A 57,671-nucleotide genomic window follows, 5' to 3' on the forward strand; every position below is an offset into this window, starting at 1 on the left:
TTCTTTCTGTTACCTTCTTAAGGTTGTTTCTGAGTTTATATCTGACCATGTCATATTCACGTGGCTTTGCAACACATAATGTGTAACTGTTTTTGGCCAGTGTCGAACTCAAGTCAAAGAATGTTACTGATTCAAGGTGACTGTTATAGTAGTATGTGGAGAATATTTCATCGGATGAATCCTCCCCGACATTATTGTATAGCTTTTTAATGTTCTTGTTTACATATACCTCATCCAATGAGGCGTCCAATTCTATGAAACTGATTATTATGTTTCTATCCAGGCTGAATGCAAGGTTGTATTTAAATAGCAAGTTCATTATGGCCCTATTCGGTCTTCTGAAACTGAAATCATAATTTGTCTTGGTGATATTTGTTAGAATAAAATCAAAGAGAATATTATTTCCCCTGTATTCGGGTATCACATAACATTCACATACGGAATATTTCGGTTTGTCGGCCATTATCAAGTCAACCAATGCAAATCCCACTACCTTATCATTATATTTTAGTTCTTTGAAGATTACATGCTTATTTTCAGTGTATTCAAGTATATATCTTTCATCCATTATGGATTTGTAAATATCTTCATAGTTTTCTTTAAGAAAGTCATTCAAATTATCAAAATTTACTTTGTCAACACTCATTTTATCACTGCATCATTTATTTTAAATACTATATTATATTTTATTATTCATTTTAATTAAGTCTAACATTTGATTATTCTACTTGTAAGTATATTAAATATAATCTGTATATATAATTATAGACCAATGCATTTAAAGGAGTTTTTTATATTGAAATTAATAGTTCAGAGAGTCAGCCAGGCCAGTGTTGAAGTTGATGATGAAATTGTTGGAAAAATCGGCGAAGGTTTTATGGTCTTGGTAGGCTTTGGTGTTAATGATACAGAAAAAGAGGCGGACTTTTTGGCAAATAAACTGTTGAAGCTACGTATATTTGAGGACGATAATGACAGGATGAACCTGTCGCTTCTTGATACGGATAATGAATTGTTGTTGATTCCACAGTTTACCTTATATGCCAGCACTAAAAAGCACAGACCGTCATTTCATAAGTCCATGAATCCGGATGATGCGAATTTGCTGTTTGAATACTTCTGTGATAAGTGTAGTGAAAAGATACATACCGAAAAGGGTGTTTTTGGTGCACATATGAATGTAAGCCTGATTAACAATGGCCCTGTTACGATTTGTTTAGAAAAAGAGTATGAGGAATAGATATGAATAATTATGAATTAGAAAGTAAAGAAAAGATTACTATAGACATCGAAAAGTTGGAAAGAAACCTGAAAGAAGTTGCGGATATAACCTTTGTTGATAAAGAAAAGGAAGTTTATGATCGTGCGGTTGATTACATGAATGATTCCAAGTATTATCTTGATAAGGGTGATAATAGAACTGCTTTTGGTTGTATCGAGTATAGTCATGGATTGTTGGATGCACTACGTATGATTCATGGATTAATCTAATTATTTTTTTTATCAAATATTTTAGTAACCTTTATATACTTTAAGATACAGATGATAATTAGAAATATATTAAATAAGAGGACACAATAAATGAAAGATTATATGCAAAGTAATTATTCAAACCTTGGAAATATAAACATAAACAACATATTGAACGTCACATACATAATCTCATTCATATTCCAATGGTCATTGCTATCAATGATTATAAACCTATTTACAATGGGAATGATAAGACGGGAACTATTTGTAATATTCATATTGGATGCCATATCCATGCTAATTATCAAGGAAAAAAGCATCATAAAGCCATCATTTGTACTCACGCAACTATGGAATCTGATATCATTCATATTCAAAACAGACAAGATAAATACAAACAATCCCCTTGAAATAATTATGATGCTCTCAAATGCCAGAACAAAAATTTCCGATTCATTCAAGACACTCAAAGATAAAATCACCAATGTAAAACATTCCATCAATAGCGTTGAACGAGAAAACAGAAAATATGAGAAGACAAGAGATTTGAATAAATTCAGTGATGAAATAGGAAGTAAAGTAACCGTTGAATCAGTATCCAACGGTGAATATGACAAGAAGACATTCAAATACAAGGACAGGACACAAAGCTATGTCCACATGCTTGAGGCAAACGGATATAAAAACTACAGACAATATAGTCTAAATCCACAAATCAGTAAATCATACATCATAATAAACAAAAACAAAGACCTGATAGATATAGAAAACAACAGGATAGACATCAAACATGACCACCCCGACTACAAATTCATAATAGATGGATGGAAAAACTAGTTACAACCCCCCCTCCATCATCTCATTTAATTGAATTTTTCCTAATTTAACAGTTGAAGTTATTAAATATATTTATCTACTAAAAAAATCATAAATAGCATTATAGATAATAGTTTAATAGGTGATTTAATGACAGAAGAAATAGTATTATGTGCATGCAGTGGAATGAATCCACGTGGAGAAGTAGCAAGGGCATCAGTATATGACTTGGCACAGGAAGAGGATAACTGTTCTGTCTGTTGTATCGTAGCGACAGGTGGAGGAAAACAGAAATACATAGACCTGGCCAGCAGTCATCCAGTAATAGTTGTCAATGGATGTAAACAGAACTGTACGACAACACTCCTGAAAGAAAAGGGTATTGATGTTGAAAAAGTATTGGTAGTACCTGAAATACTTGAAGAAAATGACATGACCGCTGAATGTACAGTTAGAATGAATGAAAACGATGAGAAATGTGTTGACATATTAAAAGAAGTAATTAAAAAAGAAATAAAAGACATGTAATCATAGACATCCCAGATTACATCATACAATAAAAAAAATACAATGATTAACCCATCATTGTATCAACTATTTTTTTTTAATTTTGAAATTAGATTATCCTCGTAATATTGGAGTACTGAATGTTGTTGGCATAGAAGTCATCATCCACATTCAAGTTGACTAAAACCTCCTTGATATCCGGATGCATGTTTAAGTAATATTCACACTCACTTTTAATGCCGAATGTATTGTTGCTGATTCTTTCCAACTCCATTGTATTCTGATTTGACACACCTAATGCATAATCCTTTGTTATGCTCTTATTTTTATAGCGGTTATAGTTTTCCATATCCCTAACAAGATAATCAAACGCCTCCTTTTCACTGGTTAATCGTTTGATTTCCAAATTAACGTAATCCTTCAGTGTATCATTACCTGATTTATCATCAAATGACTGCAGTATAAGTATTTCCTCATTGATATAATTTGTCTTGTTCTTAAATACATCTATACTCTCATCACTTGTTGTAATGCTCTTGTTATAATACTTTGCAAATTCCATATCGCTGATGTTTTCTATTGAACTTGCCTGGCTGACAGTCCGGTTAAACTCACTTTGACTATTGTTGCTTGATATAAGCCCGATATTGATAAAGCCGAGGACAATTATCATCAAAAAGATAATCAGCAAGAGTATTATCTTCGTTTTATCGTTCATATCTATCATCAATTCAATGAATCGATCATGTCAAAGAATTGGCTGTACTTATCAAGCATCTCAATTAATTCATCAGACGAAGTTGTTTGTATTTCTATCTGATTTAACTTATCTTCAATTCTGAGCTTTATTCTTTCATCATCCAATCCTTCAAAGTTTTGTTTAAATACGTTGACTACTTCCGCATATTTATCCTCCTTAAGGTTATATAATCTTTGATTTTTCAGTATGTCCATTGCATGATATATTCCCTTTTCTTCTATGTCACTGCAGAAGGTTAGTGCAAAATGAACATCCATGTAGTATGGCGTGTCAATCCTATCACTTCTTGCTATGCTTGTTATCTTACACATTACATGATCATCATCAATATTTTCTGCTACAAATCTAAGAAATTTAAAATGTTTTAATGTTACGTTATTAAATAAGTCCATAAATTTTTGCCCCATCTATTATAGTTAATTATATGTTATTACTCATTTAAATTTATTACAAAAAAATAAGCTATTAAAAACATTTAATACATTTTTTAAATCCATTATAATATTTTCATTATTATCTGTATAAACCTAGAAAAAATATGTTTGGTTTGCCTAAAAAAGATAATTCACATATATATACAAATGATATACTAAGTATTAGGAGTGATAGAATGAAAATTATAGGTATAAATACAAGCCCAAGAGAAAATGGAAATGCAAGAATTGCATTGGTTAAAGCATTGGAAGCTGCTGAAGCAAAAGGTGCTGAAACAGAAATATTTGATACAAATAAAATGAACATCGGTGCATGTCAGGCAGACAACTACTGTAAAGCACATGAAGGAAAATGTCCTGTTGACGATGATATGCAAAAAATTTACCGTGCAATTGAAGAAGCCGATGGTGTAATACTTGCAAGTCCAGTATACTTCTTTGATGTATGTGCTCAGGCAAAACTTGTCATTGACAGAATGTATGCATACTTCCAGTCACCATTTGTTGAAACATACGGACAGAAAAAATTCTCCCTTATCGCTACCCAGGGTACACCAGACGCTGATGCATTCAAAGACGTATTACAAGTTCAGGCCAATGCATTTGGATTCTTAGGATTTGAAGTATGTGATGTAGCAATATTAACCGACAACAATGTTCCTGGAGCTATTGAATCCAAGGATGATCAAATAGATCTTGCCAAAAAAGTCGGTGAAAACATAGCAAATTAGATGCAATTTGCTATTTTATTTTTTTTTTAATCCCCTGAAACTGCTATTTTTTAATTATATAATATTTAAAATCAATTTCTTAAAATAAGTGTAAATAAATAATCAATGGATAAAAAAAGAAATGTATTTAAGTAATTAATTGTAATTACTTATTAAACGTTTAATGTAGAATATGGCCCATGTGAAGCTCAATATTCCACCAAGGAATCCTCCCAGGACCACCCCATAATAAACTCCATATTCACCTAGATTGAAGACTATTCCAAATAGATATGAGAATACTACTTCAAGCAGTAATGCCCTGATAAATGTCAGCATAAGTGATGTGAATCCCTTACCTACTCCTTGGAACATCATGGCGGATATCATTCCAAGACATACCGCATATATGAATATTATCATTATCTGAATCAATGTTGCTATTCTAGGAGCTAAGTCTGCACTTGAACCGTATGCAAATACGCTGCTTATCTGTGGTGCAAACAGGAAGAATATCACTGCCATCACAGTACTTACCAGTAATCCCAGTTTTAACGTATATACGAATGCATTTCTAAGTTTTTGATAATCTTTTGCTCCATAGGATGCTCCGACTACCGTCAGCAGTGCCGTACCAAATCCTATAAGTGGAATCATGGACAATTGTATGAGTCTCATTCCCGCAGTATATGTTGCCACTGCTACCGTTCCGGCAACAATTACCAACAGATAGTTTTCAATTATACCCAATGCACTGAATATTAGGTTTTCAGCGGTTGACGGTATTGCCACATTCAATATACCCCTGATTATTGAAGAAGTATACTTGAAGTTTTTCAGTGATAAGTCAAGATATGTGTCCTTCTTGTAGTGCATCCAATACAGCAGCACCAATGCACTTAAAAATCCTGAGAATATTGTAGCCCATGCGGCTCCTATAATACCCATATTTAGTATGTAGATGAATATTGGATCCAGGATGATATTGAATATAGCCGTAACTGCCATTACGTACATTGCTCTTTGAACATCTCCCTCTGAACGAAGAATTGACGTTCCGACACCGTTGTATATGAATATGATCATGAATGCAAATACGATGTTTCCATATTCGAGGGCTGCAGCCTTAGCAGTACCCGCACCCATCACGTCAAGTAATGATGGAAGTACTATAAACATCACGACTGATCCTATGACACTGATTATTACGGTTAACAACAGACTGTGCAACGCGGTATTGTTTGCGTTTTCAGTATTTTTTGCACCGATAAACCTTGCAATCATACTGTTTGCACCTGCTCCTATACCGTTTCCAAGACCTACCAGTATCATGAACAGTGGTGTGATGAATCCTATCGCTGCCAGTGCATCTGCTCCGAGTCCTGCTACCCATATACTGTCTGCCAGGTTATATGCCATGATTAAAAACATACTGACCATCATAGGCCATGCCAGTTTTTTAATGGCAACCTTGTAGTCTCCACGTATTAATTCTATATTGCTGTTTTTTCCCTTATTTTCTGTCATATCATACCTCACATATTTTTTCTTTATTGTAATCGTCCGAGTTTTCAAGCAGTTCCATTAATAGATCCAATAAATCTTCCCTGGAATAACCTGAGTTTTTTATAATTTGCTCGTCTCTTTTTATTCCTTCATCTCTTATTTGTTCGGCCAGTTCAATACCCTTTGGCGTTAAACTTATCTTGTTTTGTCTTCTGTTGTCATTATCTTCCTTTCTCATGATGTATCCATTATCTTCCAGTTTTCTCAGATTTCTGGTAAGTAATGCGTTGTCAATATGTAAATCCCTGCTTATATCCTTCTGGTAGACATAGCCATGGTTCAATAGTTTTAATAGTATGGGATAGTGTTGAATTGTAACGTCAACATCCTTAAAATAATACTTGTAATATTGATTTTGGGATTTTATGTACATCGTAAATAGGAATGCTAATGATAAGTTTTCTTTGTCTATTGGACAATTCATGTTTCAACCTATGTTAATGTTAATATTATTATATTTAAATATTTGACTATATATAATTATTGATTTTGTCAATAATTAAAAAAGTATCCAATTTCAATAATACTTATCAACACCCCCCACGGAATACTTATCAAGCCCTCGGATTATATTTATATTAAATTAAAAACAACATAATAATATCGAAATATAAGAATGATGATTTAGGCTTATCCATCAAAGAAAGATCTAAACACATATCTTATTCTAAAAAAAGTAATTTAAAGCCTTTTTAATTAAAAGCTTAAGATAATAATGGATTAACAATTCAAATATTGAAAGTGACTACTAAGTATATGATCAGATTATGAAAAGCAATATCCACTTATTATAAAAACAGGAGATTAAGATTGAAAAAAAGTATAACCAGAATTACAGGAAATACTTTTTATCATCATCAATCTTGAATCTTGGAAATTTAACCTCAGCCATGTAACGATCTATAATCGGTGAAAACATACGAGCTACTTCTAGCGTAACCGTTTCATATTCATTATAGTCATCGGATGTTAAAGAAGCCTTTCCATGATTTAATATGGATTTATTACGAATCCTATTTAAACGGGTGAACAATTCAATATTCTTATAATAATAACGACCTATTTTATTATTCAATCTATACAATAAGAAATATCCTTCTGTTAAATTTATTTCTATTTCCTTACTTGTAGTTCTGGACCTATGCTGATTTTCTATTTTACTTATATACCTACGTTTAATACCCAACTTCGTCAATAGATTAACATCTATGTTGGACTTATTTACCCCATATTTGGTTAATAGTTCCGCATGGGCGATTATGTCCATGGTACGATACAATCTCATGACGGCATCATTGTATTTGCCTTCAACATATCTGCGTTTGGCATTGTTAAGCATATCAGCTATCTGATAAGGAAAATGTCGCTTATCGCTTGGATCGAGTATCTTTTGCAAAGCCCTTTGATTGTTTAGAAATTCCTCCGAGTATTCGGGAAAATCCAAGTTATAACGTCTATTGCTTATAGATTCATAGTTGAAATTATCCCAATTGGAATAATCAGAGGCCAACTGTCTATATAATTTAATATTGGAATTTTTCATCTTATACGTGTTGTCCAACAGTTCATTCATTAATTGAAATGAGTTATGATTGAAATAATGTTGAAGCTTTAATAAATCACAATTCTTTTGGCTGTTAGAACGTGACTTATTAATGTCTATTGGAAATATATTCTTCTGGATTACCTTATTATACCTGTCAGCCATTAGAATTGCCGCCAGATTCATAATGTCAGTTGAAAATGTACAGTCAATGACGACCTCATCATTAATATACTCATCAATCTTATATGAAAATCTTCCAAGTACATATTCCAAATCATACAAATGTTCAATATTAATCAAATCGAAATCCAATTTAACACCAAAAAAATCATAATACTTATTTTTAATACCTATAATAGTATTATAATGAATTTTATTTGTTAAAAAGACTATTTTATCAATATCCATCATATAGATATATATTAACAAGTCGCTCTCAATTTTTTCCTTTTTGTTTGGATTTTCATAATGTAAGGGCAAGAATAGTATTTTTTTCATAATTTGTACCTATCAACTATTTAAACTCGACATTCTCTAATTTTTACTAAGGTATACTTTGTTTTTTAATATATATAATATTATTATTTTATTTCATTAGAGAATATTTCATAGACATTCGTCCCAATTAGAATAATTAATATCAATGAACTATAAAGATAATATATGAAAAAGCAATTGAAAAACGACTTGGCAAATAACATGGAAACGGTGCTAATGTATGAATTGGGAAAAATTATTTGATGAGGAACGCTTAATCAGAGGTTATGACTATTTTCTAAGGGATAAGGTATTTGATGTTATTATAACCGACAAATACATATCATCAAAAGTCGAAGGAAAAAGAAATAACATCTATGAAGTTCAAGTAAACTTTGATAATGATGAAATAAACTCATTATACTGTACCTGTCCATATTCCTATTCAAAAACATACTGTAAACATATGGTGGCAACATTATATAAACTGGACGAAATAAATCAGAACAAGAAGGACAACATAAACAAGTCAGATAGCATATTCCTTTTTAAGGATGTGTTGAAGGATTTGGATGAAAATAAGCTGAAAAAATATTTATATGACAACTACAAGGATAACGAAGAGTTCACGTCAAAATTCATCAATGAATTCTATTCCAACTTCACATATGAGGATTACCTTGACTATGAGAATATGCTTAACAACATATTTAAAATCGACCTTGTTGAGTTATATAATGAAAATGGATTTTATCAGGAGTCCCCCTATCACAGATATTTAATTAACTTCATCAATACAAAGATTGATTCATTATATGACAATGAACATTACAATTATGTATTGCAGTTAATTTACGGCATTTATGAAAATATTGCGGAAAAAGAGAACATCAGTGAATATCTGAATGTGGATGACATATTAAGTTCCTGCAATTACTACTTGGAAAAGATTATTGACCTTGATGACATGACACTAAATGTTAGTATCTATGATTATATCCTGTCAAATCTAAAGTATAACTATGATTACAACATCACCCCTAATCTAGTCGGGATAGCCGTTGACAAAAACAGCAGCACCAGTTATCTCAAGCAATTGGATGAAGCCATTTGCTCACTGATGAAGCAGGATATTCAAGTCAACGAAGATTTATTGCTTTACAGATATAGAATCATGAATAAGCTATCATATCCTATAAATGATCTTAACAAGTTTTTATATGATAACAGACGTTACTACAAGATAATGGATTTGCTGATAAATAAGCAAATAGCTAGCAACAATCTGGATACTGCCATATTATTGCTTAATGAAAATCGTGAAATACATGGAAAGCTATACTCTTTGGAGGATACCAGCACACTGATAGATTTGTACATATTCACCGATAACTACCCGAAAGCGGTAAGTGAAATAAAAAACATAATATTTGAATTTGATATTCAGGATATCACCTACATCAACCTCTTAAAGCAGTACCAAAGCAGTGAAGAATGGAAATTATCAATGGAGGAAATAATCAGATACTACAGTGACAATAATAATTATAATTTTTTAAACCAGATATATGTCAATGAAGGATTGTATGACAAGTTATATGTTAACATTAGGGACAACTGTTTATTGGATAGCTTTGATGAATACAAAAATTATCTCGATGAAATGTATCATGATGAAATATTATTATTGTATAAGAAAGAAATCTTAGAACAGGCCAAGACTGCTAAATATATAGGTGCCTATAATGTAATTGTTAACTACTTGACTACGATGTTGGGCTATACCGGCAGTAAGGATGTCGTGGAGGATACAATAGGAATTCTCAAAAACAAATACAAAAATAAGCAAATGCTTATGGAACTATTAAATGATTTTCAGATACAATTAAACAATTAGTATATATAAAACATTAGAAGATAATCATAGATAAATATAATTTAATGAATACGATTATGATAAGTTAAAAAATAAGTACGTTAAATATACATCATAAATTATAAAAAATTAATGGATGATTATATGAATCAAAAAGAAAAAATTTTCGAAAAACTATACACCTCAATGTGTGATGATGACCCGGAGTATGCCCTGATAATAAAACAATTCATCAATAACCAACTGCTTACTCATATACACCTGACAGACAAGGAGATAATGCTTGCAGTAATATCAACTATGATAGCAAACCAGTCAACGAAACTCTACAAAGAAATGCTGTCCGATACCTTAAAAATCTTGACGCCTGTAGAGATTAAAGAGATAATATACCAGTCAACCATATACATAGGACTTGCAAAAAGCTATGAATTCATGGAAATAACAAACGACCACCTTAAAAAAGAGGGAATCGAGTTGCCACTGGAAAGCCAAAAAACTATAAAGGATGAAGACAGACTGCAGACAGGATATGACCTGCAGGTAAGAAACTTCAGCAAAGAGTTCATCGATACAAGCATTGAAACTACCCCCGACAATCAAAAACATGTCTGGGATTTGATATCAAGTTTTGCATATGGAGACTTCTACACACGCGGCGGATTAACCGATACCGAAAGGGAACTGATAACATTTGCATTTATACTATCATTAAGGGGATGTGAAAATCAATTGAAGATACATACCATAGGAAACATTAAAATGGGAAATGACAAAGAAAAGCTGATAGATACGATAACTATACTAATACCGTTTATCGGATTTCCAAGAATGCACAATGCATTAGCAATAATAAATCAGACAGACAACTAGGAAGGTGAAAAAGATGTTATACAAGTACCATGTAGCAATAATTAAAGATGATATGGTAGTATGTGATAAATACTATCAGGAAAATGAAAAACCAACCGATGAAACATATCAGAAGCTTAAAAATCAATATGAGGCAGATCAGATATTCCTAAATACAGTTGATGATGACGAACTGGAATCATTTATAAAAGAAGAAATAAAATTAGAGTAAAAAAAAGACTTTTACAATAATCCATTTTTTTTTAGTTTTTTTTGTATAATCCATGTTGAAGATTAATCATCGGATTTAGAACATAATTTAACGTATTCTTCAACATTGACCTCCAATTCATTGAGACTTGTTCTAAAGGCTTCAACAAGACTCTCTTCAACATTGAATTCAGAGTATTTTTCAAGCAAATCAACATATTGATGCAGTTCATTGAAATTAAAGTCAATTAACTTCCTGGAATTATCAATGTCAAACTTCAATGCATCATTTTCACTAAAGAATTCATTAATCTCCTCTTCAATACGTTCGATCTCATTTTCACAGAATTGCAGTTCAAATGATAAGTTCTTATTGTCAGGGTCATTGACAAGTTCTTGCCTTAGTACTACAACCCTCTTGTTTAATTGGGTAACCACATCCATCTTATCAAATATTTCCTTATGCTGCTCGATGTATGCCAATTTATCATACTTAATTACATCAATAAGATGTCTTAACTCAAACATTATACAACCTCCCATAAATGTTTCTTGACTTAGTCATATATTTATCAGAAGACTATAAAAAATGTTACATCAAATAAAATGAAAAAATGGTGACTGTAATAAAAGCTTTTTTAAATGGATGAACTGAATAGCGAAAAAAAATAATTAAAGTTTATTAGTTATGAACCAAATAATATTATATATGTTTGAAATAATAATCACACCTGGTGTTCAAAATACGGATGGACTAGGACATATCAACAACGGCGTTTTATCAGAATGGTTCGAGACAGCACGTACACCTATCTATAAGATATTCACACCAACACTAGAATTTTCACATGACAAATGGCGACTTATAATGGTACACTCCGAATATGATTATTATAACCAGATATATTTCAAAAGAGATGTGGTGGTAAGAACATTCATTAAAAAAATAGGCAAGACCTCATTTACCGTGTATCATGAACTATTTCAAGAAAATAAGAAATGTGCAAGTGGAAGTGTAGTGCTTGTTCACTATGATTTCGAAATGGAAGAAAATATAGATATCCCAGAAGATATTAGAAAAAAATTAAAAAAACACTTCTACCGATACAAAACAACCAAATCAAATTATGAGAACTATTTATGATTTAAGCCCCACTTTTTCTATTTTTTAAAATTAATTACCTTAAGAGAATCGAACTTGAATATTGAATAAAAAATGCATATAAAAAGAGTTTGAACTTATTGTTAAATCCGAAATAAAATTATAAAGAAAGGATTGAAGGATTAAGAGTTATTATACGCTAACTCTTTTGAATCCCATTATTAATGCAGACATTAATATTAACATGAATGCGATTAAGTATTTGACTTCATCCATAGTCATCTTCTTAGAGACAATCTTTGGACTAACCTCATATACCTTCGCATTGGATGAAGTTAATGTTTGTGTAACACCAACGGTTGATGGAGAACTTTCCTGTGTTGATTCACTTAGTATGTCCTCCATTATTGATTCAAGCGTAACAGCTTGGCTTTGAGAAGCACTGGATGAATCAGGAGCAGACGTTGGATTTCCACTATCCGGCGTCAAGTCACCTGCACCGGTTGATTCATTGGTACGATTTTTAATAGTGGAGTTTTCAACCTCTATTTCCGCCTCGATTGTTGTGTTGGTAATTGTTGTATTATTTACCTCTTGATTATTGACAGGACTATTTGTGTCAATTTGGGTTTGATTTGTATTATTGAAATTCTGATGATTGTTTGGATCCTCTTCCAATACATCTGTAGTATTGTTTAGCTTATCATTGGAGTTTATCGCATCCGTTTGTGTATTGTTTGTGGTTTGATTATCCATGACGCTTTCGTTTATTGTCTGATTTGTAACGATTATCTCTGTTGTCTGATTTTCTGCAATGCTATTGTTTTGCTGTGTGCTATCCTGGCTTGTATCATTTTTGTCATCGGTGTTATCTTCCTCTGTGCTATTTTCCTCAGAGGTATTATTACTGTTATCGGTCGTGTTGGTCTGTGTTGTCGGTTCTTCTATTATAACTTGGGAAGTGTTTTCAGGTATTTGAGTACTGTTGTCGGTAGGAACTGTTGTATTGGTTTCTATTATGACATCAGTCTGTGATGAATTAGTATTGTCCTCTTGAGTATTGTTTTTTTCTGTTGTATCATTTTTGGAGGTATTGTCATCCGTAGTGGTGTTCTCGGTTGACTGATTCTGCGTATTGTTGTTTTCGGTCTTATTTGTATCGATTATTTCATCTATTTTATCGATGATAATATCGATTATGCTTTTATCATCCCCACTTTCCTGATTATCATCAGTGTTAGTACCCGTTGAATTGCTTGGGTTTGTGGTCTGATTATTTGTAGCATTTTGATTTATATTATCATCAATTATTGTTTGATTTGTCATATTGGTATCTGTACTTGGATTGCTGTCTGATTGAGTATCAGTGCTTGTCTGATTATTATCTGCGGAGGTGTTGTTTCCATAATCCGTACTGTTTTCTTTTTGTCCACTTTCAGAATCATTTCTTGCTTGTGTTCCATTTGAATCCTGCTTATGTGTAGCCAGATAAGTATCCAGCTCATCATTTGCCACTATCACTCCATCGACATAGGTATGTCCCTTCACGTAGACCAGTTCATTATTCAATGAACTGTATAATGGATTGCCCTCGATGACGTTATCGGTAAATACGGATCCATTTACCTTTCTATCACCCATGACATATCGAACATTACCCAGAACATTCATGGTATTTTTTGTAATGAGATTTCTTCTTTCATTACGTATGTTTATATTCGTACCGTTATGCGTTTCAAGATAATTGTTGGCGACGTAATTGTCACTACCATCCTTAAGGGATATTGCTGTTGTTTCCGGTTTTATGTAATCGGCTGAGACACCACTCACATTGGTTTTACCTATGGCTACAATATGATTGTTTGTTATATTTGCTCCTTTACCTATTAATCCGATACCCATTGGCGTATTACCTTCCACTATTATGGTGTTGTTTTCAATAGTGGTGTATGTACCACCAAATTGTTCTATTCCATATACGTGACTGGAATTACCTCGGATATAATTGTTTCTTATTACGTTATATATTGTCACGGAATTTGGTATGTAATATGTATATCCATGATATTCATTCTCAGTGAGAATTATACCGTAGGATACATCTACCAGTTCCATATCATCTATGGTTTTGTTAGATGTTTGAAGGGAAATAACATTGTTTTCAACTAAATTATATGCATTTTGTCCTTCAAGGGTTATACCGTTAGCATATCTGATTGATACAACATCGATATTGTTGTAGGATATGTAATTGTAGCTTCCCCTACAGCTTATAGCATAACAGTATAATGTTCCCTGCAGGTATAATGTATTGTTTGATACATTGTTGTTATTTCCATAAAGGGATATTCCCCTAATCATACCATATGGTGCTTCATAATAACCTGATTCAATAAGATTTATGGAACAGTTGGTTACATTATTATTGTTTCCCATTAGTAAAACTACATTTTCCTTGTTTTCATCACCATAAAACCGCCAGTCCCTATGCTGACTTGGATATCTGACATCAAAATTACAGTTAGTAATTGAAGTATTGTTACCTATAACATATATCTGCCTGTATTCCTCTTCGGTAGGTTGATATCTGGCATCTATAAATTCAACGTTTGAAACACTGTTGTTATTTCCTATAAATACTATCACACGTTCAAATTCACTTTCATCATCACTGACAAATGTCATATTTGAAATGTTGGCATAACCTTCTTCATATGCGGTTATATGTGAGTTTTTTAGTGTTGGATTATTAATACCGGTTATAGTAACATTGTTGGCTTCAACAAATAAATCCAATCCTTCAATATCTTCAGTTATGTAAACGATTGCATTTTCTTCAAATGAATAATCCATATACTCTTCATAATTGGAATTATCCAGGTAGTATTTGAGTATGTCCATAGTATTATCATTGGTTGAGTCTACATTCTGGTTATCCTCCGGATAATTACTTGGATTTTCATCATCACCCTGATTTTCATCATCATTTGATGGGTCTATATCACTTTTTAAATTCCGATTATATGAGAAAGTATCCATATCTGCCTTGTTGAATGACTCCGATTCAACCTTTGTAGTTAAATCATCCTGATTATTAACCTGATTTTTCAGGAAGTGATCATAATCAATGTCCTTACTAATCGTATCATTTGTTGAGTTTTCTTGAGCCGATACACTTGATAATGTGCTTATAAACAGAATAATTAATATTGTTAATATTAACGCCCATTTATGAGCTTTAAACATGTCCTATTTTCACCTCCCTAATTCAAATAAAATAAATTCAACATTAATAAAATATAATTCAAGTTAATATTCAATGAATAAACAATACTTTATTAATATGAATTATATATGTATCCGTAAATATATAAGTTTAGTTATAATTTTGAACAAAAAAAGCCTATTTAAGCTAATAAAAGAAAGTTTTGTTGATAAAAAAATTAAAAACAGTTTATTTTTAATAAAAATAAAGTTTAAAGAAGTTTAAGACAGTTCATAACTCACCATATTTTTCATTTATTTAATTACCACTAATATCAAGTAAGAAAAAACAAACACGGAAGAGCCAGTGAAGGTTGCATACCGTTATAGATTGTCAAAAAAAGAATATAAAAAAAAGATTTGGTTTATTGAAGGCTGTTTTCGGCTTCAACAAAATATTTGTATAACTCCTCATCAGATAAGTCTTTTACTTCATCCAATGTGTATTTATCTTTTAATGTTTTGACACATAAAGTTAAAGCATCAATATTATTAAATTCATATAATATTTTAATAAATTCTGATAAGGATAATTCTTTCTGCGTATTCAATTCACATACCATATTATCACTATTATATTATAGGACTTGAAACTTTATAATACTTTATATCCGAAAAAAATTAAAATATCAAAGATTAAAATAATATATAACAAATTAAAAAAGAGGTAATCACATGAGAGTTAACATATTAACCAAACAACAAGCAACCAAAAGATTAGAATATGTCCAATCATTAAATTATACCGATAAGGAGTATATGAGAAATATGAGAAAGCATATGCTAAAATACAGACAAAATGCCAATGGGTTATTAAACCAAAGCTTTTCAGCCGAACGGGAACTTGAAATGTTTAAATCATATGGATTTAGAAATATGAAAGATTATACCATTGACATACTGGAACAAAATATCGAATACTGTAACGTACTCGAATGTGAAAGTCATGACGAACAGATAAATAAAACAATCGAATACCTAAACAATTGCAATAACCGTGATTACCTGATTAGATTAAAGCCATTCAGCAGAAAAAATGAAAAAACATGGTTTATCCCTGCAGATAGACTGGTAAATTGGATTGATTCTTTCATGATTCAAAGGGAAGTATTCTTCAACTATTCAACCAATGAAAAGGAATACCTATCAGCCATAGGTTACTTTAAAAACAATGTTCTTATGATGACTGTTGAAACAGATAATGATGAGAAAAACTACGATACTGATATCAATCAGATAATGAATGTTTTTGATGAGTTGGTAAATGGAATAATCGATATATTAAGAGACTTGCCTGAAGATAGAAATATTGAAAACCTATTTACAATCAGTGATGAGAAAATTAAAAGCAACATCGAAGAGGTACAAAAACTATCAATGGATTATATAGAATTCATTAAAAAAGAGTTAGATTAAATTGGAATCATTGAATAATTCCAATATTTTATCATTATCGGCCATACCATTAACGATTATCTTACCATCCTTATTTAACCTTATTTCTATCTTATTTTTTTTATTGTTTAAATCAAAATCCTTATAGATATCGGATAAAAAGATTATTTCCTGATTGGATGAACCAACCCATAACCTATCAGTACATCTTTTTTCATAGATAAACTTACCGGATACTAGAATATCACAAAGATTTAATAGGTTATTCCAGTCGGCACAATTGACCGATTTAATTAGATTATATTCATAACCCGTAAATATGACAATTGACAGTTTATCCTTAAGCATTTTGGCCAGTTGATACAATGCCCTTGATTGAAGAAGTGGTTCTCCACCGGAGAAGGTAACACCCTCTATATCAGGATTAGACAGGATGTCCTCTGCCAATTGTTTTACATCATATTCATTTCCAGAATCCAAGTCCCATGTCTGTGGAGAGTTACACTTGTAACAATGCTTAAGACATCCCTGTACAAAGATACATGTCCGGTTTCCGGGTCCTTCAACTTTTGAATTGTCTATTATTTCATTAACATATAACTTCAATGCAATCACTAAAAAAGGGGGGATTTTTAGAAGTCCAGAGTTCTTCCACCTCTGGATTCATTAATGTCGGATGAATCAGGAATATTTGGAGGAGTATTATTATCCGGTTTATCAGGTTTTTGGTTGTCTTCTTCACTTTGTTTATATTCACGCCTATCCTCTTGTGCGGTAGCTGCCACTGCACGTACATCAGCCCATTTACGTATTGACATAATCTGTTCAGACATTGTAACGCTAAGTGGTACCGTGTTGCGGACGGCATTTTCAAAGTCTGCCATAGTTATGCTACGGTCTTCGGCAAATGCATCAAACAGTCCCATTATAACTATCTGTTCCAGTTCGGCTCCACCAAATCCTTCCGTTATACTGGCCAGGTGATTTAATGATTCGTCATTGATGGTAAAGTTTCCTATTACATCAGGCTGTTTGAGTCTTGAGGTTAAATGTACCTTGAAGATTTGCTTTCTTTCATTGAAGGTAGGCAGGTCTATGAAGAATATCTCATCAAACCTTCCCTTTCTCATCATCTCTGACGGTAGTGTTGAGATGTTGTTTGCCGTTGCAACTACAAATACGGGTTTTGTTTTTTCCTGCATCCAACTTAGGAATGTACCGAAGATACGGCTGCTTGTACCACTGTCGCCACTATTTCCCAGTCCGGAGAATCCCTTTTCAATCTCGTCAATCCATAGTATGCATGGACTTATGGCTTCGGCTGTCTTTATTGCCTCCCTCATGTTTGATTCACTGTTACCCACATACATGTTAAATACCTTGGATACGTCAAATCTTAGAAGTGGCAAATGCCACATTGAACTGATTGACTTTGCCACAAGACTCTTACCACAGCCGGGTACTCCCGTTAAAAGCACCCCCTTAGGTGATGGGAGGCCATATCGTTTAGCCGAGTCTAGCCAGGACTTGTCCCTTTTGATTAGCCATTTCTTTAAATTTTCCAATCCTCCGACGTCATTGATGTTTACTTCGGAGTCTATGTATTCAAGCAGGTCATTCTTTTTGATTACCTGACTTTTTTCCTTTAGAACAAGATCCACGTCATTGACATCCAGCCTATTGTTATCAACCATTGCTCGTGCAAATGCATTTTCTGCTTCCTGTAATGTTAGACCTACCGCTGCTTTTACAAGTGATTCCTTTTCCTTATCATTCAATTCAACGACTAGATTGTTTCCACTGTTGGCGGATATCATTGCATCCAAGAGTTGGGATATTTCCTCCTGTGTCGGAAGTCCAAAGTCCATGACGGTTACGTCCTTTTTCAAATCATCAGGTATTGTAAACGTTGGGGATACGAATATTATGTTTTTTGGCTGCATACTCTGTTTCAAATTTGGCATGATATCCTTCAATACCCTGACAACGTTATTGTCTATGACGCCGCTGGATTTTTCACAGAAGACGTGGAAGTCCAGCAGTATGAATATTGCAGGCTGTTCATATTCACGGATGAAATTGAGAGCTGCCAGCTTTTCAAAGGTGTTTTCTTCAATTAGACCGTCCTGATTTCTAAAACCTTCCGATGATTTCCATATGAATACGTTTCTAACCGTGTGAATCAGTTCAGGGGTTGTTACTATTCTTTTTAATTCGTTAATTAAACGTTCTTCTTCATATGTTGTAATGTTTATGTATGGAAATCTTGCCCGTAATAAGTCGCATAATTCTTTTTCAAACTTTGTCATCATAATCACTTGTATATTAATATTTTAAATTATGTCATAAAAAGTATATAAATATAATAACAATTTACGAAAAAAAGAATATTTAATGCTTTATGATTCAACCAGACTACTTTTTAGGTTATATCTGATTTTTAAATAATTATAATGGCCTTATCTATTAAAAATGTGTTTATGCTGAGTTATGTATATGTAAAAAGAGAAGGAGGGATTTGATAATTAGTTCACGTTCAATGTCAGTACAATGGAGTCATTGGCATCTATCACTTCTGATTCAAGGCTGTAATTCTTTTGGTGGATTTTTTCCAATACCTTTTCATATGTTATTTCCTGGATTTTATTGGCATATTCATAGCTTAAGTTTTCAACGAATTCTTCTGCCTCGCTGTTTTCATAATCTCCAAGAAATACCACGTCATATGTATCATCATCCGCCTTGTTTAATACTATAAGTCCCCTATTCTTAAAGTCATCTATTTCTTTTTTGCTGTTGTATCCCAAATAGCTGGTATCCATTATTGATTCGATGACTGCCTTATTTTTCATATTGGTTGATATCTTAAGTGTCTTTAGCTCTACCTTTTTTGCTACTTCCTCTTCGAAGCTTTCAACATCGTATGGTATTTGCTCATATAGATACATTTGATTTGTTTGTGTAAGATATTCCTTGGTGAGATTGTTTATGAACATTATGGTGTCATTTTTTGGATAGTTGCCAAAGAATACTATTGACAAGCCATCAGTGTTGTTTTCGTAGTAAAAAATCATCTGTCCCTGATTTCTGAAGTTTATAAGATTTCTTTTGTTTTTAAATCCTAGGAGTTTGTCTTGAAGAATTGATTCAACCAGATTCATATCGGTCATTTGCGTATGTACCTTGAAGTCCACACCCCTGGAATCTCTTGAAAGGTCGTTTATGGATATCGCCTTGTCTATTCTATCCATATCCAGTGATACTGTTTTTAGATGTATACTCATATTTTCACCTAGTAGTTTTTCTGTTTTTTTGCCTGGGTTAGGACTTCTTCATCAGCTTGCTGATTGTATTCGGGAGTATATTCGATGTTTACGGCCTTGGAATTGGTTAGTTCCTCGATAATCTTGATGTAATCCTCACACTTTTTACCTTTTATTCCCTTTGTCTGAGCATCTATAGTACCGTCTTTTTTAATTGTTATGATTAGTTTCTTTGACATAGCATTTCACTAATATTATCTATTATTCTCTTAATATAAAAAGTATATATCCAATTTAATTATTAGGACAGTATTGTTTGATAATATTTTCTTAGAATAAACTAATGGAGGAAGATGATTGTTTTTATTATTTGACATTACTATGTGAATTAGTTATCGTGAAGGTTTAGTGGATTGGAATAGGTGTGCTGTTGGAACGGATAATTCTTTTACGTGAAAAAATAGACAAGATAAATTCAGATTAAATTAATTGATTAATAAAAATAGCTTGAATGAGTAATGTGATAAATTTTTCATAAAAAAAGAGTAAATTAAGAGAAGATATCTAATCTCTTACAGCTAATTCGATATCTTCAGCTTTGACGGTTTTTCTGCCTGCGTGTTTTGCTAATCTGTTAGCAGCTTCGGATATTTCTTCACCGTAGCTTTCTAATTCTTTAGCTAATGCAGCAGCTGCATCGTCACTTACTCTTTGAGCACCAGCGTCTTTTAAGATTCTTTTAATTGGTGCAATTGGTAATTCTGCCATATTTATCTTTCTCCTATGTTTTGATAATTATATATTTTTAACTCATTATATATAAATTGTTTGGTTATAATTAAGTAAAATTTCCATCCACATAAGTATTATTTTTGAATTTATGATTACACTATAACTGATAATGCATATGAAAAACAATAATTTATGTAAAATTGAAAGTTTGTTTATGCCAAGTATCATAGTACATATGAAAAATCATGATATAAATTTTCCACAAATATCAATCAAAGTTATGACTACAAGATATAACCATCATGAAAAAAATATATAAATGTCTTAGTTGATAACATGAAAAATAGTTATTCTAATGATAAACATATGCTTGACCGTCAATAATAACATCAAGTAAGATAGATTATTAAGAGATATGAGAATAGAAAAAAAATAAGTAAAAAAAGGCATATCAACATAATTAATAACAAAGAAGAATCGACTATTTGACATAACCGATTGATTCAAACTGATTATACAATGACTTATAATAACCTTCAGCCTTAGTAATCAGTTCATCGTGAGTACCCTCTTCAATTATTCTGCCTTCATCCATTACAAGTATTTTATCGGCATTTTTAATCGTGGATAATCTATGTGCAATAACAAAACTTGTCCTGTTTTCCATCATTTTATCCATGGCATCCTGGATTAACTTTTCTGTACGTGTATCCACACTGCTTGTAGCCTCATCCAATATTAAAATCTTCTTGTCAGATAGGATTATACGGGCTATGGCTAAAAGCTGTTTCTGGCCAACAGATATGTTATCGCTGTCTTCATTCAATACCGTGTTATAATTATCCGGCAACTGCATTATGAAGTTATCCGCATAAGCTATCCTTGAAGCATTGATAACCTCCTCATCACTAGCATCCAAGTTTCCATAACGGATATTTTCCATAATCGTGTCACTAAACAGCCACGTATCCTGAAGCAACATTGCAACCATGGATCTTAGGCTGTTCTTATCATATTCATTGATGTCAACGCCGTCAATTCTTATAACTCCGGAGTCAAGATCATAAAAATGCATCAGAAGCTTGACTATAGTGGACTTACCCGCCCCTGTATGTCCAACGATTGCTATCTTCTGACCCTTGTCTGCCCTGAAGGATAAGTCATTGATAACTTTCTTATCCGAATAGGAAAAGCTGACGTTTTCAAATGATATATCACTTTTGATATCCGTTATTTTCTTAGTGGAAGGATTTTCTTCATTATCCAGCTTCAAAAATTCAAATATTCTCTCGCAGGCAGCCAGTGCCGTTTGAACTATGTTCATTACACGGGTAATCTGTTGAATAGGTTGGGTGAAGTTCTGGATATACTGGAAAAATGCCATTATGTCCCCGACTACTATAACTCCTTCCAGTACGAATATAGCACCTACTACAGCTATTGCAATATAGGATAGGTTGGATATGAAGTTCATTATCGGACCCATCAGGCTTGAGAAAAACTGTGACTTCCACTCATAGACATACCACTTATCATTATCGTCCTTAAAACTGTCAAAGGAACGTTTTTCATGGTTATATGCCCTTATTATATCCTGGCCTCCAAATGTTTCCTCGATGTGCGTATTGACATTTCCCTTATATTTCAATTGTAGTTTGTAATAGTCCTGTGAACGTTTGACTACCTGTGTTATTATTATAAATGATATAGGTAGCAGTACCAGTGTTATCAAGGTCATCCATATATTGATGCTTAGCATCATGATAAATACGCCGATTAATGTTATGATAGCGGTCATAAACTGCAGGAATGTTGACGTGATTCCCGTTTGAAGGGAGTCCACATCATTTGTAATTCTTGACAGGATATCACCCCTCTTATGAGCATCTATGCTATCCATGGACAGTTGATTTAACTTTTCAATCAAACGCTTTCTTAAGTTATAGCTGATTTGTGTGGATATCTGTGTTAGGAAGTAACTTTGCAGATATGTAAACAGTGCACTTAATAGATAAAGTATGACTGCCAGCGTTAATAAAAAGTACAATGTGTTAACGTCAATTGTACCGGAACCGTTTGATAAGAGTACAATTCCATCATATATTATGGTTGTTGCCTTACCAATCAACAATGGACCGATGACAGTGAAGGATGTTCCCAATAGTGCACATATGAATGTCAATAATAATTTTAACTTGAAATCCATCATCAATGACAATAGTTGTTTTAATGACTTTTTGAAATCATTTGGTTTTGTAACGTCACGTCTATCACGTCTCATAATGAATCACCAATATTATCTAATTGTGAGGATATTATTTCCTGATAAATTTCACATCTGTTTTTCAATTCATCATGTTTTCCCTTATCGACTATCCGGCCATCATTCAATACGATAATTTCATCGGCATCTATTATGCTGCTGATTCTCTGTGATACAATAAGTACTGATGAGTCACCAGTAATCTTTTTTAGGTTATCGTATATTTTCTTTTCGGTTTTAACGTCCAATGCTGAAAAGCAATCGTCAAACAGATAAAAACTATGTTTATTTACTATGCTTCTTGCTATGGATAGCCTTTGCTTTTGTCCTCCTGAGAAATTTGATGCCTGCTGGGCTACGGTCATATCCAAACTGTCGATGAAGTCATCCGCAGAGGATAATTCTATGGCCTTTAACATGTCCTCATCACTGGCATCATTATTTCCAACCATGAGGTTGCTTCTAACTGTACCTGAGAATAGGACGGCACTTTGAGGTGTTAATGCTATTTTTTTTCTAAGTGCGATTAAATCCCAATTCTTTATGTTGACATCATTCAATAGGATTTCTCCACCAGATACATCCTGAAGACGTGGAATAAGGTTTAGAATAGTGGATTTTCCACTTCCGGTACCACCGATGATGGCTGTAAGTTTGCCCGGATGTAACTTGAAGTTAATATCAGACAGTGTCTCCTTTTGGGCATTAGGATAAGTGTAGGATACGTTTTTAAATTCCAAGATGTCTTTTGATTCTTCGGATATGTATTTTCCTGTGGTAATGGATACTTCTTCGACCAATACATCCTCTACCCGATTTGCTGATACCAGAAATCTTGGAAGCATTACGATAAATCCTCCAATCATTATAAATGAGGATATCATCTGTGTTGAATACTGGATGAATGCTATTATATCCCCTGTCAGTAGTGTTCCATTTAATGCCTCAAATGATCCGAAGTATAATATTATGACAATCATCAAATTAAGAATCAGATTCATTGATGGAATCAATATGAATATGCGTCTAAATACACGTAGATTGACATCCAAGTACTGCTGGTTATACTCATCAAATCGTTTATTTTCATAGTCCTGTCGTACAAATGCCTTGATTACCGGTATACCCCATAGTATTTCACGTGAAACTCTGTTTATTTGATCTACAATTTCCTGTGATTTTTTGAAGTATGGTGTTACATTTGTAATTACTATAATCAGCAGTGATGCTACGCTTATAAATGCAACCAGTATTATCCAGGATAAGTCTGATGCCAAACTAAACACCCTGATAATACTACCTACTGCCAATATTGGTGCAAAGAGCAATGTTCTGAACATTATTCCAAGGACGTGCTGTATTTGGTTGATATCATTTGTTGAACGTGTGATAAGTGATGCCTTGGAAAAATCGTTCAATTCATGGTTGGAAAAGGACAGTATCTTTTCAAATATTTTTTCCCTTAAATCCCTGGCATATCCGGATGAGATTATGCTTGAAAGATAGGATACTATTATCGTTGCAATTACTGAAATTGTAAGCATAATCATCATATTAATTCCGGTGGCTGTAATGATATTAAAATCCGTATTTCTTATACCGATATTTACAATATCCGCCGTATAGGAAGGTAATGTCAAATCACAGTAAACCTCTATTATAAGAAAAATCATCATCAGTATAATCATGTGAATCTTGTTTTTCATTACCCGAAATATGTTTTTCATCTTATCACCAGGATTTTTTTTAACGATTATGTATTTTTAAAGACAAATGGTATACTGTCTTATTATGTTGTTGTTAATTAAAATTTTTGAAAAATGAATTATAAAAAAAACTTGTTAAAAAGGATTATTCTAATAATTCTTTAAGATCATTTATATTATCTTGAACATCTTTAAAATTAAAGTCATCCATGTTGTCGGTTAATAAATCTATCTTATCAATAATAATATTTTCAAAAGAATTGCCCTCAAAGACTGTTAAATTAATCAATTCCTTAAAATATTCATATAGAATAGAATTATCAAAAAATGTATTTAATTCTTCATCCAAATCAGCTTCCAGCTGATTGATTAAAATTAATAATTCTTCTTTATTCATGATTAAGTATATTTACTATGATATATATTAATCTTTGTCTTTTGATGATGATTTTTTTGAAAGGGATGCTTGAATCATTTTTAAAAATTACAATTTTTTTTCTCATAACGAGTATTTATGTAAAAAGTGTTTCAAGATGGAGATGATAATCAGAAATGTGATTTACTGATTCAAACATATTGTAAAATATAATTATTATCCGATTTATTGAAGCATTTTTATTTATGTGATTAATTCATTAATCAAGGATGCTATAAATTTTTATTCTATTATATAATACATGACAATTAAAAATTCATTAGCCCGATGGAATTTTGGATGTTTAAACATCATTATGAAGTATAAAATATTAGGTATAATTATATATAATTAAAGTAAATTATATATTAATATAAGATTTTTTTAATTAAAATAGGGTAACATATATAATATTATAATTCTATAGAAATATATAGATAAACCAAAAAAATAATATATGTTGAAGAATTGTAGTATTCATTGGAGGTTGTATTATGAGTCCCGAACCATCATTTACCCAATTGCTTCGTGAAGAAGGATTTATAAAAGGCAGTAATGCAGTTAGTTCAGATAACCAAGAAGATATAGAAAAAGCAGTAGATAATAAAGTAGATGACGTTACTAAAGAGGTTGAAAATACCGTGAAAGAGGAAAAAGCAAAAGTAGAAAAAGAAACTAAAACCGAAGTTTCCAACTCCCTTAAAGCTACCCAACCACAAAGTTCAGGTTTTCCAATCATTCCCGTAATAGTAGTCATCCTTGTTATTTTAATTATAATACTAATAGTAAGTGGTATGCATTAAATTGATATTTTTATCAGTTTAATACATTTTTTTTAAAACAAACTTTTTTTTTAAATTATATTTTTTAGAACAATTAATTCTACCCCGTTTCAATACGATTTGTAATAATAACTATTTTTCAATTAAGACAATTCCAAAAGACCATGATTGTATAATATTTAATCAAAACATAGTTGAGATAATTTTTATAATAATAAAAAATAAACGCCACATAATACAATAAATACTCTTTTTACAGAAATTTATACTTTATTTATTCAAAAAAAGGATATTTAATAATCAATAATAAAAAAAATTAATATAAACACTTAAATTAAAAAATACTTGATTAAAATGAGTTGAAAATGCTCCGACCGGGATTCGAACCCGAGTCTTCGGCTCGAAAGGCCGAAATGATTGGCCGGACTACACTATCGGAGCAATAAAGATACTATATTTTCATAGTACATATTACAGTATGTAACTAATATTATTTATAATTTATGATAAAAAGCCAATTTAAGCAGCCAACTATTAAAAATTAATTATCCAATTATAAAGTATGTTTTATTAGACATTTGACAAAAAGGAATATTGAACTCCGACAATATAAAAATCATAAAATAACATAAAATACTATATAAATCAAAAAATATACCTATAATTATATAAAATCTTCTATATAAACTGGTGATAATAATGATATATGACATGAATGAATTAGACATAAGGGATAATTTGAACTTTATTATTAGATATTGTGATTTTTACATGGATTACTGTCACGATGAAAATCTATCAATAGACGGTGATCTTGCAGGTGAAATACTAGATTCAATATATATAATAGAACACTTATCACAGAAAGACGCTATTGACGAAGACGAGATAAAAAGTCTTTATGAGTCAATAGATGAAATCTATGAAAATCTAATTTCAATAAATGACATAACATTATTTAACAATATCCACTTGGTATTTACACATATAATCAATAAAACAAAAGATAAACTAAAACAGAGATGTATGTCAATTGAATGAAAACATATGTAAATGTTTAATAGTCAAAACATACAAACATTATTAATAGTAATGTTCTCAGGGCGAGGTGCAATTCCTCACCGGTGGTGAAAAAAAGTCCACGAACATGATGAATGTAGATTTGGTGAAAATCCAAAACCGACGGTTAAAGTCCGGATGGAAGAGAATATTGATTAAATCTTTTTTATGCCCTGGTTCATATATATTAAACTATAGGTTGGATACTATAATGAATCATGAAGAAATGTTAAACGGAACTTACAAAGAAAGAGTAGAAACGGCCATCGAAGCTTTACAGAACAATAACGGTGTGATTGTAACGGATGACGAGTCACGTGAAAATGAAGGAGACATATTCTTCTCAGCACAAACCGTTACAGAAGAACAAATGGCAATACTTATAAGAGAATGCAGCGGTATAGTATGTCTTTGCATGAAAGAAGAAAAGGCAGATGAACTGGAACTACCTTTAATGGTCGAAGACAATACGAGTACATATGGTACGGCTTTTACAATTACAATTGAGGCAGCAGAAGGAGTAACTACAGGTGTATCAGCAGCAGATAGAGTTACAACAGTCAGAGCGGCATCACGTGATGGTGCTAAAGCCGAAGATTTGAATCATCCTGGTCATGTATTCCCTCTACGTGCCAAAAATGGCGGAGTACTTGAAAGAGATGGACATACGGAAGCAAATGTTGACCTTATGCAAATGGCGGGCCTTAAACCAATGGGAGTATTATGTGAAATTACCAATCCTGATGGTACAATGGCCAGAATGCCGGAGATTATAGAGTTTTCCAAAAGATATAACATGCCGATTGTTACAATTAACGATATAATCAAGTATAAACAGGAAGATATTTAATCACCCCCACACTTTTTTAATTATCTTTTTTCATGAGTGTTTTTATGATTGACTGGAATTATGATCTTATACGTACTATCAATAATCATTACAATAGAATTCTAAATCCTAGTGTTGATTTGTTTTATTTTATCAGAAACTTTGAAGAAATCTATCGTATGAGCATATCCGATGAGGTACTGCTACCCGATATTTTTCATGACGTGATGCTGTATACGTTAAATAACGTCAATGCAAGAAATAAGATAATAATATCCGAAGAGGAACAGTTCATACTGGACAATATATTAGAACAGAAACGTGTCATTCAACAGGAAAAAAGACAAAAGGCCTATGAAGAAGGACTGGATGCCTATTATAAATTCATTGTTGATGAAGTCATTGAATTTGTTGAATTATATCCGTTTTGGAGTCAGCTGATTATAAGAAAACAATAAGCATATCAAACAGTTAAATCAATTGATATATAGAATACTTATTATAAAACCGAAGTGTTAGTTATGAACGAAAAAATAAAATGCACCAAATGTGAATATGAAAATCCAATAAACTTCACATCATGTATCAAATGCAACTACAGATTAAAAAATGCACAATACTACACTGAAAACTATAAGGACTTCTATGAACTCTTCAGTCCCCAAAATCAGGAAATACTCAAAAATACTCCACTTACCGATACAGCTTACGATACTATAATATACAGCATAATAAATATAGGAGAAGATTATATCCAATTGCTACCCGAGGAAGCATCAATATCCAACCTCTTCAACATTACAAAGCCATACGTAAAGATACAATATGACAACTCAAAAAACTTCCCTGCATACCTAAGCTATTATTCATACAACAACATACTAATCAAAAAATCAACACACGCCTCACTGATTCCAACGGCCATCCTGCATGAATTCACACACCACCTCTTCAACGAGATAATAAAGCAAAGCCTGATGCACATGTTAAATCATGAAAAAAACCTATTAATTGAATCATTTGCATGGTACCTGACACTTGAGAACAGATACATTGAACTGGCCGGTGAATTCATGGCACATAAAGTCCAGGAGTACTTCCTGCCCGATGACTTTGAAGGATTCACATCCGTAATAAAACTGCTTGAAGACAATCCCAACCTTGATGAAGAAAGAGTCAAGCAAGCGTTATACTTTGGAAATGCCATAAGCAAGGACATAATATACATACTTAAAAACTTCATAACACCAAAGGCATCAATGTATGGACACGTATATGAAAACCAGGGAATTGAATATACGATAGTGGAACTGAGCGTTGAAGAAAAGATAGATAAGATTTATAGATTAATAACCGATGCATTTGCAAAGATAATGGAGGATAAGGTGGAAATGCAGGCAGTACTTAGCCAAATGAATAAAAACTACATCTACCTGAACTGCTAAAATACATCAAAAATAAATTTTCATTAAAAAAAGAGTCCACATAAATTCAAATCAGAAAAAATAGGAAATTTAGGGAGAATTTACTCCTTTTCTATAAATCCTTCCCATGTATTAGCAAAATAACGGTAATTTTCACCGGCAACTATTTTTAACTTATAATGACCAGTCTTAAATGATGTCTTTATGGTAGTGTTAATGATACCGTTAACAGCGGCAACAACAGCAAAAGTCTGTCCATTAACCTTAATAGCCACCTGTGTTGTACCCCTGATAGCCTTACCATTGATTTCGACAATCTTAGCACTTATTCTTGTGACGTTTGTCTTTGTTTTAATGCTGCTTGCTATGATTTGAGGTCTTGACTTGTCGATAAATACTGCACACGTACCTTCCGCCCTGTTATATACACTGTTTGAATAAACGGCGGTAATTGTACAGTTTTTGGATGACAATCCATTATCAAATGTATAGCTTGTAGTAGCATAACCATTTTTCACATCCAATATGATAACTTTACCGTTCTTATCCTTAATGGTCTGACCATTCAATTTGAATATAATCTGGCCACCATTAACGGACTTGGATGCATCCATAACAATTGCCGTCAATGATACTGTATCTCCACCCTGAACAACATTTTTACCACAGATCATGCTAACGGTAGCGTCCCTTTTAGATACGTTTATCTTCATGGCATCACTTTTGGAACTTAGAATATTTCCACTACCGCTGTATACTGCAACGATTGATATGTTATCCTTATTCCATGACTTGTCAACGGTATATTTTATATTGGCCTGTGAATTCTTCACGTATGCCTTGACTAGAGTATTGTTTTTATCCTTGAGTGATTGATTGTTTACCTTGAATATTACATAACCGTTATTTATCTTACTTCCGTCAGTGGAAGTAACCTTAGCCGTTAATGTGATATTGTCATATATACGGGCTTTGATTGCATTTGTTGTAGTCCTGGTTTCAATGATTCTTGATGCGGAGTTGTTTTTAACAATGTTTTTCTTATTGGTATAGCTGACTGAGCCGTCACCCTTTGTTTTACTGTTCAATATGTTATCGGTAACGTTGACATTTCTTGAATCGGATAATTCAACACTGTAGTCACAGTTACTTTGAACTTCATTGTCTGTTATTGATGCTTTGTTTGATGACTTGTATGATATTGGTGTAGAATTGCTGCTGGTTGCATTTAATTTGACGTAATTGTTTCTGATAGTGGTATTTTCACCGGTAGCTACTATTCCACCGGCAATATTGGATATTGATGAGATGGTATTGTTTTCTATGAGGGTATTTGTAGCCCTGTATATTTCTATCAAGTTGGTTACGTTTCCTGTTATGTTAATTCTGTTATTGGTTATGTTGTTGTTTTCAGTTTTTCCCTGCATATTGTCCTTGGATATTACTATTCCATCGGCCAGGTTATATGAAAGTCCAACTATTGTATTGTTGTTGATGGTGGTGTTGCTTACCGTGGAGAATATTTGAAGACAATCCCCGAAGTATCCACCCTGTACTTGTATGTTATTGTTTTCTATTATTGTATTGTCAACTGTGTTTCCCAGGTTAAGACCATATACATATGAATCTCCATTGGCAATTATTCTATTGTTACTGAAGGTATTGTTTACTGATGTTCTTCCCTGGAAGTCTCCCTGTAAGGATACGGCTTCTATGGTACCGGGATTTGCCTTTTCCACAGACGAATATACGCTTATAGTGTTATTTGTAATGGTGTTGTTATTACTTAACACTACAAGGGATAATGTTTTAGCAACATCCGTTTCCCAGTTGATTTCATCTGACGGACCAACAACACTTATCACATTATTTGTGATTTTTGTATTGTTTCCATAGACAAAGATTCCATATGCATCATTTGTCGAGTTGACAATAACCTTACAGTTATCTATAACGGCCTTGTTTGCATCGACGAATATGGCTTTTTCTATTTCATCATTAGTATTGTTAATGGTGATATTGCTGATTTTAACTGAAGTTGTCTCGATTAATAGTGATGAGTTATACAATACTGTTTTATCCTTAACACCAGATAATGTGACTGAGATATCACCAAGATAGAATGTCTTATCCTTAAATGTATCGTTTAATATTATTGTGGATTGATTGGCAACTTTCTTAGTGTTAATTACCCCATCATCATCAAAGTAATTGTTAAAATTCTTATTGTTTACATAATATGTTTGTTTTGATGCTGATTTTAGGTTTTTATCATCATTTGAATATGTATCCACATCATATTCATCAAGAGCTGTTTCTGATTTAATCTCACAACCAGTATCATCCGTACTGTTATCTTCATAGGCTGATACGGCTGATATCAATATCATCAAGCTTATTAATAATAAGAGGAAATATTTCTTATTAAAAATAGATTTAATCATATCGTTACTCCTTTCAATTTTATTTTGTATATGATAATATTTAATTAACAAAATATTTATATTTAAATAAATTAAAAAATTGTGAAGATATGAAATCATAATATAATTTTAATTAGTGAGAGATTAATAACTCAAAGCTTATCAAAAAAAAGTAGCGAAGGAAGGAAAATACCCGATATTTCAATCCAGTAATTCGTTGACCGTGTCGATTTTTGCCTGTAAGGTTCTTCCATCCTTGTCACGACGGTCATCTATTTTTATAACCGTATATACACGACCCAATCCCATGTCAAACAATGCCTCTTGGGCCTTGGCTATTGCTTGGTATAGGCTTTCATAATCGTCGGCTTCTATCTGTGTTCCCATGGCTGTCAACTGGTAGTTTAGACCAGAATCCTTAATTACCTGTACTGCTTTGGTAACATATTCCTTTAGTTCCGTTGAGTTAATTCCTACCGGCAGTATTGCAAAGTCCGCTGTTATCATATCAATTACACCCCATATAGTTTTGAGTATTTCAATAGTTTTTCATCATTCATGTTATATAGTTCATCGATTAAGTATGTTCTAAATGATCCAGAACCTTCCCTGTTGTATACTGTTTTATTGTATGCCAATTGACCGCTTATTGCCATTGCCAAACTACCTGTTATGGCAGCATCCAATGGGTTTGTAACACTGCAGAATGCACCCAGTATTGATGTGAGCATACATCCGCTGCCTGTTATTCTACTCATTATGGCCTCACCGTTATCGATTATGTAGTTATTGGTGGAATCGGATATTATGTCTATTGGACCTGATACGTTGATTACCGTGTTCAGTTTTTTAGCCAATTGACTTACCAGTTCAACGTTGTCCTCAAGATTATTTTGGGAAATGATATCCTCGTCGGATACATCCACTCCTTTTGCCTTTGATTTTGTATCGTATACATCATATAAATTGGCTAATGCCTTTATTTCGGACATGTTACCCCTGATAATTGATGGATTTGATAGCTTTATCAACTTCATCGTCGTATCGTTTCTTAGTTTTGATACTCCAAGAGCTATTGGATCTATTACCAGAGGAGTGTTTGTTTCTTTTGTGTGTATGGCTACCTCTTTCATGGCTTCAATCTGATTATCCAGGAGTGTTCCCATATTTATTACACATGCTCCAGCCAATTCTACAAATTCCCTGATTTCGGGTGCTTCGTTAGCCATGGCAGGGGAAGCTCCTATGGCAAGTACTGCATTGGCACAATCATTAATGGTAACATAATTAGTAATACAATGAATTAGGGGAGAGGATTTTCGTAACAATTCGATATTATTACTTATATCATTTAATCTTTTATCGTCAAATATCATATAATCACTTTAAATCTTATGATTTAATATAATAGTGACCATATTAAAATAGTTTGTCCCAAAGGTTATTCTATGATAAATTCAGTTCCTATTATATCCATATTTATGTTTCTAGTAATGGTGTACTTCTCCGGTTTTTCAAGTTTCAGTTGGGTGGATAATTCCAGTTGTATCAAATCCGGTTCGGTTGTAATCACGCATCTTATCTTATAGAGACACATTTCTTCCTTGGATTTTTTCAGTATCCTTGAGGCACTATGTATTATTACACCAATTACCATACTCGAATCGTTCAATTCTACTTTTATGTATGGATTTATATTTAAAGCAAATTTTTTGTGATATATGTCTTTTTTAAATGTCATTATGTCTTCTTCTTTATTATAATCATATAAATCCATTAATACATCTCCTTATATTATTAATAATAGTTATATAATTATTAGTATAAATAATTATTATTAAAAAAAGATTTATAAAGTAATAACGGATTATTTATATTTTTAAATATAATGACTTCTATGACGCCCTATTATTAAAATAAATTTTTTCAATAATCATACATATAAATACCATATTTACTTTAACCATAGATTAAATTAAAGGCATATAATTAATTATTTGAAAATTAAATATATTTCAGAAAAATGAATTACGAAAAATATAATAATACATGAAATTAATAATTTAAAATATGAAAATGAAAATATGTCCCAGATGTGGTTCATCCAATATAAAATGGATTATTCCACAAAACTGGTCCATGTGGTCATGCAATGACTGTTCATTCACCGGTCCTGCCGTGGAAGCAGACAAACAGACACAAAAACAACTACAGAAAAACTGGGCTAAAAACAAGAAGCAAATACTTTCCAAAACAAACAATGATGAAACAGAGGAAAATATTAGTGATGAAGAATTAGATGAAAAGTTGGATAAGTTATTTGAAGAAAACAAATAATCCAACCGTCTATAAAAACCCCCTTTTTTTTAATTTTTTCTAATCAACTTATGCAAATCCATATAATATTTACGTGAACTGCTGTATTTTTCCTTTTTCAGTATGGCTTGAATTCTATAAAACTTTTTAGGATCTATTGATTCACCGATGGGCCTGATAACCCCCGTTGTAAGATCATAATACTTATTGACCTTTAAAAACTTGAGCAATATCCTCCCATACAATACCCTGTAAGCCAGGTTACAATAGTACAACTCCTGCTTATCAGTTACAAGCTGACCATGGGTAATGTTGTTACGCATTGTCCTTAAATCATCTTCAATTGTACCTAACGTTATGATGCCATCTTCCTTAGTTCCAATACCGCAATCATATATGAATGTATATATCTTCTTCTTGGCCAGTCCCTCAAATCCCATGGTCTGTGCAAAGGACTCCAATGCAGCATCAAGCATTATAATCTCTATATTGGGATTGCTTATAAGCGACTGGGTGTATAGGTTTAATGAATGGCTCAAATCAACGTCAAGATTAAGGTATGTGTTTATGATATAGTTTAACTTCTTGATTATTACATCGGGCTTGTTTACCTCCAGTATTATGGGCAATATGATTGATTTTTCAGGCATGTGACAAATGTATTTGACGTCAAAGCCCTCTTCGGGTGGAACCGATACTTCACTGATGGCCTTGCCGTTTATGTCAAGATTTGTAGTACCTATTTTAATAAGGTAACATCCAAAGATAAAGTTAAGTATCAAATGGATTTTGTCTGCTTCCTCGGCTGTTGGCATGGCGGCATATTCTACTGCTATGGCATCAGACCAGAATGGCTGATACTTCTTGTTTATCAGACGGATTGTTATTTTCCTAAACTTAGTCTTTGGACATGCCACGGTTATTTTATTTAAGGGCTCTTTGGAGTTGATATCATCTTTAGAGTTTTGACTTGAATAGGAGGGGATGTTGTTATGTTGGGAGTGCTGACAGAACAATCTTCTATTGGATTGATATTTGATTGAATTTAAAAACCAATCAATCTTTTTAGCCGGCGAATAGGTTGTCTTCTTACGCTCGACTCTATATACGTTATATATCAGAATGCGTTTATTCGGATAAGATTTGCCAAAATCCTGTGTTGTCTTGAAACTGCATTCGATTCTGTGCAGTACAAACTTATCCTTAAATATGAATGTTGACAGCTTCCTTAGTTTTTTCATATCCTTTTTTGTAAGATTTTCTACTGTCAACTGCATTACTATCTTATACTGATTTTCCCTCTGAATCAGGATATTTTCTATATCCACATTTACATTGGTACTTCTGACATTGCTGAATTCCTTCGGATTTTGCAGATATTCCCATTCACTTTCAATGTACTCCATATAATCATTATCCTATACTCGTTAATTAAATGTATATCATTTATCTTTTTTAAAAATTCCCTTTAATTGGACTGATTTCTACTCAACTTCTTAAAATATAATAAACAGTAACTACATAGATACATTCACATATAAATTCATTACTTAAATGAATAAATGGAAAGAATATTTATGAAAAAATATAGAAAGTATTGTTTTTTACTGATAATAATGGCAATTATATTATTATTCGCAACAAGCATTGTTAGTGCCACAGCCAATAGCACCGACAATAATGAAGTAAAAAGCGTACATTCAATCGAAAAGGACATTACAAAGGGTTATTCACAGATTAAAGCAGATACAATTGTTGAAGATGATGAAGTCATATCCTGTGATGAGACCGATAAGTCAGTTGACAAGAACCTGAAAAGTGCAGGCAAACAATCAGTAATATATGTAAGCTCCAATGCCAGGGCCGCCGATAGCGGAGAGAGCATGGACAAGCCTGCCACGATAACAAATGCAATCAACAACATTGCAGACGGCGGCAGCATATATCTGATTACTAACTCCACATCGGATAAATATCAGCTGAATTCATCATTGTACTTGAGTTACAAATCATTCAGCATCGTTGGTGAAAGTTCCAAGAACATTACAATAGAATCCACGAAAAGTGAACTGATGCATCTTTATCAAAGCACAATTAATGTGACAAATATTAATTTCATAAACAAGGATTCTCATAGCAGTGCGATATACATGCAGTATTCCAATATGAAAATTGATAATTGTAGCTTTATAGGAAATATACGTAATAATTATTCATCATGTATATATGCAGCATCATCAAATGTGACGATTATAGGTACAAACTTCTTTAACAACAGCGGTATCTACGGTAACATATACTCAAGTTCAAATACGAACATGACCATCAGCTATTGTCTGTTTGAAAATAACACCGCCGATATCGGAGGAGCAATCTATTCCAAAAACTCATACTACAAGATAAGAAAGAGCAAATTCAGATACAACAATGCCAGTCATGCCGGATGTTTATACATGTACAATTCAAAGCTTGAATCAACCGACAACATATTTGAAAAGAACACTGCCGATTATTATGGTGGAGCAATTGTATCACTGGATAATCAAACGGTTACGGTTAAAACGACAAACTTCACTAATAACAATGCATCAATTGCAGGTGCAATATACTCCATGTATACTCCACTTAGCATAACAGACAGCATATTCGAATCAAATAACGCATATACAGCAGGTGCCGTGTATTCATTCAACAACACGTTAAGCATTCAAAAATCTGCACTCGTAAACAATAACATGGGAGATTCCATAGTAGTAGCTCTGACAACAAAAAAATGTGACCTCAACAATAATTGGTGGGGCCTGAACAATCCGGACTTCAACCAGATTACAGACGGCAAGATACCGGATACATGGCTACTTATGAGACTATACAAAAACACCAACAGTAGCGTGAATGTTACATTGAATCAACTATCCAACGGATCAACCATTAACACGTCAATCAAAAGACTGGCCAAATTCATGTCAAAAGACACCAACACTACCCTATCATCATTCAATATCATAAATAGCATTAATAAACAATACACGTGCAATGAATCACAGCTATTGGTATGTATAGACAATGAAGTTATGGATTTATACTCAAAGATTACACCATTGCTTTTAAGCAGCAACATTACGGCCAAAAAGAATGCAAACATCAGCATCCAAGTAAGATCAAACAAGGATATAAGCGGCAATATAACAATATATGTCAACAAAAAGAAGATTGCCACAATCAAGACACAGGAAGTAATGAAGTATTCATATTCCCTTCCGGCTACACTTGAATCAGGAGTCTATGACATAAATATCACATATACCGGTAATTCCAAGTACAACAAGACCAGTACAGTCTATAATCTGATAATAGCATCAACGACTATTGACAAGACAAACAACATAACGCCGACAAGAAGCTATAAAAATACCACCGTCAAGCTTCCTAGCTACTATAACCTGGCAGACCTGAACCAGACAACACCCGTCAAAAGACAGGGTTCAAGTGGTAGCTGCATAACATTTGCATCAATGGCAGCACTCGAATCATCAATTAAGAAAGTCACGGGCATGGAATATGACCTGTCGGAAAATAATCTGAAGAACATACTTAAGAGATTTTCCGTTATCGGCTATTCTAACTTACTGCCTAATGATGGAGGATATGACTTTGAACCTGTAGGATACTTTGCAAGTGGACTTGGACCTGTACTTGAATCAATGGATGGATACGATACGGAATCCGTATTGTCACCTCAGTTTTCATCAGAAATACAGGTGCAGAACATTTACTTTGTCCCACACAGACAGAATTACACAGACAATAATCTTATAAAGGAGGCCATAATGAAGTATGGTGGAGTGTTTACAAGTATTCAGTCAAGCAGTAACCTTAACATCTACTCACAGTCAACAACATCCAATCACGTGGTATGTATCGTCGGATGGAATGACTCCTACAGCAAGAGCAACTTCTCACCTAACCCTCCGGGCAATGGTGCGTTCATCATAAAAAACAGCTGGGGAACAGGTATAGGTATGCAAGGTTATCAATACGTATCATACTATGACCATGTAATTGGGGATTTGATATATAATAATACCTATAATGACATAAACTTTGCCGTTGACTATAACAATCTGTATAACTACTCAAGCATCTATCAATATGACTCAATCGTATACGTCTATAAGATTAGTGACAACAGCGGATCATATTCATTGAAGAATGTCTACACGGCCAATCAATCACAGGTATTGTCTGCGGTGGGTACGTACTTTGTAAACACTTCCAACTACACAATTAAGGTGTATATAAACGGTAACCTTGCAGCTAACATGAATGGATGTATCGATTATCCGGGTTACAGAACTATATACCTTGATAAATTCTATAGGATAAACCCTTATGATGAGATAGTGGTGACCGTTGATATCCAGCAAAATATGGATGCCAATTACATCTATGTACCATTGCAGGACAGCGATTATCCGACATATTCAAGGGCTAACATCTCATTTATCAGCTATGATAAACAGAAGACGTGGGAGGATTTATATACCAGCAACACTGATTATTTCACTGCACCGATAAAGGTATACATGATGAATCTTCCAAAGTTAAACAGTGTCGTTAAATACGCTGATGACCTGCTTAACATATCCTCACAGATAGTAGATTTAAATGGCAGTGCTAAGCTGTACTACAGATTAAATGATGATTACCTGTATAATGGAAACAATAAGATTATCTCCAACAGCATCAGCAAATCACAGAATGTGACCGTTTCAAACAGTACCAAGGGATTGTCAAACGGCAAGTATACATTGGAAACTATTCTTGTCTATGATGGAATAAACATTACACAGAAAAATTATTTCACTGTAAACAAAAACAGCATCACCTTGAATGTCACCGACATAACCGGCTACATCAACCAGACAAGGACTTTGGATGTGGAGCTAATAGACAGCAAAAACAAGACCAAGAAAATAAGCGAGGGCATTATAACCGTCAGCTATGCAAATAAGACTGTAATAGCATCGGCCAAGGTATCGAATAATCATGCGAAAATCAGCCTTACAAATACCAAGGCAGGAAACTATACATTATCGGTTACATACTCCAATAGCACACACTACAATGACACGTATAAGAAGATTACATATACCGTTAATAAAATGCCTACAACACTTACTGTGACGACAACGAATACCTACGTGTTAAATACCAGCATCATTAGCGGAAAACTTGTGGATAAAAACAACAAACCATTATCCGGTGCAACAATCAACATCGTGATAAACAGCAACACATATAAGGCAAAGACAAACGACAGTGGAGAATACTCATACAACTATAAAAATACCATAGTGGCTAAAAATAATGTGACTGCAAGATATGATGGAAGCGGCATATATAACTCCACTTCAAAAACGATTACATATACCACTTCAATTCTTCCCACTACCATTAGCCTTACAAGAATTAATGGTACTATCGGTGAGAAGATAACATTGAAGGCAACAGTCAAGGACAAGTTCAATAATCCCGTAAATAGCGGTTATGTGATTTTCAAGATTAACTCGGTAACCGTTAAGGATAACGGTCAGCTAAACGGCAGCAGTAACGCTTTAAAGGTTTATGTGAAAAACGGCATAGCCTCAACCGATATAATAGCATATCTGAACGTGCGTTATGGTCAGAACCTTACAGCGGTATACTCCGGTACTTCCAGTTATGAATCTGTAAGATCAGGAATCGCCAAGATTGACATAGCCCTTAGAAAGGCACAGATTGTGGTTAAGTGCAATGCCACCATGGCAAAACAGGATACATACATCAAGTTTACGGCTACAATCTATGATGTGACAAGCGGTAAAAGATCCGGCGTTATACATAACCTATCTGAGCAGTACGTGTACTTTAAGGTTAACGGCATAACCATGAAAAACGCTGACGGCACTGTCTATCAGGCAAAGATTGTTAATGGTGTAGCTACATACATCTATAAGATTCCTAAGGGATTTATGGGAATTACCGACGCGAAAACATTTAACGTCAAGAACCATACTGTAACCGCGGGTTTATACAATAAGAATTATTGTCCTGACGTGGTTAATTATACCTACTTCCAGGTTGAAAGAAGCAGTGTGACAATTAGCGTGACAAATGCCGTCATCAACAGCAAGACCCATAAACTGTATCTGAATGCAACCATGAAGGACTACAAAAACAACTACCTTGTCGGTCCAAGCAAGATTATTATCAAGGTCAATGGTGTTACCCTAACTGATTCCAAGGGCAAGGCAATTTATTTCATGATTAATGAAGGTAGGATTCAGTTGAAGGACGTCAATGTTCCTGTTGCCTCAAAGTATACATCACTTACAATCGTTACACAGGACAGGCTTGGTTATAAAAGTGGCAGAGTAACATCCACTAAGATAACTGTTAAAGCTTAGAAGTCTTAAACTTCAATAACCCCCTTTCCCCCCTTTTTTTATATGTGATTGTCGGCAAAATTATATCCTTATCCATTACTTATAATGCATTTATTTAATTTATCTCATTTTTATCAAATTCATTGAATAGAATGATATCTTTATAACTGATAAATAATTGCTTTCATAGACTTTTTATAATGAGAGAACAACAACTAAAAACATATAAATAACAGTTTATAAAGTTATATATCAACTTTTAAACTATTTAATTAATAACCTATTAAATACGATAAAAGTTTTCAAAAAAATCTGCCAATAATTAAAAAAAAATAGAAGTGAAACCATGAACAGGAATATGATTAAAATTTTCCTACTGGTTACTCTAGCAGTACTGCTTGTAGGTATAGCCAGTGCAGGTGACCCATCAACGGATACTACGAGCACACATGCAACGGATGTATCCACAGATACCACATGTACTGACACTACAGACATATTAGTGGAGGATACCACATCCACAAGCACAAATGCTATAACAGAGAGCGTGCCAGACAAACAACCAGGAAGTAAAATAATAACAAAAGAAGAAAAAAAATATAAAAACTGCAAATGAAGCAATAAATGTAGGCAATTATGACCAACTATGCGATGCATATTCAAGTAGTGATGCAACGGTGACAATCAACATTACCAAGAACATTACACTCCAAGCAAATCCAACTTTAGGAAGTAACATAAAGAATTTAAGAATTGAAGGTAACGGATTTACAATAAACGGGGCCAATCAATACCAATTCCTTCGTATACCATCAGCAACCAAGGTGACTATAAATAATATCAGCATAATAAACTGTTATAATAGTGAGGGCAGTGTAATATATAACAATGGTACTGTTATCATAAGAAACTCCAACCTCACTAACAACACGGCAAGATGGGATGGAAGTGTAATATACAACAATGCAGGAATTGCAAATATTAGCGGTTCCAACATCAACTACAACAACGCAGAATTTGGAGGAGCAATATACAACAATGAAGGAAACCTTATAATAATAGGCTCCAACCTCAACTACAACACCGCAAGAAATAATGGAGGTGCAATATACAAGATAAATGGTAATCTTACTATAGTAGCTTCCTATTTCAACAACAACAATGCAACAGGAGATTATGGGGTTGGAGGTGCAATCTATAATGATGGAGGTAACCTATCCGTAACAGGTTGCGACTTCAACAACAACAATGCAAATTACCGTGGTGGTGCAATATATAACACAGGTAGTGATACCAGTTCAAATATTGTCCTTTCAACCTTTAACAATAATTACCCACCAAACTTTAGAATTAACAATGAAAATGAACAATTTTCCATTGAATTGAATTTAAATGACGGATTTATAGATGTGGATACTGTTGCTGTTTACCTTGACAATCAAGCAGAATGCGTATATACAGGACCATTGGATGGTTATGCTGTACCCTTAGGTTATATTATACGTTTAGTAGTAAATGGTAGTGATATCAATAGTTTCCATAACAACACATTTATCATAAGACCGGCATCCAACGTGGAGGTTAATAATTATTCTGAACTTGTCACTGCAGTTAATAATGCTAAAAGTTTAGATTATAATGAATATTACATATCATTATCACAGGGCGATTACAATGCAACCACCGGAATGACTTGGGGTGATGCAAGCGGTAAAGTAATATACGTTAAAGTAGTAAACGGTACTGCAACAATAGAAAACTATGTAGTACCAACGGAATGGACCAGGAATGATACAACAATACAAGCAATATACACAGGATCTGCCCAATGTAGTAAGCTAACAAGCGAAAAAACACAACCAGTCATATCACCGATGGCACCAAGCATCACGACAAACGATATCACGGCAACTGCAGGAGAACAGATTACATTCACAGCCAATATCAACGATGGTGATAAACAAATCAACACGGGTAAGGTACTCTTTAAAATAAACGGTAAAACAATTAAAGACGCAAGCGGCAAGGTACTCTATGTAAAGGTTGTAAATGGAATTGCAAGTCTAAACTATACAATACATAGTGATATGAATGCTAAGAATTATAACATCACGGCAATCTTCACTTCACCTAACTATGAAAAACTTGAAGATACCAAAACCCTTACTGTCAACTAGAAGGTAAGAATATGAGGGGGCTTTGTTCAAATCCTCCTTTTCTTATTCTTTTTATTAAGCTCCACCCTAACCTAAAGGCTCTTTTTATCATGAAAGATAAATGTTAGAATAAATACAAAATATGGTAAAATGATATTAAACATACTCATTATCAACCACCACCATTCCAGATAAACTGTAAAAATGCCTTTATCTAAACGATAGAATTCGAAGAATCATCAACATGTGGAATCTGAAAAAATAATCAGGGATTTTTAATAATCACACAAGCTTATACTGCATCTACTATTTTGTAAGTATTATATAAAAACACGTTATCTTTTTTTGACTTTTTCATGACAATATTATTTTTCATAAATAGTAAATATTATTAGATAGATATATTACATTATTATTAAGATTTTTTAATATTTTTGATAAAGTATTTATTATATAATGTACATAATTTAACATACATCTTATTACAATGTATATTATTATAAAATGATTAATAAAATATTTTAAATTTTCAAGGAAAGAGTTGATAAATTTGTCAAAATATATTGTAGTAACTGGTGGTGTTGTAAGTTCCATTGGAAAAGGAATTACATCAGCATCTATTGGTAGAATTTTAAGATCATATGGAGTAAATGTAACCGCTATTAAAATAGACCCATATCTTAACTGGGATTCAGGTACATTAAATCCATATCAGCACGGCGAAGTATATGTAACTGATGATGGAATGGAATGTGACCTTGACCTCGGTCACTATGAAAGATTCCTGGATGTAGGCCTATCAGGTAAGGCAAACATTACCACAGGTAAAGTATATTCATCAGTAATAGAAAAAGAACGAAAAGGGGAATATTTAGGTTCTTGTGTTCAGATTATTCCACACATCACAGATGAAATCAAGCTGATGATACGTGACATAGCAAAACAAACCAAAGCAGAAGTTGTAATGGTTGAAGTTGGTGGAACGGTAGGGGACATTGAAAGTCAACCGTTTATTGAAGCATTAAGACAGTTCAGCCATGAGGAAGGTCATGACAACTGTATGTTTGTACATGTAACGTATGTGCCATACCTAAAGGCTGCCAAGGAGTTTAAAACCAAGCCAACACAACACAGTACCAAGGAGTTAAGGGGACTGGGTATTAATCCTGATATGATTGTATGCAGGTCAGAACTACTTCTTGACTCAAAATTGAAGGAAAAAATAGCACACTTCTGTGACGTGTCAATAGACGCTGTAATCAACACGCCAGATGCCCATTCAATATATGAAGTACCTTTAACCATGTACTCAGAAAACGTTGGAGACTACATCATAAACAGACTGAAAATAGATGCTCCTGACAAGGCTGACCTATATGATTGGAGTCAGATAGTTGAAGACTTGAAAATCGAGGCTCCTAAAGTTAAAATCGGTGTCGTCGGTAAGTACATTGAATTGGAGGATGCATATATCAGTATAAGGGAAGCACTTAAACATGCAGGTGCAGACAATAAGGTCAAGGTTGACATTGACTGGATTAAGGCGGACAATGACTATAACCTTGACCTGTTAAGCCAATATGATGGACTGTTAATACCTGGCGGTTTCGGTGAAAGGGGTATTGGCGGTAAGATAGAAGCCGTCAAGTACGCCATCAAAAACAAGATACCGATCTTTGGTATTTGTCTGGGACTTCATGCCATGGCCATAGCTATAGCCCAGCTTAACGGTGAAAGTGAAGCAAACAGTACAGAATTTGATAAGGACACCCCATGTCCTGTAATTGACATGATGGAAGAACAGAAGAAAATCAACAATATGGGTGGTACAATGAGATTAGGTGCTTATCCATGTAAGATTGCCGAAGGTACAATAGCATATGAGGCATATAAGGAAACAGAAGTGTCCGAAAGACACAGACATAGGTATGAAGTAAACAATGAATACAAGGATTTCCTTATTGATTCCGGCGTTGTGATATCCGGTACTTCACCTGATGACTTCCTGGTTGAAATGATTGAACTTAAAGATCATCCATGGTTTTTGGGTTGTCAGTTCCATCCTGAGTTCAAGTCCCGTCCAAATGATACCCATCCAATATTCAAGTCATTTATCAAGGCCGCTAAGGACCATAAGGAACATAAATTCTAACCTCTTTCCTTTTTTTTATTTGTAATAGTTTTAAAAATTATTATGACTTTAACCATTAAAATTATCGCTTTAATCATTCTATTTTCAGGAGTAGTTATAGCATCGATTAGCGATTATAAGACTCTTACCATCAGCAACAAATTGACATTTTCCATGTTTATTGTTGGCTTAACACTGGGAACTATCTTTTATTTGAATAATGACATCCTCGACCTATTGTATTATTATTTATCCATTTTATTAGTGTTTGTATTTGTCTACATATTATGGAAAATCGGATTATGGGCAGGTGGTGATGTAAAGCTGCTTACCGGAATGTCCACACTCTTGTGTGTCGACTATCTGGATATTCTTCCCAAGTTTAGCCTATGGGGATATTCATTTCCATTTTATGGAAGCATGCTTTTTATTCCCACAATGTCTGTGATTGTCAACAGTGTACTATCAATAGTGCCGATTATAATGTGCATCATCATATATGAAATAATTAAAAACAAGCCTTATTTAATGAAAGATATTATAAGTACAGGTGATTTAATTAATCTGGTAACTACTTTAAACATATTTGGAATATACTTTTTAATAAATAACATAGTCAATATAGATAACATCATAGCAAATATTATAATTCTATTATTTCTTTCATTTGCAGTAAACAAATTATCAAAAAGAGTCCGGAATATCATTATTCCCATGACAATCATCTTATTAATCATGAATGTAATCCATGAAAACATACAGCTATATCTTATAGAGACGATAATCATATTATGTATAGTTTTGATTAAAAACGTTATGAAAAATGACCTCATCAAGCAGGTACTCAGCCGTGAAGTTACCTTAGATAACTTATCGGAGTCCATGATACTTTCATACAGCCTCATCAGATATGACGACAAATACTTCTTTGATAAAAGAGGCCTGAAGGAAAAAATTTTACAAAAAGAGGATTATGAGTACATCATTACACAGAAGGCACACGGCTTGACGATAGAGGACATATCCCTACTAAAACATTTACATAAAAAGGGAGTTATAGGCAATAAAGTTCTGATTAAGCGTTCCGTAGCATTTGCTCCGTTCATATTGAGTGGCTTGATTGTTACGTTGACGATAGGAAACACTTATCTTCTGATTAAAGATTTATTGGGAGTGATTATATGAATGATATCGGCCAGTTGAGCCTGGAATACTTATTTATATTCATGATTCTTTTAATCATATTCTCTTTGATAAGCATACCTCTGTTGACGGAGTCAATTGAAAACACCGAGGATGTATCGGATGTGGTTAAAACGGAAAATATGTTAAATCAGTTAAGCAGTCATATTAAATATGTTTATTATTCTGATGAAGGTACAAGGATTGTTAAAAGCATACATGTTCCAAGGGATATGAGAATTGAATATAAATCATCGTCAGGAAGGCATTATCTGTCAACGAAGGTTAATTTGAATGATAATACCACCAGGAATGTCATGGTCGAGGTTCCATGTAAGGTTACATTTAAGAACAATCCCAATTACTATTACACCAACGTATATAACAGGTGGTATTACAATACGGAGTTTAAATGGATAAACAATAATAAAACAAGTAATGTGGACATAAACTTTAAATAAAAGAAAAGAGGGTTTTTAGTGAATTATTTTTTTATTCACTTTTATCTTCTTTGGTATCTGTGCCGTTTGCAAGTTCTTTTAATTCATTATACATTATTTTTCTATCTTCTTCATTTCTGTTTTCATGATATACTATTCGTTCTAATTCTTCCTGTCTCTGGATGAGCGTGTTTAGTATATCCGTTATAGGGTCAGGTATTTTACCGTGTTCCAAGTCGTGTACATGCTTGTTTTCTTCCTTGATGGATTGTAGTGTTTTTCCGGGTATGCCTACAATTGTTGAATTTGGTGGTGCGGGCTTTGTCACTACGGAACCTGCTCCTATCTTACAGTTTTTCCCTATTGTTATGTCTCCCAGCACTATTGCATTTGTACCTACGACTACATTATCTCCTATTGTAGGGTGTCTTTTTTTGGCTTCCAGGCTTGTACCACCCAGCACTACACCCTTATATAACAGTACGTCATCGCCTACTATTGTTGTTTCCCCGATAACTACACCCATTCCATGGTCTATGAAGAATCTTCTGCCGATTTGTGCACCTGGATGTATTTCTATACCTGTAAAAAATCTGTTTAAGTGGGATATAAATCTACCTATTAGTTTATGATTTCTTACCCAGAACCAATGGGCTATTTTATGAAACCATAATGCATGTAATCCCGGATAGCATAGCACGACTTCTATTGTGCTTTTTGCTGCAGGATCATTTGAAAATACGGTTTCTATATCCTCTTTAATTCTTTCAAACATTTTCACTAATCCCTCAACGTGTATTTGAACTCGCATATATAATACTATTTTTGTTTATTAAAGTTTATTAAGACTTTGATTAAATAGTTGTTTGTCTATTTAATTTTTGATAATTTTTGTTAAATGAAAGTTGTCATTGGCTTTTATTCATGACATTTTTTTGTAATTATTCTACAATATAAAAATATAACAATCGTTATATTTATATATATCCATAATCAAATAATTAATTGTGAAGAAAAAACATAAAATAAAATAGAAAATATCAATACAAATAACTGGAAGGTGATTATTGAATGAGTATAGAGAACATAAGAATTCTTAAAAAGCCAATAGCAAATGACATTACCGAAACAATAGGAAACACACCGTTGGTAAGATTAAACAAACTGGCAAAAGATATCGACGCAGATGTACTGGTAAAAATAGAAGCATTCAACCCAGTAAGCAGCGTTAAAGATAGAGTAGCCGTAAATCTAATTGAAAGTGCCGAAAAATCAGGAAAAATAAACAAGGACACCGTACTTATAGAACCAACAAGTGGAAACACCGGAATAGGACTGGCATTTGCAGCAGCAGCAAAAGGCTACAAACTAAAAATATTACTGCCTGAAAACTTCTCCGAAGAAAGAAAGAAACTGATAAAAATTTTCGGAGCCGAACTGATAGAAACACCTGCATCCAAAGGAATACCAGGAGCAATAGAAGAGGCAAATAGAATACATGAAGAAATAGAAAATTCATACATTCTACAGCAATTCGAAAACCCTGCAAACCCAGAGATACACAGATTACTAACAGGACCTGAAATATATGAAGATACAGATGGAAATGTGGATATAGTGGTATCAGCGGCAGGAACAGGTGGAACTGCAACAGGAATAGCCCAGGCAATCAAAGAACTGAAAGATGACTTCCAAGTTGTAGCAGTTGAAGCGGCATCAAGTCCTGTCTTGAGTGGAGGACAAAAAGGTCCACACAAAATACAGGGAATAAGTCCCGGATTCGTACCTGAAAACACCGATTTGGACATTATCGATGAAGTATTCACGGTAGAGGATGAAGATGCGGGAAAAACAACCATAAGACTAGCACAGGAAGAGGGAATACTTGTAGGAATATCCTCAGGAAGTGCAGTATATGCAGCACTGGAAATAGCAAAAAGACCTGAAAACAAGGGTAAAACAATAGTAGCAATACTTGCTGATACAGGAGAAAGATATTTGAGCGTAGACTGGTTATCAGATTTATATAATTAAATTAATTCACCTAATAAAAAAGATCTGTCAAATAAATATTTAAGCTTAAAAAAAATCCTATAAAAAAAAAATTTAATCAAAAAACAATAGTTTTATAAAAAATAATATCACCAAAACCCTATAACAACAAAACTCTAATCAATAGAATAAATCACTTTAAAAAGAAAAAATACACTTAAAAAAAAATAAAACTCCTATTATAAAAGATTATTATACTAATCAATAATAAAAAATCTAATCAATAAAAACTCCAAAAAATAAAATACACAATATAAAACAAGAAAAACTCCTATTATAAACACCAAAAAAATAGAGGGCTAGATAATAAATAAACTCCCTACATTATCTAGCAATCAAATTTTCCTTTTTTTAAATAATCATACATTGACCTGGCAAATCCAATCATAGGCAATGTTATTTCTTAAATGATGACAGCAAGTCCAATACTATCTGACGATCCTCGTTACTGATTGCCTTGGTTATAAACAATGCAATCACATATACCACCACAGCAATAGGCACCGATACGATAAATGACTGATTTAAGTAAATCAAGACAACCGCCATTATTATATTGGATATTATAATCTGAATAATCGGAACAACAGATTCCGCGAGGTTTAATTTAAACTCGGTCTTGTATAATACCAACAGCATCAATGACAGAATGCTAAACTCGGTGATAACCGTGGAATAACTTGCACCATAATAGGAGAAATTGCTAATCATCAGATAATTTAACACGACACTGACAAATGCACCTATACCGGCAATCTTTGTAACCGTAAACTGTTTATTGATGGCACCAAGTAATGTGGAACATACGCTTGTAAGAAACATGAATACGCCGGCCCATATGAGTATGGTCAATGACGTTGAAGCTTCAATATACTCGACACCATAAACCAGTGTGATGATATCCTCAGAGAAGATACAGCATCCTACGGCAACCGCCATACCAAGCATCAGCATATACTTCATAATCTTATGATACAAGTCGATAAGCTTATCCCTATCTGTGGTATACAAGTCACTCATTATCGGAAATACCGCATTGTTAAACAGCGTGAATATCGATGACAATACCAAAAGCAGCTTTTGAGCCGAACTGAATAGTCCCACTGCTATACTGCCGGACATGAACGTCAATATTATAAGGGATATCCAGAAGTATATCGACGTAAATACCGCCGTGATACCAAATGGAATACCCTTCACGAAGAGATTCTTTACAAACAACCTGTCGAATGACAACTTAAACTTAGGATAATAGCGTAATGCTATATATGTGGAATACAAACATGACAAGAACATTGCAATAGGATAACCTGCAGCAACGATTGTCACATTACTTCCCTGATATATGATAACCAGTATAATCAAAAGTACGGACGTACTGTATATCACGTTACCTATGGTCTGATACTTCATCTTCTCATTACTCTGGAATAATGAGTAATAAAATGTTGCAAAAGAATTGAAGACCATGTATAAACCAAACAATAGCATTACAATGGTTCCGTCACCACTAAAGTTACTGTTTGATACGAATACGACATATATTACAAATGTAATTAATGTAAATATTACCCTAAACAGCAATGTCGTACCAAAATAAACACCGGTTAACTCCTTGTTTCTGGATACTTCACGTATGGCATAGGTGGATAATCCCAAATCACAGAATATACCGAATACACCCACCAATGAAGTAGCAGAGGAGATTAATCCAAAATCATGAGTACCCAGGTATCTGGCAGTAAATAATGTTAGAATAAATGTCATGACATTATTTATCAGACTGGCCATCATCAATAAACTTGAATTCTTTATAACTCTTGCTGTAACACTCATGATATCATTTTTCTACTAAAGTTATTTAAAAAATTTATTATATACTTATATATCTATTCCAATTAGATAATAAATTTTAATATCATTATCCCATATAAATATTAATATATTAAATCAATAAATGGTGGTTAGATACATGATTAATATCACTACATTCCTAGATGCGAATAGTTGTAGATTGGATAAACCCGTATATTACAATATAGATAGGAATAAACAATACAATTCAAAGGATATTCTGTCAATTGTTTCAGAGATTTCAAGAAGATTGATTGACAAAAATATTAAAAAGGGTGACCGAGTACTGATTTATCTGGAAAACAGTCCGGAATACCTATTCTCCTTTTTGGCATTGTGGCGTATCGGTGCCGTGGCAGTTCCGACAAACAGGATATACACGATTAGTGAACTGCAATACTTCATAGATGACTGCGGTGCCAAACTTATCATATGTGATGAAGAAATAGACGAACTTGACATTGACTGCTATGTCATGGAAAATATGGATGAATACACTGATAGCGAGATAATAGATGCCTGCAATACATCATGGGATGACCTTTGCCAGATACAGTATACAAGCGGTACGACAGGCAAACCTAAGGGTGCCATGCTGACACATGGAAACTGGTTTAGTGCAATACAGAATGAATGTGACGTGCTTAACATGGACCACAACAGCGTAATGTTCTGTATCTACCCAATGGCCCATGTAGGTATATCCTGGGCTATTGCAACTCTAAGAAAGGCGGCGTTGTGTATAACGAAAAACAGGTACACATTTGACGAATACCTTGATATCATCTTTGAAAACAGGGTAACGCATGCGACTGGTATGCCACCGGTAATTCACTCAATAGTCACCAACCCGGATAAGGTACAGAATAAACTGTACACCGTTAAAAGCATGGTATCCGGTGGTGGACCATTGCATAAGGATATCTGGAAGAAATTCTATAAGAAATATGGAATAGCAGTACTTAACGCTTATGGTTCATCAGAGACCATTGTAATCGGTACGGGTACCGTAATCAGACCGGAAGACTATGCATTTGCAGATAAATTTGAAAGTGTAGGCCATCCGGTGTGCTTCAGTGAAGTAAAGATTGTGGATACCGATGATGCAAGCATTCAAATGGACGTCAACTGTCAGGGAGAAATAGCACTGAGAGGCCCGTCAATTGCAAAGGGTTACTGGAATAAACCGGAGGCAAACGAGAAGACGTTCCTGGAGGATGGCTGGTTCTTGACTGGTGATATAGGATATATTGATGAGGACAATCGATTATTCATCACCGACCGCAAGAAGGACATGATTATCATGTCAGGATGGAAGATATATCCAACGGAAGTGGAGGAAGTGTTAATAGAACATCCATCCGTAAATGAAATAGCGGTCTTCAGCCTTCCTCATGAACACAGGGGCGAAATACCAGTTGCCGCAATCATATGGAACGACAAGGAAGATAGTGATTCACTCCTGGAATATGCATCAAATAACCTGGCAAGATACAAGATACCTCGAAGATTATTTACCACCGATAGTCTTCCGAGAGTAAATGGTTGGAAACTCCTCAGACGTCAATTAAAAGAGATTTATATAAATTACGAATAGTTTCCAATTCATTTATGACTAAAAAAAATAATGGAAAATATTTATAAGAAGTGCTAAATAACTTAATAATATATAAAGACTATAATTATACTTTCATCAATACATATATTTTAAGGGGATTAACTATGCATGGAAAAGAAATTAGTGAAAATGTAGAGGAATACTTGGAAACCATATATAAAAAAAGCTTATCCGATTCTATGGCCAAAACTACTGAAATATCCAAGGATTTGGGAATAGCACCAGGTAGTGTTACCCAAATGCTAAAAAAGTTGGAACAGGACGGATACGTGGTATACTACCAGTACAAGGGTGTTACACTAACAGATAAGGGTTATAAAATTGCAAGAAGCATCGTTAGAAAACATCGTATACTTGAAACATTCCTGTATGAAATATTAAACATCAATATAGAGGATTTACACGAACAGGCATGTGCCATGGAACACTCACTGTCTGATGAAGCCGAAAGAAAGCTATGTCAATTATTGGATTATCCAAATCAATGTCCTGATGATCATAACATCATACCAGTATGTGACTTGAACATATCCACCTGCTATGAATGTTCCAAGGTAGCCAACATCAACGAAATACCTCGCAGGATTGAAAATCTTGTATCCATCAGTGACATGAGACCACAGCAAAGGGGAAAAATCAAGTTTATCAGGGGTTCCAACGAGACACTTCAAGAACTGCTTGACTTGAATATTACATTAGAGTCAGAGATTACCATGATAAATTCAACTCCGCTTAACGGTCCTGTTAAAATCCTTGTTGATGGAAAAGATGTAATGCTTGATAAAGAATTATCATTTAATGCATTTGTTGAATTAGAATAATTCTATTTCACTATTTCTTTTCTATTACGTTTTCTTTTTTTATTAAAAGCTTCCTTTATTAATCATCCCAATAGAGTTTTCCAGTAATATTGATTAATATAATCTTAGCATAATATACATAATGCCAAATTCTAAAGATATATTAATCTTTAAATCTAAAGTATAATATAATAAAATATGGAGTGATATTTATGAAATACAAATGTATGTTATGTGGATGGACATATGACCCAGAAAAAGGAGATCCATCAAAAGGTATTGAACCAGGAACCGCATGGGAAGACCTTCCAGATGACTGGAAATGTCCATTATGTGGTGCTGGAAAAGACATGTTTGAAGCAGTAGGATAAATGGGACATATTTAAGAGTCTTCATTTATTCCAATCCTTTAACTTTTTTTAATAATTTTTTAATACAAATTTATATCATCATTATAGAAATTTCAATATAATAATCTCTTTTTAAGTATCCACATTAAAATACATAAAATATACTATTTAATTAAGGACATTCATCCTACAGGTAACCCCCCAATCAATACACTTCCATAACAAAATATCATTAAATTAAACATTTCATAAGTGAAAATATCAAGTATTACATAGCATATTCAAAAAAACTTATTTAAAAAATATAAATATATAAATTATAATAAAAACAATATAATAATATAATATAAATTATTAAACCAGTTAAAGGTGGTGATGTAATGTTACTAGTTGAAGGAGAAGTAGGCGGAAAAAAATATCAAGAACCGTTTTCAAAAGGAATACTATCAAAATCCCTGATAAGGGCGGAACTAGAACCAGCAAGAGCATATGCCATAGCAGCCGAAATAGAGGAAAAGATAAAAAGTGAAGATAAAGAAACTATAGCAATAACAGAACTTATAAAAATAGTTAAGGAAAAACTTGAACAAGAAGATCCTGATCTTGCAAAGAAATACATCATATGGAAGGAAATAAAAAGATCAGAAGACCCGTTAATCATATTAATCGGAGGAGCAAGTGGTATAGGTACATCATCCATTTCATTTGAACTAGCAAATAAACTTGGAATCAAAAACATGTTAAGTACCGATATGATACGTGAAGTAATGAGAAAAATTGTGTCAAAAGAATTATGTCCAACATTGTTCGAGTCAAGCTATACCGCGGCGGAATCCCTGAGAACACCAGCACCTCCAGAATTTGACAAAGTCCTTCTCGGATTTAAGGACCACGTTGAAACCGTTAGTGTAGGAGTAAACGGTGTAGTCGAACGTGCAATAAAAGAGGGTATAAGCATAGTAATAGAAGGAGTACATATAGTTCCGGGTTTTATAAGTGAAGAATTACTGGATACGCCTAATGTACACATGTTCATACTTACATTATCCGATGAGGAGATACATAAAAGCAGGTTCTACTCCAGATGTAGACAGCTATGGGCAAGAAGACCACTTAAAAGATACCTGAAACACTTTACACCTATCCGTAAGACACATGACTACATAGCCAGTGAAGCTAGAATCCATCACATCCCCGTCATAGAAAATATTGATGTAACCACTACCATTGACAGTATGATTGAACACATACTGGCTGAAAAACAAAACAGAGAATAAATTTAACCCCCTCAAATTTAAACCTTTTTTTGAATCTGAGCCATTAAATTATATCAACTACTTACTCGAGAATTTATTCAAGAATAAATTATGAAATATCATGAAGATAATGGATTTACTGTAAAAAAATCAACATATAAAAAAATTGAGGGTGTTTAGGGGATGATTATTCATCATTTATCTTACTAGCTATTTTTACACCTAATTCAAAGCATCTTTCCAAATCCTCTTCAGTTGGAACATACTTTATTTCAAGGTTGTCCATCATTTCAAAACCGGCTTCTGCAAGTTTTTCATTCAACCAGTCAGGTCCGTTTCCACCCCAACCGTAAGAACCAAATGTTGCAGCATACCTTTTGATGCCAGTTCTTGCAAAATCCAACTCAACAGTGTAAAGGAGTATGTCCCCAATACTAGGATATACCTTATTGAATAATGTCGGCACACCCATCAGTACCGCCTTGCTTTCAAGCATGTCCTTTACGATTTCACTTCGTTCATCCTCTTTTAAGTAATGCATCTTGACATTTACCCCCTCACTCATCAAACCTTCAGCTATTGCATGTGCCATCGTTTGTGTAGAATAATGCATGGTATCATATATTAGGGTAGCCTGTGGTCTTTGACATACACCTGTAGCCCAATTCTGATATGCTTCCACTATTTTTGCTGGTTCTGTCCAGATTTGACCGTGTGATGGTGCAATCATCCTGATTTTTTCAATCAAACCGGCTTCAACCACTTCATTTAATTTCATGGTTAAAAGTGGTGTCAGTGGCGTTAATAAATTTGCATAGAATTTCTGTGCAGCATCAATTAACTCCGATTCGGGTATTTCATAGTCATATCGCTCCATCTTACAGAGGTGCTGACCAAACGCGTCATTGGAAAACAGTATTCCATCCTCTTCAAGAAATGTAAACATACTATCAGGCCAGTGAAGCATCTTGGCATCTATAAATGAAAAGGTCTTACTTCCCAAAGATAATTTATCTCCACTTTCAACAGTTACAAATTCTGCATTTGCCAATTCAGGATAATGATTTATCAGTGCAGGCTTTGCTATGGGCGTACAGTATATCGGTGCCTTAGGGAATTTTTTATGAATTTCCACCAATGCTCCACTATGATCCTTTTCAATATGGTTTTGTATTATGTAATCTATTTTCATATCTTTTTGTTTACATTCAAATGCATCCTTTATCCTTCCCCACATCTGTGCCGAATATCCGGGATATACATTGTCTATCAATACCGTTTTATCTCCACAGAATACTAGAAATGCATTATATGTTGTACCGGGTAGGGTATATCCATGATATTCCCGTCTATCCCAGTCAAGCGTTCCTACAAAATAAACGTCATCCATAATTTTATGTGCTTTTGCTTTCATAATCATCATATCATTTTTTTTCTTTCGTACAAAATGTGTTCTAATGTTTATATATTTAATTAAAAGTTATTATACTTAAGGCATGAAAAAATAAATTTAAGAAAATACACTGTTTAGATAGAAAAAAGAGTTAAATAGAAAAAATACCATCAATTATGTAAGTTAAAGGACACTAGACGATTATTATGTCCCGATAATTGGTTATATTTTCAAGATATATATTAAACAAATTATCAATATTGATTTAAGAATTCTTGAACTATTACAGCGTAATATGTTGATAATTGTATTATATGTTATCAGCTGAGGGGGTACTTAAAAATAGGTGACTTGAAGATTGAAGAAGATTGTATTATTGGGGAGACAATTGATATTGCATACAAACTTTAATCGGATACTGATTCTTGTGGGAACAATCCACATCTGTAGACCCAAAAAATAGAACTACATCATTTATTCTTGTGGGAACAATCCCCTTGGGTGTACACATCATTTTAAACGTGTTTTCGGTAATGCTTTTATATGACCCAATTGTTCCATTTATATAACATGAGCATTTATTACAACAGAAACCCTATAATAATAGTGACTTCACGATTCTACAACGGGATAGTAAAAATATATAATCATGGAAACTAAAGGAACAAAACAAAATTAAAATATTAATAGATCCAACTTAAAAAAATAGAACAAATATTAAAATATAAAGATAGCGTCAAAGAACAATTAGATTATATACTCCTAATTGTTGCACACACTAAAAATAGGAAAAAAATTAAATTATGGGGGGTTATTTAGGATTGCCAGAGGCCGTGTATTGTACAGAATTCCCTTGCTGTTACATCATCTGCTTCAGGAATTTTAAAGGTAGCTTCCGGTTTGTCTCCAGGTTGTAGGTATTGTTTATGTACTTGTCCGTCTGCTATTAATTCGATGAGTGCTATGTAATGGTTTTCATCCATTGGGTGTTCTACTTCTCCAACTTTTACGTGGTAAGCATCATCTACTCTTGTAATTACAGGTTTGTGTTTTACATCCCCTTCTCCCTCGGTTTTAGCTTCGATAACATCTAAACATGCTACATCCACATCTTGACCTGGGTAGATTAGTTCAATTATATTTCCACTGTTTTTACATTTTATTATGCTGGTAAAATCAAAATCCATAGTTATCTCTCCATTAAATTATAAAAAAGGGGGGTTAGGGTTTAGGCTGATTAGAATTCATCAACTAATAATTCGAAGTAGCTTGATGGGTGTTCACATATTGGACATACTTCAGGTGGTTTTTCTCCTTTGTATACGAATCCACATTTTCTACATACCCATGTGACTTCTTCGTCTCTGTTGAAGAATGTTTCACCTTCAACCATAGCCAGTAATTGTCTGTATCTTGCTTCGTGGTGTGATTCTACTTTTCCTATATTTCTTAATCTGCAGGCTATTACATCAAAGCCTTCTTCTTCTGCTACATCAGCAAATTCAGGGTACATGGATGTTGCTTCTTCGTTTTCACCTTCAGCTGCAGCTAATAGGTTTTCAGCTGTAGTTCCATAGGTAAATCCTACGCTTGTTGGAATGTCAATGCAATCTACATCTTCTTTTAGTTCCTGTATCATTTTGAATAATACTTTTGCGTGTTGGAATTCATTGTCTGCAGTTACTAGGAATATTTCTGCAATTTTTTCATATCCTTCTTTTTTAGCTATTTTTGAATACATTGTGTATCTGTTTCTTGCCTGACTTTCTCCGACAAAAGCTTTTGATAAATTTTCTAATGTTTTTACCATT

At 33.4% G+C, this 57,671-nt stretch carries 54 protein-coding genes, 1 tRNA gene and 1 riboswitch (1 of these 56 running past the window's edge); of the genes, 27 read left to right on the forward strand and 28 right to left on the reverse strand.

Annotation, left to right across the window (positions count from 1 at the left end; translation table 11 throughout):
- Nucleotides 1–646: the 5' portion of a GNAT family N-acetyltransferase gene (locus AW729_RS03100; RefSeq protein WP_112123722.1), read on the reverse strand. The gene continues 455 nt to the left of window position 1, outside the view; only the first 646 of its 1,101 coding nucleotides appear in the window; it begins with the start codon at nucleotides 644–646; its stop codon lies beyond the left edge, outside the window.
- A 150-nt stretch (nucleotides 647–796) separates the two neighbouring features.
- On the opposite strand from AW729_RS03100, the gene dtd reads away from it, so the two are divergent.
- The 4 genes from dtd (at nucleotide 797) to AW729_RS03120 (ending at nucleotide 2,817) form a co-directional block, all read left to right on the forward strand.
- On the forward strand, nucleotides 797–1,240 hold the full coding sequence (gene dtd, locus AW729_RS03105) for a D-aminoacyl-tRNA deacylase (protein WP_112123723.1): 444 nt from the start codon (nucleotides 797–799) through the stop codon (nucleotides 1,238–1,240).
- A gap of 2 nt (nucleotides 1,241–1,242) precedes the next feature.
- Entirely contained in the window at nucleotides 1,243–1,491 is a 249-nt protein-coding gene (locus tag AW729_RS03110; RefSeq protein WP_112123724.1) for a DUF357 domain-containing protein, read from the forward strand.
- A gap of 90 nt (nucleotides 1,492–1,581) precedes the next feature.
- The gene (locus tag AW729_RS03115; RefSeq protein WP_112123725.1) at nucleotides 1,582–2,310 is read left to right on the forward strand and encodes a hypothetical protein; all 729 of its coding nucleotides are present in this window, start codon (nucleotides 1,582–1,584) and stop codon (nucleotides 2,308–2,310) included.
- Between the two features lie 129 nt (nucleotides 2,311–2,439).
- On the forward strand, nucleotides 2,440–2,817 hold the full coding sequence (locus tag AW729_RS03120) for a putative zinc-binding protein (RefSeq protein WP_112123726.1): 378 nt from the start codon (nucleotides 2,440–2,442) through the stop codon (nucleotides 2,815–2,817).
- 88 nt (nucleotides 2,818–2,905) lie between these two features.
- Here AW729_RS03120 and AW729_RS03125 read toward each other — a convergent pair whose 3' ends face one another.
- Nucleotides 2,906–3,514, reverse strand: coding sequence for a hypothetical protein (locus AW729_RS03125; RefSeq protein WP_112123727.1), 609 nt, complete (start codon nucleotides 3,512–3,514; stop codon nucleotides 2,906–2,908).
- A gap of 8 nt (nucleotides 3,515–3,522) precedes the next feature.
- Nucleotides 3,523–3,948 (reverse strand): hypothetical protein, encoded by a 426-nt coding sequence (locus AW729_RS03130; protein ID WP_112123728.1) that lies wholly within the window; start codon nucleotides 3,946–3,948, stop codon nucleotides 3,523–3,525.
- A gap of 218 nt (nucleotides 3,949–4,166) precedes the next feature.
- Between AW729_RS03130 and AW729_RS03135 the strand changes: the two genes are divergently transcribed.
- Complete coding sequence (locus AW729_RS03135; RefSeq protein WP_112123729.1) at nucleotides 4,167–4,721, forward strand: flavodoxin family protein; 555 nt, start codon at nucleotides 4,167–4,169, stop codon at nucleotides 4,719–4,721.
- 135 nt (nucleotides 4,722–4,856) lie between these two features.
- Here AW729_RS03135 and AW729_RS03140 read toward each other — a convergent pair whose 3' ends face one another.
- From AW729_RS03140 to AW729_RS03150, 3 genes are all read right to left on the reverse strand, one after another.
- A complete protein-coding gene (locus AW729_RS03140) occupies nucleotides 4,857–6,227 on the reverse strand; it encodes an MATE family efflux transporter (protein WP_112123730.1) in 1,371 nt (456 codons plus the stop codon).
- Nucleotide 6,228: 1 nt separating this feature from the next.
- Entirely contained in the window at nucleotides 6,229–6,690 is a 462-nt protein-coding gene (locus AW729_RS03145) for a MarR family winged helix-turn-helix transcriptional regulator (protein ID WP_112123731.1), read from the reverse strand.
- A 408-nt stretch (nucleotides 6,691–7,098) separates the two neighbouring features.
- Nucleotides 7,099–8,124, reverse strand: a complete 1,026-nt coding sequence (locus tag AW729_RS03150; RefSeq protein WP_162685758.1) for a hypothetical protein — start codon at nucleotides 8,122–8,124, stop codon at nucleotides 7,099–7,101.
- Between the two features lie 406 nt (nucleotides 8,125–8,530).
- Between AW729_RS03150 and AW729_RS03155 the strand changes: the two genes are divergently transcribed.
- The 3 genes from AW729_RS03155 (at nucleotide 8,531) to AW729_RS03165 (ending at nucleotide 11,249) form a co-directional block, all read left to right on the forward strand.
- The gene (locus tag AW729_RS03155) at nucleotides 8,531–10,186 is read left to right on the forward strand and encodes an SWIM zinc finger domain-containing protein (protein WP_112123733.1); all 1,656 of its coding nucleotides are present in this window, start codon (nucleotides 8,531–8,533) and stop codon (nucleotides 10,184–10,186) included.
- A gap of 123 nt (nucleotides 10,187–10,309) precedes the next feature.
- Nucleotides 10,310–11,038, forward strand: coding sequence for a carboxymuconolactone decarboxylase family protein (locus AW729_RS03160; protein ID WP_162685759.1), 729 nt, complete (start codon nucleotides 10,310–10,312; stop codon nucleotides 11,036–11,038).
- Nucleotides 11,039–11,051: 13 nt separating this feature from the next.
- Nucleotides 11,052–11,249 (forward strand): hypothetical protein, encoded by a 198-nt coding sequence (locus AW729_RS03165; RefSeq protein ID WP_112123735.1) that lies wholly within the window; start codon nucleotides 11,052–11,054, stop codon nucleotides 11,247–11,249.
- A gap of 62 nt (nucleotides 11,250–11,311) precedes the next feature.
- Here AW729_RS03165 and AW729_RS03170 read toward each other — a convergent pair whose 3' ends face one another.
- Nucleotides 11,312–11,755, reverse strand: coding sequence for a hypothetical protein (locus AW729_RS03170; protein ID WP_112123736.1), 444 nt, complete (start codon nucleotides 11,753–11,755; stop codon nucleotides 11,312–11,314).
- A 181-nt stretch (nucleotides 11,756–11,936) separates the two neighbouring features.
- On the opposite strand from AW729_RS03170, the gene AW729_RS03175 reads away from it, so the two are divergent.
- Nucleotides 11,937–12,371 (forward strand): thioesterase family protein, encoded by a 435-nt coding sequence (locus AW729_RS03175; RefSeq protein WP_112125221.1) that lies wholly within the window; start codon nucleotides 11,937–11,939, stop codon nucleotides 12,369–12,371.
- Between the two features lie 150 nt (nucleotides 12,372–12,521).
- On the opposite strand, the gene AW729_RS03180 is transcribed toward AW729_RS03175, so the two are convergent.
- Nucleotides 12,522–15,575, reverse strand: a complete 3,054-nt coding sequence (locus AW729_RS03180) for a hypothetical protein (protein ID WP_112123737.1) — start codon at nucleotides 15,573–15,575, stop codon at nucleotides 12,522–12,524.
- Nucleotides 15,576–15,958: 383 nt separating this feature from the next.
- Complete coding sequence (locus AW729_RS03185) at nucleotides 15,959–16,156, reverse strand: hypothetical protein (RefSeq protein ID WP_112123738.1); 198 nt, start codon at nucleotides 16,154–16,156, stop codon at nucleotides 15,959–15,961.
- A 112-nt stretch (nucleotides 16,157–16,268) separates the two neighbouring features.
- Between AW729_RS03185 and AW729_RS03190 the strand changes: the two genes are divergently transcribed.
- Nucleotides 16,269–17,009: a hypothetical protein gene (locus AW729_RS03190; RefSeq protein ID WP_112123739.1), complete on the forward strand. Its 741-nt coding sequence runs from the start codon at nucleotides 16,269–16,271 to the stop codon at nucleotides 17,007–17,009.
- Here the strand turns inward: AW729_RS03190 and AW729_RS03195 are convergent.
- The 8 genes from AW729_RS03195 to AW729_RS03230 all read right to left on the reverse strand — a co-directional run bounded on the left by AW729_RS03195 (nucleotide 17,001) and on the right by AW729_RS03230 (nucleotide 25,349).
- Nucleotides 17,001–17,594, reverse strand: coding sequence for a 4Fe-4S single cluster domain-containing protein (locus AW729_RS03195; RefSeq protein WP_112123740.1), 594 nt, complete (start codon nucleotides 17,592–17,594; stop codon nucleotides 17,001–17,003). The two genes, AW729_RS03190 and AW729_RS03195, sit on opposite strands and share 9 nt — an antisense overlap.
- 26 nt (nucleotides 17,595–17,620) lie before the next feature.
- Entirely contained in the window at nucleotides 17,621–19,297 is a 1,677-nt protein-coding gene (locus AW729_RS03200) for an AAA family ATPase (protein WP_112123741.1), read from the reverse strand.
- Between the two features lie 216 nt (nucleotides 19,298–19,513).
- Nucleotides 19,514–20,272, reverse strand: a complete 759-nt coding sequence (locus AW729_RS03205) for a hypothetical protein (protein ID WP_112123742.1) — start codon at nucleotides 20,270–20,272, stop codon at nucleotides 19,514–19,516.
- Between the two features lie 8 nt (nucleotides 20,273–20,280).
- Nucleotides 20,281–20,490 (reverse strand): DUF2997 domain-containing protein, encoded by a 210-nt coding sequence (locus tag AW729_RS03210; RefSeq protein WP_112123743.1) that lies wholly within the window; start codon nucleotides 20,488–20,490, stop codon nucleotides 20,281–20,283.
- 325 nt (nucleotides 20,491–20,815) lie between these two features.
- Nucleotides 20,816–21,025, reverse strand: coding sequence for a histone family protein (locus AW729_RS03215; protein WP_335645368.1), 210 nt, complete (start codon nucleotides 21,023–21,025; stop codon nucleotides 20,816–20,818).
- A gap of 439 nt (nucleotides 21,026–21,464) precedes the next feature.
- On the reverse strand, nucleotides 21,465–23,264 hold the full coding sequence (locus AW729_RS03220) for an ABC transporter ATP-binding protein (RefSeq protein WP_112123745.1): 1,800 nt from the start codon (nucleotides 23,262–23,264) through the stop codon (nucleotides 21,465–21,467).
- Entirely contained in the window at nucleotides 23,261–24,973 is a 1,713-nt protein-coding gene (locus AW729_RS03225) for an ABC transporter ATP-binding protein (protein WP_112123746.1), read from the reverse strand. The genes AW729_RS03220 and AW729_RS03225 overlap by 4 nt, the downstream gene beginning before the upstream one ends.
- A 124-nt stretch (nucleotides 24,974–25,097) precedes the next feature.
- Nucleotides 25,098–25,349 carry a hypothetical protein gene (locus tag AW729_RS03230; RefSeq protein ID WP_112123747.1) on the reverse strand — a complete coding sequence of 84 codons (252 nt, stop codon included), beginning with the start codon at nucleotides 25,347–25,349 and terminating at the stop codon, nucleotides 25,098–25,100.
- 512 nt (nucleotides 25,350–25,861) lie between these two features.
- On the opposite strand from AW729_RS03230, the gene AW729_RS03235 reads away from it, so the two are divergent.
- Nucleotides 25,862–26,170 (forward strand): hypothetical protein, encoded by a 309-nt coding sequence (locus tag AW729_RS03235; protein WP_112123748.1) that lies wholly within the window; start codon nucleotides 25,862–25,864, stop codon nucleotides 26,168–26,170.
- Nucleotides 26,171–26,515: 345 nt separating this feature from the next.
- Here the strand turns inward: AW729_RS03235 and AW729_RS03240 are convergent.
- Nucleotides 26,516–26,590 (reverse strand) — tRNA-Glu (locus AW729_RS03240).
- Between the two features lie 330 nt (nucleotides 26,591–26,920).
- Here AW729_RS03240 and AW729_RS03245 point away from each other — a divergent pair.
- From AW729_RS03245 to AW729_RS03260, 4 genes are all read left to right on the forward strand, one after another.
- Entirely contained in the window at nucleotides 26,921–27,190 is a 270-nt protein-coding gene (locus AW729_RS03245; RefSeq protein ID WP_162685760.1) for a hypothetical protein, read from the forward strand.
- A 49-nt stretch (nucleotides 27,191–27,239) separates the two neighbouring features.
- Nucleotides 27,240–27,362: riboswitch (FMN riboswitch) on the forward strand.
- A 57-nt stretch (nucleotides 27,363–27,419) separates the two neighbouring features.
- Entirely contained in the window at nucleotides 27,420–28,058 is a 639-nt protein-coding gene (ribB, locus tag AW729_RS03250) for a 3,4-dihydroxy-2-butanone-4-phosphate synthase (RefSeq protein WP_112123750.1), read from the forward strand.
- Nucleotides 28,059–28,102: 44 nt separating this feature from the next.
- Entirely contained in the window at nucleotides 28,103–28,495 is a 393-nt protein-coding gene (locus tag AW729_RS03255) for a hypothetical protein (RefSeq protein WP_112123751.1), read from the forward strand.
- 63 nt (nucleotides 28,496–28,558) lie between these two features.
- Nucleotides 28,559–29,482, forward strand: a complete 924-nt coding sequence (locus tag AW729_RS03260; protein WP_112123752.1) for a hypothetical protein — start codon at nucleotides 28,559–28,561, stop codon at nucleotides 29,480–29,482.
- A gap of 80 nt (nucleotides 29,483–29,562) precedes the next feature.
- Here the strand turns inward: AW729_RS03260 and AW729_RS03265 are convergent, their stop codons facing one another.
- From AW729_RS03265 to AW729_RS03280, 4 genes are all read right to left on the reverse strand, one after another.
- Nucleotides 29,563–31,905 (reverse strand): right-handed parallel beta-helix repeat-containing protein, encoded by a 2,343-nt coding sequence (locus AW729_RS03265; RefSeq protein ID WP_162685761.1) that lies wholly within the window; start codon nucleotides 31,903–31,905, stop codon nucleotides 29,563–29,565.
- A 180-nt stretch (nucleotides 31,906–32,085) separates the two neighbouring features.
- Entirely contained in the window at nucleotides 32,086–32,391 is a 306-nt protein-coding gene (locus tag AW729_RS03270) for an MTH1187 family thiamine-binding protein (RefSeq protein ID WP_112123754.1), read from the reverse strand.
- 5 nt (nucleotides 32,392–32,396) lie between these two features.
- Complete coding sequence (thiM, locus tag AW729_RS03275; protein ID WP_112123755.1) at nucleotides 32,397–33,260, reverse strand: hydroxyethylthiazole kinase; 864 nt, start codon at nucleotides 33,258–33,260, stop codon at nucleotides 32,397–32,399.
- Between the two features lie 65 nt (nucleotides 33,261–33,325).
- Nucleotides 33,326–33,661, reverse strand: coding sequence for a hypothetical protein (locus tag AW729_RS03280; protein WP_112123756.1), 336 nt, complete (start codon nucleotides 33,659–33,661; stop codon nucleotides 33,326–33,328).
- Nucleotides 33,662–33,960: 299 nt separating this feature from the next.
- On the opposite strand from AW729_RS03280, the gene AW729_RS03285 reads away from it, so the two are divergent.
- Nucleotides 33,961–34,221, forward strand: coding sequence for a hypothetical protein (locus tag AW729_RS03285; RefSeq protein WP_236951255.1), 261 nt, complete (start codon nucleotides 33,961–33,963; stop codon nucleotides 34,219–34,221).
- Between the two features lie 29 nt (nucleotides 34,222–34,250).
- Here the strand turns inward: AW729_RS03285 and AW729_RS03290 are convergent, their stop codons facing one another.
- Nucleotides 34,251–35,606: a hypothetical protein gene (locus AW729_RS03290; RefSeq protein ID WP_112123758.1), complete on the reverse strand. Its 1,356-nt coding sequence runs from the start codon at nucleotides 35,604–35,606 to the stop codon at nucleotides 34,251–34,253.
- 171 nt (nucleotides 35,607–35,777) lie between these two features.
- Between AW729_RS03290 and AW729_RS03295 the strand changes: the two genes are divergently transcribed.
- From AW729_RS03295 to AW729_RS03320, 6 genes are all read left to right on the forward strand, one after another.
- A complete protein-coding gene (locus AW729_RS03295) occupies nucleotides 35,778–40,649 on the forward strand; it encodes a C1 family peptidase (protein WP_162685762.1) in 4,872 nt (1,623 codons plus the stop codon).
- Between the two features lie 325 nt (nucleotides 40,650–40,974).
- Nucleotides 40,975–41,244, forward strand: a complete 270-nt coding sequence (locus tag AW729_RS03300; protein WP_112123760.1) for a hypothetical protein — start codon at nucleotides 40,975–40,977, stop codon at nucleotides 41,242–41,244.
- Nucleotides 41,245–41,305: 61 nt separating this feature from the next.
- Nucleotides 41,306–42,805 (forward strand): Ig-like domain-containing protein, encoded by a 1,500-nt coding sequence (locus AW729_RS03305; RefSeq protein ID WP_112123761.1) that lies wholly within the window; start codon nucleotides 41,306–41,308, stop codon nucleotides 42,803–42,805.
- A 520-nt stretch (nucleotides 42,806–43,325) separates the two neighbouring features.
- Complete coding sequence (locus AW729_RS03310) at nucleotides 43,326–44,936, forward strand: CTP synthase (protein ID WP_269467287.1); 1,611 nt, start codon at nucleotides 43,326–43,328, stop codon at nucleotides 44,934–44,936.
- A 42-nt stretch (nucleotides 44,937–44,978) separates the two neighbouring features.
- Nucleotides 44,979–46,100, forward strand: coding sequence for a prepilin peptidase (locus AW729_RS03315; protein WP_112123763.1), 1,122 nt, complete (start codon nucleotides 44,979–44,981; stop codon nucleotides 46,098–46,100).
- Nucleotides 46,097–46,558 carry a hypothetical protein gene (locus AW729_RS03320; RefSeq protein ID WP_112123764.1) on the forward strand — a complete coding sequence of 154 codons (462 nt, stop codon included), beginning with the start codon at nucleotides 46,097–46,099 and terminating at the stop codon, nucleotides 46,556–46,558. The genes AW729_RS03315 and AW729_RS03320 overlap by 4 nt, the downstream gene beginning before the upstream one ends.
- 31 nt (nucleotides 46,559–46,589) lie before the next feature.
- Here AW729_RS03320 and cysE read toward each other — a convergent pair whose 3' ends face one another.
- Nucleotides 46,590–47,312, reverse strand: coding sequence for a serine O-acetyltransferase (gene cysE / locus AW729_RS03325; protein ID WP_112123765.1), 723 nt, complete (start codon nucleotides 47,310–47,312; stop codon nucleotides 46,590–46,592).
- Nucleotides 47,313–47,614: 302 nt separating this feature from the next.
- Here cysE and cysK point away from each other — a divergent pair, with 302 nt between their 5' ends.
- Nucleotides 47,615–48,571: a cysteine synthase A gene (cysK, locus tag AW729_RS03330; RefSeq protein WP_269467288.1), complete on the forward strand. Its 957-nt coding sequence runs from the start codon at nucleotides 47,615–47,617 to the stop codon at nucleotides 48,569–48,571.
- 414 nt (nucleotides 48,572–48,985) lie between these two features.
- Here cysK and AW729_RS03335 read toward each other — a convergent pair whose 3' ends face one another.
- On the reverse strand, nucleotides 48,986–50,425 hold the full coding sequence (locus AW729_RS03335; protein ID WP_112123767.1) for a flippase: 1,440 nt from the start codon (nucleotides 50,423–50,425) through the stop codon (nucleotides 48,986–48,988).
- A 136-nt stretch (nucleotides 50,426–50,561) separates the two neighbouring features.
- On the opposite strand from AW729_RS03335, the gene AW729_RS03340 reads away from it, so the two are divergent.
- The 4 genes from AW729_RS03340 to AW729_RS03355 all read left to right on the forward strand — a co-directional run bounded on the left by AW729_RS03340 (nucleotide 50,562) and on the right by AW729_RS03355 (nucleotide 54,488).
- Entirely contained in the window at nucleotides 50,562–52,040 is a 1,479-nt protein-coding gene (locus AW729_RS03340) for a class I adenylate-forming enzyme family protein (protein ID WP_112123768.1), read from the forward strand.
- 125 nt (nucleotides 52,041–52,165) lie between these two features.
- A complete protein-coding gene (locus AW729_RS03345) occupies nucleotides 52,166–52,882 on the forward strand; it encodes a metal-dependent transcriptional regulator (protein ID WP_112123769.1) in 717 nt (238 codons plus the stop codon).
- A 191-nt stretch (nucleotides 52,883–53,073) separates the two neighbouring features.
- Nucleotides 53,074–53,232: a rubredoxin gene (rd, locus tag AW729_RS03350; RefSeq protein WP_112123770.1), complete on the forward strand. Its 159-nt coding sequence runs from the start codon at nucleotides 53,074–53,076 to the stop codon at nucleotides 53,230–53,232.
- 359 nt (nucleotides 53,233–53,591) lie between these two features.
- Nucleotides 53,592–54,488, forward strand: coding sequence for a 2-phosphoglycerate kinase (locus AW729_RS03355; RefSeq protein ID WP_112123771.1), 897 nt, complete (start codon nucleotides 53,592–53,594; stop codon nucleotides 54,486–54,488).
- 166 nt (nucleotides 54,489–54,654) lie between these two features.
- Here the strand turns inward: AW729_RS03355 and AW729_RS03360 are convergent, their stop codons facing one another.
- The 3 genes from AW729_RS03360 to rbr all read right to left on the reverse strand — a co-directional run bounded on the left by AW729_RS03360 (nucleotide 54,655) and on the right by rbr (nucleotide 57,670).
- Nucleotides 54,655–55,881 (reverse strand): FprA family A-type flavoprotein, encoded by a 1,227-nt coding sequence (locus tag AW729_RS03360; protein WP_112123772.1) that lies wholly within the window; start codon nucleotides 55,879–55,881, stop codon nucleotides 54,655–54,657.
- Between the two features lie 794 nt (nucleotides 55,882–56,675).
- Nucleotides 56,676–57,047 (reverse strand): desulfoferrodoxin family protein, encoded by a 372-nt coding sequence (locus AW729_RS03365; RefSeq protein ID WP_112123773.1) that lies wholly within the window; start codon nucleotides 57,045–57,047, stop codon nucleotides 56,676–56,678.
- 50 nt (nucleotides 57,048–57,097) lie between these two features.
- A complete protein-coding gene (gene rbr, locus AW729_RS03370; protein ID WP_112123774.1) occupies nucleotides 57,098–57,670 on the reverse strand; it encodes a rubrerythrin in 573 nt (190 codons plus the stop codon).
- Nucleotide 57,671: the final 1 nt, after the last annotated feature.

This window comes from Methanosphaera sp. BMS (assembly GCF_003268005.1).
Taxonomy (GTDB): Archaea; Methanobacteriota; Methanobacteria; order Methanobacteriales; family Methanobacteriaceae; genus Methanosphaera.

Coding starts and splice junctions, on each gene's coding strand:
- AW729_RS03110 (WP_112123724.1), top strand. CDS start 1,243: ATGAATAATTATGAATTAGAAAGTAAAGAAAAGATTACTATAGACATC.
- AW729_RS03115 (WP_112123725.1), top strand. CDS start 1,582: ATGAAAGATTATATGCAAAGTAATTATTCAAACCTTGGAAATATAAAC.
- AW729_RS03120 (WP_112123726.1), top strand. CDS start 2,440: ATGACAGAAGAAATAGTATTATGTGCATGCAGTGGAATGAATCCACGT.
- AW729_RS03125 (WP_112123727.1), bottom strand. CDS start 3,514: ATGAACGATAAAACGAAGATAATACTCTTGCTGATTATCTTTTTGATG.
- AW729_RS03130 (WP_112123728.1), bottom strand. CDS start 3,948: ATGGACTTATTTAATAACGTAACATTAAAACATTTTAAATTTCTTAGA.
- AW729_RS03135 (WP_112123729.1), top strand. CDS start 4,167: ATGAAAATTATAGGTATAAATACAAGCCCAAGAGAAAATGGAAATGCA.
- AW729_RS03140 (WP_112123730.1), bottom strand. CDS start 6,227: ATGACAGAAAATAAGGGAAAAAACAGCAATATAGAATTAATACGTGGA.
- AW729_RS03145 (WP_112123731.1), bottom strand. CDS start 6,690: ATGAATTGTCCAATAGACAAAGAAAACTTATCATTAGCATTCCTATTT.
- AW729_RS03155 (WP_112123733.1), top strand. CDS start 8,531: ATGAATTGGGAAAAATTATTTGATGAGGAACGCTTAATCAGAGGTTAT.
- AW729_RS03160 (WP_162685759.1), top strand. CDS start 10,310: ATGAATCAAAAAGAAAAAATTTTCGAAAAACTATACACCTCAATGTGT.
- AW729_RS03165 (WP_112123735.1), top strand. CDS start 11,052: ATGTTATACAAGTACCATGTAGCAATAATTAAAGATGATATGGTAGTA.
- AW729_RS03170 (WP_112123736.1), bottom strand. CDS start 11,755: ATGTTTGAGTTAAGACATCTTATTGATGTAATTAAGTATGATAAATTG.
- AW729_RS03175 (WP_112125221.1), top strand. CDS start 11,937: ATGTTTGAAATAATAATCACACCTGGTGTTCAAAATACGGATGGACTA.
- AW729_RS03180 (WP_112123737.1), bottom strand. CDS start 15,575: ATGTTTAAAGCTCATAAATGGGCGTTAATATTAACAATATTAATTATT.
- AW729_RS03185 (WP_112123738.1), bottom strand. CDS start 16,156: ATGGTATGTGAATTGAATACGCAGAAAGAATTATCCTTATCAGAATTT.
- AW729_RS03190 (WP_112123739.1), top strand. CDS start 16,269: ATGAGAGTTAACATATTAACCAAACAACAAGCAACCAAAAGATTAGAA.
- AW729_RS03200 (WP_112123741.1), bottom strand. CDS start 19,297: ATGACAAAGTTTGAAAAAGAATTATGCGACTTATTACGGGCAAGATTT.
- AW729_RS03205 (WP_112123742.1), bottom strand. CDS start 20,272: ATGAGTATACATCTAAAAACAGTATCACTGGATATGGATAGAATAGAC.
- AW729_RS03210 (WP_112123743.1), bottom strand. CDS start 20,490: ATGTCAAAGAAACTAATCATAACAATTAAAAAAGACGGTACTATAGAT.
- AW729_RS03220 (WP_112123745.1), bottom strand. CDS start 23,264: ATGAGACGTGATAGACGTGACGTTACAAAACCAAATGATTTCAAAAAG.
- AW729_RS03225 (WP_112123746.1), bottom strand. CDS start 24,973: ATGAAAAACATATTTCGGGTAATGAAAAACAAGATTCACATGATTATA.
- AW729_RS03230 (WP_112123747.1), bottom strand. CDS start 25,349: ATGAATAAAGAAGAATTATTAATTTTAATCAATCAGCTGGAAGCTGAT.
- AW729_RS03235 (WP_112123748.1), top strand. CDS start 25,862: ATGAGTCCCGAACCATCATTTACCCAATTGCTTCGTGAAGAAGGATTT.
- AW729_RS03245 (WP_162685760.1), top strand. CDS start 26,921: ATGGATTACTGTCACGATGAAAATCTATCAATAGACGGTGATCTTGCA.
- ribB (WP_112123750.1), top strand. CDS start 27,420: ATGAATCATGAAGAAATGTTAAACGGAACTTACAAAGAAAGAGTAGAA.
- AW729_RS03255 (WP_112123751.1), top strand. CDS start 28,103: ATGATTGACTGGAATTATGATCTTATACGTACTATCAATAATCATTAC.
- AW729_RS03260 (WP_112123752.1), top strand. CDS start 28,559: ATGAACGAAAAAATAAAATGCACCAAATGTGAATATGAAAATCCAATA.
- AW729_RS03265 (WP_162685761.1), bottom strand. CDS start 31,905: ATGATTAAATCTATTTTTAATAAGAAATATTTCCTCTTATTATTAATA.
- AW729_RS03270 (WP_112123754.1), bottom strand. CDS start 32,391: ATGATAACAGCGGACTTTGCAATACTGCCGGTAGGAATTAACTCAACG.
- thiM (WP_112123755.1), bottom strand. CDS start 33,260: ATGATATTTGACGATAAAAGATTAAATGATATAAGTAATAATATCGAA.
- AW729_RS03280 (WP_112123756.1), bottom strand. CDS start 33,661: ATGGATTTATATGATTATAATAAAGAAGAAGACATAATGACATTTAAA.
- AW729_RS03285 (WP_236951255.1), top strand. CDS start 33,961: ATGAAAATATGTCCCAGATGTGGTTCATCCAATATAAAATGGATTATT.
- AW729_RS03290 (WP_112123758.1), bottom strand. CDS start 35,606: ATGGAGTACATTGAAAGTGAATGGGAATATCTGCAAAATCCGAAGGAA.
- AW729_RS03295 (WP_162685762.1), top strand. CDS start 35,778: ATGAAAAAATATAGAAAGTATTGTTTTTTACTGATAATAATGGCAATT.
- AW729_RS03300 (WP_112123760.1), top strand. CDS start 40,975: ATGAACAGGAATATGATTAAAATTTTCCTACTGGTTACTCTAGCAGTA.
- AW729_RS03315 (WP_112123763.1), top strand. CDS start 44,979: ATGACTTTAACCATTAAAATTATCGCTTTAATCATTCTATTTTCAGGA.
- AW729_RS03320 (WP_112123764.1), top strand. CDS start 46,097: ATGAATGATATCGGCCAGTTGAGCCTGGAATACTTATTTATATTCATG.
- cysE (WP_112123765.1), bottom strand. CDS start 47,312: ATGTTTGAAAGAATTAAAGAGGATATAGAAACCGTATTTTCAAATGAT.
- AW729_RS03335 (WP_112123767.1), bottom strand. CDS start 50,425: ATGAGTGTTACAGCAAGAGTTATAAAGAATTCAAGTTTATTGATGATG.
- AW729_RS03340 (WP_112123768.1), top strand. CDS start 50,562: ATGATTAATATCACTACATTCCTAGATGCGAATAGTTGTAGATTGGAT.
- AW729_RS03345 (WP_112123769.1), top strand. CDS start 52,166: ATGCATGGAAAAGAAATTAGTGAAAATGTAGAGGAATACTTGGAAACC.
- rd (WP_112123770.1), top strand. CDS start 53,074: ATGAAATACAAATGTATGTTATGTGGATGGACATATGACCCAGAAAAA.
- AW729_RS03355 (WP_112123771.1), top strand. CDS start 53,592: ATGTTACTAGTTGAAGGAGAAGTAGGCGGAAAAAAATATCAAGAACCG.
- AW729_RS03360 (WP_112123772.1), bottom strand. CDS start 55,881: ATGAAAGCAAAAGCACATAAAATTATGGATGACGTTTATTTTGTAGGA.
- AW729_RS03365 (WP_112123773.1), bottom strand. CDS start 57,047: ATGGATTTTGATTTTACCAGCATAATAAAATGTAAAAACAGTGGAAAT.
- rbr (WP_112123774.1), bottom strand. CDS start 57,670: ATGGTAAAAACATTAGAAAATTTATCAAAAGCTTTTGTCGGAGAAAGT.